Source organism: Asanoa sp. NPDC049475 (assembly GCF_040676915.1).
GTDB lineage: Bacteria > Actinomycetota > Actinomycetes > Mycobacteriales > Micromonosporaceae > Asanoa.
This window is the reverse complement of record NZ_JBFAPY010000005.1, coordinates 170,037-227,165: the sequence shown is the minus strand read 5'-3', so window position 1 is coordinate 227,165 and position 57,129 is coordinate 170,037. Positions and strand designations below refer to the sequence as shown.

Here is a 57,129-nt window from a genome sequence, read left to right as displayed (position 1 = left end):
GGTCGGCACCACGGGACCGGACCACGACGACCGGAACGGTGGCGTGAGCGGCCACCCGGTGGGCGGTCTCCCGCCGTCCGGTCGGCACCGGGCTGGGCTCGCCCACGACGACGAGCTCCGCGGACCGGGCAGCGGCCAGGATGAGGTCGGGCGGCCGGACAGCCGCGACCCGCAACGTCACCCGGTGCCCACCCAGCCTGGCCCGAAGCTCCGCGACCGCGCGCGCGAGCGCGGGATCGTGGAGCTCCATCAGCCGTGTCGGGTCGTCGGCGGAGGCGAACGCGGAGTCGGCCGGGCAGGCGTAGCAGAGAACCAGGTCAGCGGCGGTGGTGGCGGCGTGCTCGCCGGCCCAGGCCAACGCGTACGCGCCGGTCCGCCCGCCCGCGCCGACCACGACGGTGCTGGTCACGACTGTCCCCTTCCACCAGCTATGGCTCCAGCATCGATCGGCTCCGTCGCGTCCGTTCAGGGCCGAACGTCCCGTCTTGGGGAAGGCCCGACGAGATCGGGACGGTTGGCCCTGTTCTCCGTGTCGGGACGCTTCGAGGATGGGACAAGAGAGCCAACCGAGGAGGCCGCGATGACGGTCCTGAGGCATCCCACCGCTGACGGCACTGCCGTTGACAGGTCCGGACCCGAGACCAGCGTGATCGCTTTGGGCGACCGCGCGAATTGCCTCGTACCGGTGCGCCGAGCCGGGCGCGTCGTGGGAGCTTTCGCCTACGCCGACGGAGAGGTGCGCTTCCGTCCGGTGGTCGACGTGCGGCAGCTGGTGGCTGCCGCGGCGGGCGTAGCGGTCGTCGCGGTCGGTGGCGCTACGTACGCCGCCGCGCGACGCCGGGCGCCGGCCGTCGGTGCGGTCACCATGGGTCCGGGTGGTTGGGTCAGCGTCAAGGGGACCGGTGTCCCGCGGCTGCGGCCGACCGACGACCGGCCGTGGTGGGCCCGGCTGCTGCGGGCCCGCCGACTGGTCGTGCGCTGACCCACCGGTTGCTCGCCGGGTCAGGCGGCGAGCAACGCGACGATGTCGCTGCCCGTGACGATGCCGATCGGGCGCAGGTTCGCGTCGACGACCGCGACCGCGTCGATGTCCACGCGGCGCATGAGCCGAGCGACGACCGCGACGGTGGCCTGTTCGTCCACGACTGCTGCCGTGGGGTCCAGCGCCGACTCCACCGTCACGGTGTCCAACACTGACGGCCCTTGGGCCCAGGCGGCGACGATCGCGCGGTCGGCCACGACGCCCCGGCAGGTGCCGTCGTCCGCGACGACGACGAGGTGCCGGCGCCGGCCACGTACCATCGCCCGCAACGCGTCCCCGAGCGTGGCCCCGGCCGCGACGCAGACGGGCGGCGTGCTCATGATCTGTCGCACGCGTCGCGACGTCAGCGGTGGGACGTCCTCGCCCCGCGCCAGATAGATCGCTTTCACCGTGGCCTCCCTCGACCTCACGTCGTGGCGGGCACGGTGACCCGCGGGTGCACCACCGCGACGGGGCACCGCGCCTGGTGCACCAGTGCCTGGCTGACCGAACCCAGCAGCAGTCCGGCAACGCCGCCGCGTCCGCGCGAGCCGACGACGACCAGGCTCGCGTGGCCGGACACGTCCACCATGGCCTGTTCCGCGACAGACGCCGGCCGCACCTGGCGGCGCACGTCGACCCGCGGGTACTTCGCCGCCCACGGAGCGACGGCCGTGTCAAGCAACGACTCGGCCAACCAGGCCGGTCGCTCCCGTTCGTCGGTGACGTGCACGGCCAGCAGCGGCAGCGCGCGCTGCGCGGCCTCCTCAAACGCGAACTCCAGCGCCGGTATGCCACCTGCCGAGCCGTCGACGCCGACCACCACGGGGGCGTCGACGCGACCACTGGCGATCGCTCGGACGATCACGACCGGCCCGGTGGCGCGCGCGGCGACCTGACTGCCGACGGACCCGACGACCGCCTCGGCATAGCCGCGCAGGCCCCGGTGCCCGACCACTACCGCCTCGGCGAAACACGACCGCGCTATCAAAGCGGTCGCGCCGCCCGCCGCGACCTGGGCCGTGGCGACCTCCAGGTACGGGTGTTCGCGCGCCGCCGCCGTAGCGAGGCGATCGAGCATGTTAGCGCCGTCGGCGCGGGGATCCGGCACCGCCGGGGTGTAGGGGCTGACACAGGCGGCGCCGTACCCGAGGGGGTGGACGTAGCCGTGCAGAAGCAACAACGGCGCGTTCCGTCGGGTCGCCAACGCCGCCGCGTAGTCGACCGCGGCAATGCTCGTCGGTGATCCGTCGACGCCGACCACAACGGGTCTGTCCATGACGATTCCCTCCGCACCGGTGATCAAGGACGGCGGAGCCGGCGCAGGACCGGATCCGGTTCGGTGCCGACAGGTCGCAGCCGGAGCTTCGCGTCGAGCGCGACCACTCCGTCCGGTCCGGCCAGCACGGGGTTGAGGTCGAGCTCGGCCACCTCGGGCAGTTCCTCGGCGAGGCGGCCGAGGCGCAACAGCAGGTCCTCGACGGCGTCGGTGTCGACCGGCGTGCTCCCACGGAATCCGGTCAGCAGCGGCGCGCAGCGCAACGACCGCCACATCCGGGCCGCGTCGAGGTCGGTCATCGGCACCAACCTCAAGACCCGGTCGTCGAAGAGGTCGGTCCGCACGCCGCCGAGCCCGGTCATGACCAGCGAGCCGAACAGCGGATCGTGGACCACGCCTGCGACGAGCTCCACCCCGCGGACGGCCATCCGTTGCACGAGTGCGCCACGGTCGGGGTCACCCGCCGCGGTCACGGTGCGGTAGGCGGCGCGCACGGCGTGCTCGTCGACCAGGTTCAGCCGCACCGCGCCGACTTCGGTCTTGTGCACCAACGTCGGATCCGCCGACTTGACCGCCACCGGATAACCGGCCGCTCGTGCCGCGTCGACCGCGGCGTCCTCGTCGGTGACGGTGGCGGAGCCCAGCAGCGGTATGCCGTACGCACGCAGGATCTCCTCGGCGACGACGTTCGGCTGCCAGCCTTCGTGCGCGTCCAGCGCGCGGGCGACGGCCGCCCGTGCGCGTTCGGTTTCGACGCCGGGCAGCTCGGGCGCGACACCGAGCGGCTCACGCCGCCAGGCCGCGTACCGGGCCGCGTGGTCGAGCGCGCGGACCGCTTGTTCGGGCAGGTCGTAGACCGGCGTCCGGCGGGTGCCGAGCACCCGGGGCGGGGTCTGGACTCCGACGACCACCGCCGCGGCGGTAAGCGTCGGACTCGCGTCCACGATCGGGGTGAGGGCGGCGAGGATGGCCGCCACATCGTTGGCTCGCGTGGCGGCGACGACGACCAGCAGCGCGTCGACCTCGTCGCTGTCCACGAAGGCCTGGGTCGCGACGGCGAACGCCTCGGGCGTGGCCGCGGCGCCCAGGTCCAGGGGGTTGTCGTGCGCCGCCGCGTGCGGGACCAGCGTCCGAAGGGTGTCCCTCAGCGCGGTGCTGGGTGCGGGAATCGTCAGCAGTCCGCCGCCGGCGGCGTCCGCGGCCATGACATTGAAGCCACCCGCGTTGCCGAGGACCGCCAGCCGGGCACCGCGCGGCAACGGCTGGTCGGTGAGCACGCGTGCCGCGTCGAGCAGCTCGCCGAGGTCGTCGACGCGGATCACTCCCGCCTGGTCGAAGAGTGCGCCGACCGTCGCGTCCGGAGCCGCCGCGGCTGCCGTGTGCGAGGCACCGGCCCGCTGCCCGGCCGCGGAGCGACCGCTCTTGACGGCGAGCACGGGCTTGCGGCGGGCGAGCGCCCGGGCGAAGCGCGCGAACTTGCGGGGGTTGCCGAACGACTCGAGGTACAGCGCCACCGCGCTGGTCCGTGGATCGTCGAACCAGTACGAGATCAGGTCGTTGCCGCTCACGTCGGCCTTGTTGCCCAGCGAGACGAACGTGGAGATGCCGCAGCCGGCCCGCGCCGCATGGTCCAACAGGGCGATGCCGACGGCGCCTGACTGGGATGCGACGGCGAGTCCGCCCGGCAGCGGCTGCCCAGGGACGAAGCTGGCGTTGAGGCGTACGGCCGGGTCGGTGTTGAGGATGCCGATGCAGTTGGGGCCGACGAGGCGGATGCCGTGCCGGCGCGCGAGGTCGACCATTGCCGCCTGGTGCGCCTGACCGTCCGCGCCCGTCTCACCGAAGCCCGCGCTGAGCAGCACCGCCGCGCGCGCCCCGATCGCCGCGGCGTCGGCGATCGTGTCGGCGACCGCGGCCGCCGGGACGGCCACCACGACCAGGTCAACCGGTCCCGGCAGCGCCCGCAGGGACGGGTACGCCCGGACTCCCGCCACCTCAGTGGCATGTGGATTGACGACGTACACCGCGCCGGCAAAGCCGAACTCGGTCAATGCGCGCAGCGTCTCGTGACCGATCCCGCCGGTCCTGCGCCCGGCACCGACCACCGCCACGGACCGCGGACGCAGCAGCGGCCGCAGCGAGGCACGCTCCGCCTGACGCTCCCGCGCGTCCAGGGCGTCCACGTCGTCGGTGGTGGGCACGCCGACGTCCATGACGCCGTCGTCGAACCGCATGAACACCCGTCCGCTTAGGCCACGGGCGACGCGCATCATCGGCCCGTTGGTCGGCAGCACCGCACCCACCAGCTTGTCGATTCCGGCGATCCGAGCGACCGCCGCGAGATGCTCGAGCAGCAGCGTGCCGATGCCACGGCCGTGCTCGAGGTCGTCCACGAAGACCGCGAACTCCGCCCGTCGGTCGGCCTGGCTCGGACGGTCGAAGGACGCCACGCCGACGACCCGGCCGGCGATCTCGGCCAGCACCGCGCCGTGGCACGGATCGGGTGGCCGGCACAGCCGTTCCACCTCTTTGGCGATCGTGGTTTCGGTCGCGAGCGCGAAGAACCGCATGCGGAGGTTGTCGACGTCGGCGCCTTCGTACATGGCCCGCAACCCGGGCCGGTCATCCGGACGAATCTGGCGAATACGCACTATACCGCCGTCGGCCGTCAGTGCATCGACGCTGCCGCCCATGTCGGCGATCGGCTGGATCACGGTGCCGGTCACAGGTCCTCCTCCGCGCGTGGTCGTCTCCTCGCAGACAACGCCGGACCGGCCCGCTTGGGCAGGGCCGACCGGCCCTCTCGTCGGCAGCAGAGGTCCTCCCGGCCCCGGTGGCCGGCGGGAGGAGGACCAACGACCCCCCGGCCCGGGTATTTGGCGCCTGCCCACCAGCCGTCAATGCGCCGAGACTCCGAACTGAGGAGTGCGATGACGGGAGGACGACATGACGAACAACTACCTGATCGTGGTCGGGGTCGACGGCTCCGATGGCGGACGTCGCGCGCTGGACTGGGCCGCGAACGAGGCGGCCAGGCGCGGTGGCACGGTGCAGGCGGTGATCGCGTGGCGCTGGGACGGCGTCGAGCTCGACCCGCACACCGTGCGCCCCGACGAGACACGTCAGCACGCGGCGCGGATCCTCGAACGCGAGATCGCCGCGCTCAGGGCCCGCCACGGCGCCAGCCACCCCGTGGCCGCCGAAGTGGTCGAGGGACGACCGGCGCAGGTCTTGGCCGACGCGGCGCGCGCCGGAGATCTGCTCGTGCTCGGCAGTCACGGACACAGCCGCCTGCGGCACACGGTGCTGGGATCGGTCAGCGAAGAGGTCATCCGGTTGGCCCCGTGCCCCGTCGTCGTGGTGCCGGTTCCGGTCCCGGCCGCCCCCGCGGCCGAACCGGCGATCCGCACCTGACCACGTCCGTTCGGCCGCCCGGACGGCACGTCGCCTGGTCGAGGAAGCGAGCCGATCGTGACCACTTCCCTCTCGGGGATAGAGCGAGCGCCCGCGGTGGGCCTTTCCGCAGCCGCTGCCACACAGCGGCTGCGCAACGACGGGCCGAACGCCGTCGAGTCCGCGCCGGCGCGTCGGGTCGGCGGCCGCATCGTGCGACAGCTCGCCGACCCGCTCGTCGCCCTGCTGCTCGTCGCCGCGGTGGTGACGACCGCGCTCGGTGATTACGCCGACACCGCTGTCATCGCCCTGGTCGTGCTGGTCAACACCACGATCGGGGTGTGGCAGGAGATTCGCGCGGATCGGGCCATCGCGGCGTTGGACCGCCTGGCCGCGCCGACGGCACGCGTCGTGCGAGACGGCGTCGACCGGGTCGTACCGGCCTCCGAGGTGGTGCGCGGCGACCGGCTGCGCCTGACCGCGGGAGACATCGTCCCCGCTGACCTCGCCCTCGACGACGCGTACCGGTTGCGCCTCGACGAATCGGCCATGACCGGTGAGGCGCACCCGGTGCGGCGGTCCACCGGCGAAGAGGCCTTCGCCGGAACCGTCGTGCTCACCGGTCGTGGCGCCGGAACCGTCGTGCGCGTCGGCGCGAGCAGCGCGTTGGGACGCGTCGTTTCCCTGGTGCGGTCCACGCGGCCAGGGCCGACGCCGCTGCAACGCCGCCTGGCCACGCTGGGCCGCATGCTCGGCGCCATCGCGGTCGTGACGTCCGCCGCCGTGTTCGGGCTCGGCGTGGCCACCGGGCGGGGCGTCGTCGAGATGGCGATCACCGCGGTCAGCTGGTGGTCGCGGCCGTGCCGGAGTCGATGCCGGCCGTCGTCACGCTGGCGTTGGCCCTCGGCGCCCGGCGCATGGCGCGGGCCCACGCCATCCCCCGCCGCCTGCAGTCGGTCGAGACGCTGGGCTCGGTCACCGTGATCGCCTCCGACAAGACGGGCACCCTGACCGAGGGGCGGATGGCCGTCCAGGAGGCGGTGACCGCTGCCGGCCACAGGTACGCGGTGCACGGCACGGGCTATACGCCCGAGGGTTCCCTGACGCGCGACGGCGTCTCGGTGTCGCCGGCCGGCGATCTCGTCGAGCTGGCCCGGGCCGGGCTGCTCTGCAACGACGCCGCACTGTCGTCACCGGACCCTGAGCACGAGGGGTGGACCGCCGTGGGCGACCCGCTGGAGGCGGCGCTCGTGGCGTTCGCCGCACGCTGCGGCCTCGACCCGGAGCGGGAACGCGCCGCGTGGCCACGCGTCGCCGAGCACCCGTTCGATCAGGCCCGGCGGCGGATGACGACAGTGCACGCGACCCCTGACGGCCGACACCTGCTCGTCTGCAAGGGAGCGCCGGAGAGCGTGCTGTCGGCCTCCGTCGTCACGGCCGGCGGCGTGGAGCTCCAACCGGTGGCCGACGCGCTCGCGAGCCAGGGGCTGCGGGTGCTCGCTGTCGCGGCCGCCGTCGCCGACCGGCAACCGGACCCGCGCCGGCCGACCGGGCTGCGGCCGCTGGGACTGGTCGCCGTCGGCGATCCGGTGCGGGCGGGCGCACGGGACAGCGCCAACGCGTTCGCCAGAGCAGGCGTGCGACTCGTCCTCGTCACAGGCGACCACCCCGCGACCGCGGGCGCCATAGGAAGGCAGCTCGGCCTGCTCGGGCCGGGTGACCCGGTGGTCTGCGGCGATACGGGCCCGGTCGGTGCACAGACCGCAACAAACCCCAATGTGTACGCGCGCACACAGCCGGAGCAGAAGCTCGACATCATCGCCGCTCTGCAGAAACGGGGCGAGGTCGTCGCGATGACCGGTGACGGCGTCAACGACGCGCCCGCCCTACGGCGCGCCGACATCGGCGTCGCGATGGGCAGTGGCACGGAGGTCGCCCGGCAGGCGGCCGACCTGGTCCTCGTCGACGACAACCTCGCCACCATGACCCAGGCCATCGAGGAGGGACGGCGGATCTACGACAACGTCCGCCGTTTCCTGCGATACGGCCTGGCCGGTGGGTTGGCCGAGATCCTGGTCATGCTGGTGGGGCCGTTCCTCGGACTGGCCGTGCCACTGTTGCCGGCGCAGATCCTCTGGGTCAACCTCCTGACCCACGGGCTGCCGGGCGTCGCCTTGGGTGCCGAGCCGGCGGAACCCGGCGTGCTCGAGCGGCCTCCTCGCTCGCCGCGCGAGTCGGTCCTCGGCCGCGGCCTTGCCCGCGCGGTCGTCACCGGTGCGGTCGCCATCGCGGTCGCCGTCCTCGGGGCCGGACTGGTCGCCTTCCACAGCGGCCGTCCGTGGCAGTCCATGGTCTTCGTGGTCCTCGGACTGGCCCAACTCGGGGTCGCCCTGGCCGTGCGGGCTCGGCGCACGCCTGGCGGGCCGGCCAATCCGGGTCTGGTGGTCGCGGTCGCGGTCTCGGCGCTGCTGCAGATCGCGGGTGTTCTGGTGCCGGGACTACGCGGGCTGCTGGGCACCGAGACGCTCTCCGCGCTCGACCTGCTGCTGTGCGCCGGCTTCGCCATCATGCCCGGCGTGGTGGTCCACCTGGCGGGGAGCGCCGCAGTGCGGTCCCTAACCGTTCACGCCGAAGCTCGTTGATCTCGATATGGAGGTACGCGCCATGACCGACCGCACCGCACCCGTCGTCGTCACGTTCTCCGACGACACCGATACGGCCGCCGTCTCGCTCGCGGCGGCCGAGGCCGGGCTGCACGGTCGACGGCTCACCGTGGTGCATGCCGGCGACGAACGGACGGTGAGACGGGCGGTCACGGCCCTGACGGACCTGGATGCGCGTTATCTGCACGTCGACGAACCGCTCGACGAAGCGCTCATCCGCTTGTCCCGCGACGCCTTCCTTGTGGTGACCACCGCCGCCGGCGACCGGCGACCAGCCGCCCGGCGGGTGGCCGCCCACGCCGCCAACCCGACGCTCGTCGCTTCCGCCCGTCACGTCGAACCGTCCGCCCCGGTGATGCTCGCCGTCGACGCGCGCCACGGGGCCCCCCGCGCCGGCGCGTTCGCCTTCGCCGAGGCGTCCGCGCGGCAGGTCGAGCTTGCCGTCCTCTACGTGGCCGCCGAGGTCCCGGACGGACCGTTCGACACGGTCGACCCGTTCGCCTACGACGCCGCCGCGGCGATGGAGGCGGGCGACCGGCTGCTCGCCGAAGCGCTCGCGGGCTACAGCGACAGGTACCCCGACGTAGCGGTGGTGCGACGCACCTGGCACGACCCCACCGTCGTCCGGGCCATCGCCGACCGGGCGGAGAAAGCAGGACTGCTCGTGGTCGCCACGCGCGACCACCCGCGGATGAGCGAGCGACTCCTCGGATCCGTCACCGGTGAGCTGCTGGGTGCGACGCCGTGCCCGCTAGCCGTGGTTCCGGCGCGCTGACAGATCGATCCGAGATCGGGGATGGGCCGTCCGGCCGCCACCTACCTGCCGAGTGACTCTGACGTCCGCACACACGACGTTCGACGCTGAGAGGAGATGCCTCGGAAAGGTGGAGCGATGTGGGCCAGAGAGGTCGTCGTAGGAGCTGACGGGTCGGCGGCGAGCTTGGCGGCCGTCGGATGGGCCGCCCGAGCCGCCGAGCGGCACCGCGTACCGCTGAGGGTCGTGCTCGCGTATCACTGGGACCGGGCCAGCGCGCGCTCGGCGGGCGAGATGCAACTCCGCAGTGCCCGCGACGGGGTCGCCGAGGCGGACGCGGCCCGTGCCGTCACGCACGCGCAGGCGGCCGCGCCCGGCGTCGAGATCCGCCGGGAGACCGTCATCGGACCCGCTGTGCCGAACCTGCTCACCGCGGCACGGGACGCTCGGTTGCTCGTCGTCGGCCATCCGGGTCATGGCCGGGTCGGCAGTGTGCTGACGGGATCGGTCGCCCAGGCGGTGGCCAGCCACGCGCCCTGCCCCGTCGTCGTCGTCCGTGGACGTGCCGATGCCGTGACCGGGCCGATCGTGGTCGGAGTAGACGGTTCGACCTCGTCGCTGGAGACCCTCGGGCTCGCTTTCGACGAGGCGGCCGGGCAGGCGGCCGCATTGGTGCCCGTCCTGGCCGTGGCGCCCATGTCAGGGCCATGGGGCGACATCGCCGAACAGAGCTGTCTGAGCTCGGGCGCACGTCTCGCCGAGGAGGCGGCGCTGGCCGAATGGCTCGCGCCCTGGCGGGAGAAGCATCCCGAGGTGGTGGTCCGACCGCTGGTGCTCCGCGGAAACGCGGCCCCGACGCTGGTCGACCAGTCACGGACCGCTCGACTGGTCGCCGTCGGAAGCCGGGGTCACGGCGGCCTCGCAGCCACCCTGATCGGGTCGGTCGGCCAGCACCTGCTCCATCACGCCGGTTGTCCCGTGATGATCAACCGGCGTTGGCCGGTCAACTACCGGTGAGGCGGGCGATACACGATGACGGTCATCTGGCTCATCGTCTGGCTCATCGCGGGCACGCCACCGGTCGCGTCCTGGGGTCCCTGGAACAGCTGGGGCGTCGCGTTGTTCGTGTGCCTCGCCGTCGACGTGCTCGGCGCGCTCGGCGGCAACGCACGCCGGCCACGGGCCAACCGCTGACGAACGGATCGCAGGTCACTCGCACCTCACCGGCGGGACCTTCGGCCCTGATGTGACGGCAGCGACCGGAGTGCGATGAGAAGAAAGCGCCCCGTCGACGAGGAGGTCGTCCCCCATGAAAGCACTCGTGTTCGGAGGTCCCGGCCAGCGCGCCTGGACCGACGTGCCGGACCCCAGCGTGGTGGACCCGACCGACGCGGTCATCCGCGTCGACACGGTCACCATCTGCGGAACCGACCTGCACATCCTGGGCGGTGACGTGCCGGCGGTCCAGAAAGGACGGATCCTCGGTCACGAAGCCGTCGGCACGGTCGAGGCGGTCGGTTCGGCCGTGACCACGATCCAGCCCGGCGACCGGGTGCTCGCCTCCTGCATCTCCGCCTGCGGGCGGTGCCGGTTCTGCCGCGAGCAGCGGTACGGGCAGTGCACGGGTGGAGGCGGCTGGATCCTGGGTCACCTCGTCGACGGCGTGCAGGCAGAGTACGCCCGGTTGCCCTTCGCGGACCTGTCCACGTACCCGTTGCCGCAGAGCGTCTCCGACGAGGCGGCCGTCCTGCTGGCCGACATCCTGCCCACCTCCTACGAGGTCGGGGTGCTCAACGGTGCGGTCCGCCCCGGTGACACCGTCGTCGTGGTGGGCACCGGCCCGATCGGCCTGGCGGCGATCCTGACCGCCAAGCTGTTCTCGCCGGCCCACATCGTCGCCATCGACAAGGCCGAAAGCCGGCTGCAGGCGGCCAAGCAGCTCGGCGCCGACATCCTGGTCCGCCCCGACGACAACCCGCTGGACGCGGTCCGCGCCGTCACCGACGGCCTCGGCGCCGACGTGGTGATGGAGGCCGTCGGCATTCCGGCCACGTTCGAGCTGTGCACCGCGCTCGTGCGCCCCGGCGGACGCGTCGCCAACATCGGCGTCCACGGCAAGCCCGCCACGCTCCATCTGGAAGATCTCTGGATCCGCGACGTGACCATCACCACCGGCCTCGTCGACACCTACTCGACCGCCACACTGCTCAAGATGGTCGGCTCGGGTCAGCTCGACACCGGGCAGATCGTCACCCACCGGTTCGCCCTCGACGAGATCATGAGCGCCTACGACGTCTTCGCCCGGCCCGCCGAGACCGGCGCGCTCAAGGTCGTACTCACCAGGGCCTGACAACCATCCTGTTCACCGGCCGCCCGGGCCACCGCACCGAACCCCGGGCGGCCGGTTCCCGCACCTCGGCGACAGAGGTCCATCGCACCGGCGAGCAGGACGTTGGCCCCTATTGATCCGCCCTGCGACCGGACGACCGTCAAGGCATGACAAGAATCCTCGCGTCCGAGACGGCCGTCTTCGAGACGGTCCCCCAGGCCGACGCGCTACGCGATCTCGTCCGCCCATTCGATCCGGTCGCTTCGGTCTACGTTCACGGCGGCTCCGACGACGTCGAGGAGCGGTTCCGCTCGTTGACCGCCGACCTGGTCCGTTCAGGTGCGCCGCGGGAGACCGCAGGTGCGCTCGTCGCGGCCATGGCTGATCGGCTGGACCGGCCGGTGCAACTGGTCGGCTTCGCGGTTGGCGATCGCGTGCTCGCGGCGTTCGAGCTCCCCCGCATCGCGTCTGCGGATGCCGCCGTCTGGGGCGCGCCCGCCCGTGTCCTCCCGCTGCTGCTCTGGATCGGTGCGCATCCTCCGTACGTCGAGGTCGACGTCGACCGCGACGGCGCCACCATCACCGCGGTCGCCGGCGGCGCCGTCCGCGGGCACACGACCGTCGTCAGTGCCGATAGCACGGTCGGCGGCTGGTCACCGCCAAGTCCTCACACCCGAGCCATAGAGCCGGGGCAGCACGACGCGGCGGCCCTCGCCGCGGCCACGACCCGTGCGCTCGGCAGCGTGCGCGCCCGGCTGCTGCTTGTCGCGGGCGACATCAGGGCAATCCATCTCATGCTGGCCCGGTTACCGGAGCGTCCGCTGGTGATCAAATGGGTGACCGGCGGCCGCGCTGCGGACGGTCTCGCGGCGCGGCACGTCGCCGATGTCGAGTGCGCCCGCGCCGCGTACGCGCAGCAGGTCCTCGCAGCCGCCGCGGGCTCCCGCAAGACCGGGGGCCGGTCGACGATCGAAGGTGTCGACCAAACCCTCGCGGCCCTCGCCGAGGGTCGGGTTCGCACACTGTTCGTGGACGAGGGCATCGCAGCCGGCGGCACCGCGTGGTTCGGCCCCGAGCTGTTGTGCTCCGGGCGGCCGGCCGCAGCTCCCGACGGCAGCGCGCCCCACCGCGGGCGGCTGGCCGATGTGGCGGTCAGGGCGGCGCTGCTGACCGCCGTTGCCGTGTGCCCTCTCCAGAGCGGAACGTCGCGAATGGCGGACGGGATCGGCGCGCTGGGTAAGGTCCGCGGCCCGGCCGTCGGACGGATCAGCGGGCGTCACGCGAGCGCGAACTCCGTCCGGCCGGCTTGAGCTGCGAGCCGAGCAGGTCCTCCACGTCCGGCCGCGGGACGACCACGAGTGGGCAGTGGGTGCGCCGCGCGCAGTAGCGCCGCGTCGGGCCGGTCAGTCGCCCTGTGGAGCCGATGACCAGCAGGTCGACGGAGCCCGCCGCCCGCACCAGCGCACGGCCGGGTGTGTCGACCACCACCAGCCGCTCGATCGGCACGTCGGCGGGAACGCCGCCGCAGACCTCCGCGATAAGCGCCGTCACCAGAGCATGCGCGGCGTGGCGATGCTCTTGCTCGGTGACCAGCGCGTACTCCGCCCGGGTCGCGGCCGGAAGCGCCGTCACCACCCGCAGCGGATGTCCGGTGCGGCGGGCGGTGCCGACCGCCCAGGCGAGCGCCCACCGACTGCCCACCGAGTCGGTCACGCCTACGACGATCCGCGGTCCACGTGAGCCGGCCATCGAAGCCTCCAGAGGGATAGGTCCGCGGCAAGGATGGCTGGGGCGAAGCCGCGGCGCACAGGGCCAGGTGTCCCGAACCGGGCCGACCGTCGTCCCCGGATCCGGGCCGGCGCGCCCGGTGACGCTAGACCTTCCGCAGACAGGTCGAACGCCCCTACAGGGTTGCCGATCGCCGAAGGACGATCAGATCAGGACCACAAGAGACCAGGAGCCGACGATGAGCCATCCTGTAGTGCATTGGGAGATCAGCGGGCATGACACCGTGCGTCTCGAACGGTTCTATTCGGACCTGTTCGGCTGGAAGGTCGGCCCGGAGACATCCGCGGGCATCGACCTGGACCCGGGCGAGGCGCCGGCCGGCACGATCGTCCATACCGCAGCCGCGCCACCGCACGTCGTGTTCTACGTACGCGTGGCAAGCATCGTGGCCGCTCTGGACCGGGTCGCCGAACTGGGCGGCACCTGTGTCCAGGAGCCCACCTACCACCGGGGCGTCGGCACCTTCGCACAGATCCTCGACCCCGAGGGCAACCTCGTGGGCCTGCTGCGCCCCGAGGAGCCAACGCTCGAGCCAACCGCGACGAACGGTTGACGGCCATGACAGCCACGACCGCGACCACCGTCCTCCCTCCCTGGCGTGGCTTCGCGGGGGCTCGGTGGCGAACCGACGTCGACGTCGCCGACTTCATCCGGCACAACCGGCGGCCCTACACCGGTGACGAGTCGTTCCTCGAACCAGCCACCGAGCGCACCACCACCCTGTGGGGCCAGGTGCGGGCGCTGTTCACCGAAGAGCGCCGCCGTGGCGTTCTCGACGTCGACGCCGCCACCCCGGCGACGATCACCTCGCACGCGCCCGGCTACGTCGACCGTGAGCGCGAGCTGATCGTCGGTCTGCAGACCGATGCGCCGCTGCGCCGCGCGATCATGCCCAACGGCGGATTGCGGATGGTCGAAGCCGGCCTCGACGCCTACGGCTACAAGCTCGATCCCGCGGTGCGGCACGTGTTCACCACCTTCCGCAAGACCCACAACGACGCCGTGTTCGACGCCTACCCCGCCGGGGTACGCGCCGCCCGGCGGGCACACCTCATCACCGGCCTGCCAGACGCCTACGGGCGCGGGCGGATCATCGGCGACTACCGGCGGGTGGCCCTCTACGGCGTCGACCGCCTCGTCGCGGAGCGGCACGCCCACCTTGCGAGCCTCGACGAGCGCGGTGCCGGCGACGACGTCATCCGCGACCGCGAGGAGCTGTCCGAGCAGATCCGCGCGCTCGGCGAGCTCAGGCGGATGGCGGCCACCTACGGCCATGACATCTCCGGGCCGGCGCGCACGGGCCGCGAGGCCGTCCAGTGGCTCTACTTCGCGTACCTGGCCGCTGCGAAGGAACAGAACGGCGCCGCCATGTCCCTCGGGCGCACCGCGACCTTCCTCGACATCTACCTCGAGCGGGACCTCGACGAAGGCCGCCTGACAGAGGCGGGTGCGCAGGAGCTCGTCGACGACTTCGTCATCAAGCTTCGGATGATCCGCTTCCTGCGCACTCCCGAATACGACCAGCTCTTCTCCGGCGACCCGACCTGGGTGACCGAGGCGCTGGGCGGCCAGGGCGTCGACGGGCGCACGATGGTGAGCCGCACCTCGTACCGCTATCTTCAGACGCTCTACAACCTCGGTCCCGCGCCGGAACCGAACCTCACCGTGCTGTGGTCCGTTGACCTACCGCTCGCGTTCAAACGCTTCTGCGCCCGGGTGTCACTGGACACCAGCGCGATCCAGTACGAGAACGACGAGCTCATCCGGTCGGCGTACGACGACGACACCGCCATCGCGTGCTGTGTGTCCGCGATGCGGGTCGGTCGCGACATGCAGTTCTTCGGAGCGCGGGCCAACCTGGCCAAGGCCCTGTTGTATGCCGTCAACGGAGGCCGCGACGAGCTCACCGGCGAGCAGGTGGCGCCGCCGAGTCCCCCTGTCACCGGCGACATCCTCGACTACGACCAGGTGATGACGGCGTACGACGCCACATTGGACTGGCTGGCCCGGACCTATGTCGAAGCGCTGAACGTCATCCACCATATGCACGACCGGTACGCGTACGAGCGGATCGCTATGGCGTTGCACGACTATCCCGTGCACCGGTTCCTGGCCACCGGCATCGCTGGGCTGTCCGTCGCCACCGACAGTCTGGCGGCGATCCGGTACGGAACCGTCAGGGTCCGACGGGACGCGACCGGGCTCGCGGTCGACTACATCGTGGATGGTGACCCGCCGTGCTTCGGAAACAACGACGACCGCGCCGACACGATCGCCGTGGACCTCGTCGAACGGTTCATGGCGAAGATCCGTCGACAACCGGCATACCGCGGCGCGGAGCCGTCGCTGTCCGTGCTGACCATCACCTCCAACGTCGTCTACGGCCGACACACCGGCAACACACCGGACGGGCGCCGCGCGGGTGAGCCGTTCGCGCCTGGCGCGAACCCGATGAACGGCCGGGACCGCCACGGCCTGGTCAGCGCGGCACTGTCCGTGGCGAAGCTCCCGTACGCGCAGGCCCGTGACGGGATCTCGCTTACCTGCACCGTCACGCCCGACGGGCTCGGTCACACGGCCCAGGACCGGGTGGACAACCTGGTCGGAGTGCTCGACGGGTACACCGACGCGGGCGGATTCCACATGAACGTCAACGTGCTCGACCGGGCGACGCTGGAGGACGCCATGACCCATCCCGAGCGGTACCCGCAACTGACCATCAGGGTGTCCGGCTACGCCGTGAACTTCGTCCGGCTCACGCCCGAGCAACAACGCGACGTGATCTCCCGGACCTTCCACGGGTCGCTGTGAGGGCCGCCGTGCGTGTCGACCCGCGCCCGGTCACCGGCTCCGTCCATTCCTTCGACCTCTCCACCGGAGTGGACGGTCCGGGCAGCCGGTTCGTCGCCTTCCTGGCCGGCTGCCCGCTGCGGTGCCGGTACTGCCACAGCCCCGACACCTGGTACCGGCGCAGCGGCCTGCTCATGTCCGTCGACGAGCTGATGCTCGAGATCGAGCGCTACCGCCGGTTCATCCACGTCGCAGGCGGAGGGGTGACCATCAGTGGTGGCGAGCCGCTCCAGCAGGCCGCTTTCACCCGCGCGGTCCTGACCCGATGCCACGACCTCAAGCTGCACACCGCGCTGGACACCAGCGGCTTCCTCGGTGACCGGGCGGACGACGCGCTCCTGGACGTCACCGATCTGGTCCTGCTGGACCTGAAGAGCTGGGACCCGCACACGTACCGGCGGGTCACGGTGACCGGCGACGTGCGGCCGACGCTGCGGTTCGCCGAACGGCTCGCCGCGCGGGGCACCGCGATGTGGATCCGCTTCGTGCTGGTTCCGGGCCTCACCGACAGCCCTCGCGACATCGAAGCCATGGCCGACTTCATCGCCACCCTTCCCACCGTCGAACGCGTCGAGGTCCTCCCGTTCCACCGGCTCGGCGCGCACAAGTACGCACAGCTCGGGTTGACGTTCCCGCTGGCGGACACGCGCGTACCCACCTCGGCGGAGGTGGGGTACGCGCGACACCTGTTCGAGCTGCGCGGCCTTGCCACCTGCTGACGGCGCCGGTCAGCCGGGACCGTCACGACGCGTCCCGCGCCGACGGCGGTCGACGAGCACGGCGACGCCCCACCCCGACAGGGGCAGCACGGCCGCACCGACGACGATCGCGACAAGGGCGGCCGTACCGGCCAGCCGAGTTCCCCAGCTCTGACGCTCTGATGTGGACAACATCTCGTCACCTCCCGACGTCAGAGTGCGCCGTCCGACGCCGGCGCGGGAGCGGCGAACGACCTGTTGTGGCCAGGTCCTCAGGCCTGTCGCGATCCGCCCGGGCACGCGAGGACGCGGAACACGGGAAAGTCTCCGGCGATCGCCTCGAACTGGGCGAGTGGCGCTTTCCGGTCGATCGGAAAGTGAGGCCGAGCGCCGGGCGCCACCTCCAGGTAACGGCGCAGGATGGGAGCGCGTTGGCCGCGGTCGACCTCGACGAGCCGCGCCGGCTGTGGTCCACGACGGCGCAGCACGACGCGACCGCCGGCCGCACGGACGTTGCGCACCCAGTTCGCGCGGTCACCGAGCATCGAAACCAGGTACGCCGCGCCGTCCAGCTCGGTCATGACGACCGGCACGGGAACCACCCGACCGCTGCGGCGTCCCGGCACCTCGAGCGTCACCCAGGTGCGCGGTGCGAGCACGCCGAGCGCGAACTGCAGCGCCGCCGTCCGGTTCATCGCGCGGGCGAGCCAGTTCGGTCGCCCACCGTCGTACATCCACCGCTTGATCCGGTGCGGCATCGAGGACACTCTCACACAGCCAGGCAACTCGGCCGCGCCGGCCGTCGGTAGGGCCTTTGGTCACCGCCGGCTGGGCCCGCCTCGGGACCTTCCGTCCAGCGGACGTGAGGACCTTGGTCCCGCCCAGATCAGGTGTACCGGCCCGGGCGCCGGCACCGCGACGACGGCGAAGGTATGGATGTCAACAACGAGTCCACCCGGAGGCGACAATGACCACCAACACCGCCAGGACCTCGGCGACCAAGCTCGAGCACGCCGCGTCCCCCGGCCCCATGTTCACCAACACCGCCGCCCGCGCCCTGGCCGTCCTGCGGATCGCCACCGGCTTCGTGTTCCTGTGGGCGTTCCTCGACAAGACCTTCGGCCTCGGCTTCTCGACCCCGTCCGAGCGGTCCTGGATCAACGGCGGGTCCCCGACCAAGGGCTTCCTGTCCCACGTCGAGGTCGGGCCGTTCCAGTCCGTCGCGCACTCGATGGCCGGCACCTGGTGGGCCGACACCCTCTTCATGGCCGGCATGGCAGCGGTGGGCGTCGCCCTGATCGCCGGCATCGGCCTGCGGGTGTCGGCCGCGGCCGGCGGCCTGATCATGGCCATGATGTGGTTGGCCGAGTTCCCTCTCGACCGGTTCACCGCGGCCGGCGAGCCGTCCGGCTCCACCAACCCGATCACCGACTACCACCTGGTCTACGCGGTCGTGCTGGTCGTCCTGGCCGCCGGCTACGCCGGCCACACCTGGGGACTCGGCCGGATCTGGGCACGACTGCCCCTCGTGCAGAAGAACCGCTGGATGATCTGAACCAGCACGCCTCACGTGCCGGACCGCACCCACGCGGTCCGGCACTTCGCGTCTGGCTGACAGACGAAGGTCCCCTGGGGTCGAGCCACCTGACCCATGACGGCGCACATCCGTTGCGGGACCGTTGACATCGGAGGGGACGATGAACGTCACCAACCGCAATCGGACAGGTCCGCCGCGCTGGGTCAACCGCGTGGTGCTCGGCGTGCTCAGGTCGCCGGCACATGCCCTGCTCGACGCCCGGATCTGTGAGCTGACCTACCGTCTTCCCCGTTCGGGCCGGGTGGTGGCTCTTCCGGTGCGGTACGTCGCGGACGGCGACCGCGTGCTGGTCGCCGTCGGCAATGCCGATGCCAAGCGCTGGTGGCGGGCGTTCCGCCGCCCACGGCCGGTGTCGGTCAGGTTGCGCGGCCGAGTCCGCGACGGCACCGGTTGCCTTCTCGTCCCCTCCACCAGCGACCACACCCGCGCGCTCATGCTCTACCGGGTGTCGACTGGCGCCGTGCTGCCGCTGGACACCCCGCTGGTGGTCATCGACGGGCTCCCCCAATGGGCCGACGGTGATCGTCATGGCTGACCGCGCGACTATCTGTCTATGTTGGCTCCGTCCGGCTCTCCCTCCCCTGCGACGGCACCGCCGTGCCGCACGTCGCACGGTGAATCTCGGCGGTCAGTCGGTAGAGGGCATCAACGGTTTCCTGTGAATGCTTGTCGGCTTCGTAGTCGTGCAGCGCGAGCTCCGAAGAGATCTGGTCGGCACGTCGCCCGGCGATCAGGAGGATCGCTCCCTGCAGGGCCGCCAGGCACGACAGAACAAGATTGAGCAGGATGAAGGGGTACGGGTCGAAGCCGTGCCGTCCGTTGCCCACCATCCAGCCGGCAAGGAACAGCAGCGCACCGAAGACGAAGCCCCACGAGCCCATGACGCTACGGAGCCGGTCCGCGGCCCGCTCGCCTCGGGTGAGCTCTCCGCCGGTGCGGACGCCCGGGTGCCGGTGCCACAGTGACCGTCGCGTCATGGGTCTCGTCCTCGTTCCGAACTCGTAGTGGGTCCCGCCGGGACATCGCCGTTCCGGCTCGGGTCGTTCGGCCCTGACGACGTGCTCGGCCGCGGTCCTAGCCTCGGGTTGGGCAACGACCTTCGTCACGCTCGGGAGCCACCATGAATGTTGTCAGGAGACTGCGGTGTCTGGTCGGTCTGCATTCCGGCCCTTTGGGTCTCGCCGGAAGCCGGTGCGAGCGGGTGCGGGTCTGCGTTGCCTGCGGTAAGAGGGACGAGGTCGTTTGCCACCGGTGGGCTTCGTTCGTCTACGTCACCGCCCACGACTGCGCGCAGGTTCGTCGCTGTGAACGATGCGGCACGACGGAGTCCCGCACGGAGCACGACTGGGGACCCTGGCTCTACGCGAGCACGGAGTTCAGCGCGCCGCAGGTTCGCAGATGCCGACGATGCCGTGCGGCGGACAAGACGGCCTATACCTTGCGCTGACGAAACTCGGGACCTTGGTCCCACCTGGCCGGGGCCAGCGGCACTGAAGCGCGACAGGCCCGGCACGACAGGCTGTGCGCCGTGGACGCTCTCGACCTCGCACGGTGGCAGTTCGGCCTGACCACCGTCTATCACTTTCTGTTCGTGCCCATCACCATCGGGCTGTCGGCCCTCGTCGCGGCGCTGCAGACCAGGTGGGTCCGCACGGGCGACGAGGCCTACCGTCGTGCGACGAAGTTCTGGGGCAAGCTCTTTCTCATCAACTTCGCGATGGGGGTCGTGACCGGCATCGTGCAGGAGTTCCAGTTCGGCATGAACTGGAGCGACTACTCGCGGTACGTCGGAGACGTGTTCGGAGCACCGTTGGCGATGGAGGGACTCCTGGCGTTCTTCCTCGAGTCGACCTTCCTCGGGCTGTGGATCTTCGGGTGGGAGCGACTGCCGAAACGCCTCCACCTCGCGTGCATCTGGATGGTGGCGGTCGGCACGCTGCTCTCGGCGTACTTCATCCTCGCCGCCAACTCGTGGATGCAGCATCCGGTCGGCTACCGGATCAACCCGGCGAGCAACCGCGCCGAGCTCACCGACATCGGCGCCGTGCTGACCCAGACCACCACGGTGGTCACCTTCGCGCACACCGTCACCGCGGCGTTCCTCACCGCCGCGGCGTTCATGCTTAGCGTCTCCGCCTGGCACCTGGCCAGAGGGCGACACACCGAGGTGCTCCGGCCCAGCTTCCGCCTCGGCCTGTGGGTCGTCCTCGTCGCGGGGACGCTCGTCGCCGTCACCGGGGACGTGCAGGCACGGGTGATGACCGAGCAGCAACCGATGAAGATGGCCGCCGCGGAAGCGCTGTACGAGACCTCGTCACCGGCCTCGTTCTCGCTGTTCACCATCGGGAGTCTCGACGGTACGAGTGAGGTCTGGAGCCTGCGCCTGCCGGGCGTCCTGTCCTTCATGGCCACCGGATCGACGTCCGGCACGGTCGAAGGCGTCAACGATCTGCAAGCCACATACCAGCAGACGTACGGACCCGGCGACTACCGCCCCTACATCCCGCTCGCGTACTGGTCTTTCCGGCTGATGATCGGGTTGGGTATGGCGCCCGTACTCCTGGCGTTGCTGGGCCTGTGGTTGACCCGGCGCGGCCGGGTGCCAGACGCCCGTCGGGCGCGCTGGTTCTGGCGCGCCGCCCTGCTGGCGGTGGCGTTCCCGTTGCTCGCGAACACGTTCGGTTGGATCTTCACCGAGCTCGGCCGACAACCGTGGGTCGTCTTCGGCCTCCTGCGCACCGCCGACGCGGTGTCGCCGGCCGTCGGCGCCGGCCACGTGGTCACGTCGATGGTCGTGCTCGGCACGCTCTACACGGTGCTCGCGGTCGTCGAGGTCGGACTGCTGCTGCGCTTCGCCAAAGCCGGGCCGCCACCCGTGCCAACCGCCGGTCCCACATCCGACGAGGACGAAGACGTCCTGCACTTCGCCTACTGAGGAGTCGACCGATGGTCCTGCACGACGTCTGGTTTCTGCTCATCGCCGTCCTATGGGCCGGCTACTTCCTGCTCGAGGGCTTCGACTTCGGGGTCGGCATCCTGCTGCCCGTGTTGGGCCGCGGCGAGCTCCGCCGCCGCGTGATGATCAACATCATCGGCCCCGTCTGGGACGGCAACGAGGTGTGGCTCCTCGTAGCCGGCGGCGCCACGTTCGCCGCCTTCCCGGAGTGGTACGCGAGCCTGTTCTCGGGCTTCTACCTGCCGCTGCTGCTCGTGCTGGTCGCGTTGATCGTTCGCGGTGTGGCCTTCGAGTTCCGAGGCAAGCGCGACGACGCACGGTGGCGACGCGGCTGGGACATCGCGATCGTCACCGGGAGCCTCGTCCCAGCCGTCCTGTGGGGTGTCGCCTTCGGCAACATCGTCCGCGGCGTGCCACTCGACGCCGAGCACCACTACACCGGCTCCTTCCTCGACCTGCTCAACCCCTACGCCCTGCTCGGCGGCCTGACCACCCTGACACTCTTCGTCACTCACGGCGCGGTGTTCGTGGCGCTCAAGACCGACGGACCGATCCGCTACGACGCGAGGCGCGCGGCCGGCGCCGCCGGCCTTGTCGCCGGTGCCAGCGCCGTGTCGTTCCTCGTCTGGACCCAGTTCCTCCGCGGCGACGCGGCCAGTGCCACGGTCGCAGGCGTCTCCGCACTCGCGCTCGTCGCCGCCCTGGCAGCGAACCGCCTGGGCCGGGAAGGCTGGGCATTCATCGGGACCGCCGTCGCGGTGGTGGCGGGGACGGCGGCGCTGTTCGTCGCGCTCTACCCGGACGTCCTGCCCTCCACCCCGAATCCCGCCAACAGCCTGACAGTGTCCAACGCGTCGTCCACCCCGTACACGCTGCGGGTGATGACCTGGGTGGCGTTGGCGTTCACCCCGCTGGTCCTGCTGTACCAGGGCTGGACCTACTGGGTCTTCCGGCGGCGGATCGCGGTCACACACATCCCTTCGGACGAGGCCTGAGGTTGGATCGTCGTTCATGGACGGCTGTTCGGCGGCTTGGCGCTGGCATGGTCGAGCAGGGCGAGGTCGTCGGCGGTGAGCCGCAGCGTCAGGAACGGAAGCAGGTCGGCGAGTTGGGTCGGGTTGCGGGCTCCCGCGATCGGGGTCGCGACGGTGGGCTGCGCGGCCAGCCAGGCCAAGGCGACCGCGGCCAGGGTGGTGCGATGGGTGGCGGCTACCTCGTCCAGGGCCGCCAGCACGTTCAGGCCGGTGCTGTTCAGGTGCGCCCGGGCCTGAGCGGCGCGGGGACTGTCCACCTGGTTCCCGTCGGGACGGTATTTCCCGGTGAGGAAACCGCGGGCCAGGGCGACATATGGCAGGCACACCAGTCCGGTGCGGGCCACCGTGGGCGCCAGGCCGCGCTCGTAACCGTCCCGCTGCACCAGGTTGTATTCCGCCTGCAGCGCCACGTACGCGGCTAAACCTTCCCGGGCCGAGGTTTCCAGCGATTCCGCGAGGCGGTCGGCGGGGAAGTTGGACGCCGCGACGTGCCGAACGGTCCCGGCGCGTACGAGAGCGTCGAAGGCGGCAAGGGTCTCCTCGAGCGGGGTGTGCGGGTCGTCGACATGGGCGTAGTACAGATCGATGTGATCAACCTGCAGCCGGCGCAGGGATCCCTCGACCGCCTTGCGGATCGTCTGCGCCTTCAGGTTGTCGAGACCAGGCAGCGCGCCGACCTTGGTCGAGATCACCATCCGGTCTCGGCAACCGCGTGCCTTCATCCAGCGGCCGATGATGGTCTCGGACTCGCCCCCGCTGTTGCCGGCCACGTGGAAGGTGTATCTGTCGGCGGTGTCGATGAAGTTGCCGCCTGCCGCGGCGTACGCGTCCAACACGGCGAAGGACGTGTCCTCGTCGGCTGTCCAGCCGAACGGATTGCCGCCCAAGCACAGGGGCGACACGTTCAGGCCAATACTGCCGAGCGCTGTCGCGGATGTGTCAACGGCTTCGTTTCGCATGACGGCAACGCTAGGCGGGCGCAGGGCACCGACCGGTTCCCTACCCGTCGTCGCCGCCACCGACAGCGAGCTCGGCCGCGTGCTCCTCGGCCCACCGGGCGAGCACGGACACCGGGCCCAGCAGGCTCTCGCCAAGGCCGGTCAGCCGGTATTCCACGCCGGCTGGCGCCGTGGGCAGCGCACGGCGCTCCACCAGGTTGTTGCGCTCCAGCTTGCGCAGCGTCTGTGTCAGCATCTTGTTGCTGATCCCGCCGATCCGGTCACGGAGGACGCTGTAGCGCTGCGGCCCGCGTCCCAATCCGAACACCACGACAACCGACCACATATCGGCGATGAGAGTCAGCGTCGTGCGGGCGGGACAGTCGGCGAGGAACACGTCGTGCCTAGCCATACATCTCCGATCAAAGGTGAGACCGAGCGACCGTCAGTCGGCGCGCCGAGGTGAAAGGCGCAACTCCAGCATCGCGGCGAATCGAGCGTCCGGGTCCCGCAGGTCGATGGGGCCGATCTCCGCCACCCGGCGCAACCGGTATCGGAACGTGTTCGGGTGGACGTACATCGCCGCGGCGGCGGCGACCGCGTCTCCGAACGCGTCCAGCCACGCTCGTAGCGTGTCGACCAGGTTGGTGTTGTGCCGGGCGTCGTAGACGAGCAGGTTCGCGACCGCCCCGCTGGGCTGATCGCCGCGGGCCGACACCACGTCGGCGAGGTCCAGCAACAACGCTTCGACGTGTACGTCGGCCAGCCGGGCGACCCGGCGCCCGGTGCGGTTGCCGGCGCGCAGGACCCGCAACGCCCGGTCCGCCTCGGCCCGTGCGGCGGCCAACCCCGTCACGTCCTGGGCGACCCCACCGATGCCGGCCACGGCCGGGATGCGCTCGCCGACCCGGTCGAGAAAATCGGTGGCGATGCGAACGGCTCCGTCGGCGCTTCCCCGGCTGATCGGGACGAGACCGTAAACGACGTCGCTGACCAGGGCCGCCGCGGACCTCGGGTGCACCGCGCCCAGGTGCATGGCGAGGGCGTCGGCCAGCCGTTGCCGTTCGGTGGCGAGCCCCGCGTCGGTGCCGGCCGAGCCCTCGGTGCCGAGCAGGGCGAGCCCGAGCACGGCCACCGGGCGGTCGGAGAGACCGAGCCGGGTCAGTGCGTCGCGGGCAGCCGGCCCGCCCTCCAGCGCGGTGCTGAGCAGGTCGGTGCGCAGTCGCCGCTCGACGTCGGCGCCGGCCCGGATGCGCAGCATGTGCAATGCGACGACGCGGGCTGCGTCCCGGAAGGCCTGCATGCGGTCCAGGTTGAGCGGCTGCCGGACGGCTGCCCAGATCGAGCCGAGGACCTCGTCGCCGGCGCGAACCGCGACCGCCACCCGCGGCACCAGGAAGTCGTCACCGCTGGGTTCGACGAAGACGGGCTGGTCGCTGCGATACAGGTCGCCGAAGACGCCGCGGTCGGTGAGCTGGCGCGCGTACCGTGCGGGCACCTGCCGGCCGAGGATGGTCTCGATGCGGGACGGGTCGGCCTCGTCCTGCCGGCCCGAGTAGGCGAGGACCCGCGAGCTGCGGTCCTCGATGGTGACCGGCGCGTCGAGCAGCGCCGCGATCGCGTTGGCGAGCGCGAACAGGTCACCCGCCGGGACTCCGCCCAGGGTCTGCGGCTCGGCGTCGCCCACGTCGCCTTCGGCGAGCAGGGACTGCAGGAGCGCGGCGAGCTGCGCCCACGAGGCGCCTCGGGTCAGCCCGAGCAGCGCCACCCCGGACTCCGCCACGGCGGCGGCCACCTCGTCGCTGGTCGGCACCGGCGATCGGACGACGAGCCCGGCAGCCTCCTGCTGGCCCAGCGTCCGGAGCAACCGGGCGGTCGCCTCGGCGTCGCCGATGCCCACGCCGAGGACGAGCGCGTGCGCGGGCAGGACCGGCTCGTCGTGCGGGTCGTGGATGACCACACCGCCGATGGCGGCCGGCTGCTCGGGGTCGCCATGGACCAGCTCGAGCAGGGTGGCGCCCAGGTCGTCGAGGACGCGCCCGAGGCTGGCGTTCGGTCGCACAGCACTGAGCCTAGAAGGCTTGCTGGACCGGTATCCAGGTCGTTTCGGTGGTGATCTCGGCGAACACGTCGGGTAAGGGCTCGACGCCCAGCCCGGGTCCGGTCGGCACGGCGAGGTGGCCGTTCGCCAGGACGAACGGCGCCGTGAGGTCGGTGCGGTAGAAACGGTCCGAGGCGGACGTGTCGCCGGGCAGGGTGAAGCCGGGCAGGGCGGCAAGCGCCACGTTCGCGGCTCGGCCGATGCCGGTCTCCAGCATTCCGCCGCACCAGACCGGCACGCCGTGTGCCGCGCAGACGTCGTGGATCCGGCGTGCCTCGAGGTAGCCGCCGACGCGCCCGGCCTTGATGTTGACGATCTCGCAGGCACCGAGGGCGATCGCCGCGGCGGCGGTGCGGGCCGACGTGATCGACTCGTCGAGGCAGATCGGCGTCCGGATCAGCTTGGCGAGGGCGGCGTGGCCGAGCAGGTCCTCCTCGTCCAGCGGTTGCTCGATCAGCAGCAGGTCGAACGGGTCGAGCCGGCTCAGGTGCCGCGCGTCCGCCAGCTCGTACGCCGTGTTCGCGTCGACCTGCAGGAGCAACCCGTCGCCGAACCGCTCGCGCACGGCCCGGACCGGCTCCACGTCCCAGCCGGGCTCGATCTTCAGCTTGATCCGCACGTACCCGGCGGCCACGTAGCCGGCGACCGCGTCGAGCAGCTCGCCGATCGAGCTCATGATGCCGACGGAGACCCCGCACGGCACGCGGTCGCGGACCGCGCCCAGCTCGCGGGCGAGCGGCCGGCCGGCGGCGCGCAGCTCGGCGTCGAGGATCGCCAGCTCCAGCGCGGCCTTGGCCATCCGGTGTCCTTTGAAGTGAGCCAGGGCCGGCCCGACCGCGTTCGCGTCGAGATGCTCCACCGCGCCGAGCGCCGGCACGAGAAACCGGGTGAGCACGTCGGTGGCCGCGCCGATGTACTCCGAGGAGTACAGCGGATCGGCCATGGCCACGCACTCTCCCCAGCCTTCGCCCTCGGCGGTGACCGCGCGCAGCAGCAGCACGTCGCGGGACGTGCTGGTCCCGAACGAGGTCCGGAACGGCGCCACCAGCGGCATCCGGACGTGCCGCAACTCGACACCGGTGAGTTTCATGAGTCTCCGTTCCTGGTGAGCACGTACCAGCCGGCCCGCTGGAAGCCGACCACCCGCCACCCGCCGGCCATCAGCGTCCCGAGCGTCTCGCGGACCGCGATCCGCCAGGCGTGCGCGACGCCGGGGTCAGTCCCGCGGAGCGCCTCGATGTCGGGGGGCACGGCCACCAGGACCGTGGGCCCCCCGAGATCGCCCGTGGCGGGCCGGCCGTCGGCCGCCCGGTCGAGCACGACGACCGCCGCGTCGCCGGGCTCGTTGGTCGCCGGCCGGCCCGCGCACGCCGCGTCCACGGCGGGCGCGGTCAGGTCCCAGCTGACCAGCACCCGGTCGCTGTCGTCGGCGCCGTTACGCCCGTCGTTCATCCCGCCGTAGAAGTTGGTCAGGTACTCCTCCGGCGTCGCGGCCAGCTTCCCGAGGTTGAAGTACGCGTTGCGGCGCACGAGCGGGTCGTACGTCCACGAGATGGTCTTCAGGCCGTTGCGCATGGCCCAGTCGCGCTGGTGGGTCTTGAGCGCGAACCCCACTCCAGGAAGGACGGTCCCGGTGATGTGGCTGTGCATGGTGGCCCGCGCCGGCGGCCCGAAGAACGCGACGCACGCGCCGACCAGCTCGCTCCCGGCGTAGGCGCCGACGACGTAGTTGTCCGCCTTGCTGAGCGCTCGGATCAGTGCGGCGGTGACCGGCTGGTTGTGCGGGTCGGGACGCCAGATGCGGTCGAACAACGCGTACATCTCGCGGATCTCGCCGGCGTCGGCGATCTCGCGGACCGTCACCCCGGCCGCGGCGGCCGCCGCGAGCGCGGCCGCGTCACTGTCCATCAAGGACCTTCGGCGTGGCGCGCGCCCCGAAATGCAGGTAACGCTCGCCGGTCGGCAGCGCGTAGAACGTCACCGGCGCCCAGTTCTGCGCGGACGGGTCCTTGACCAGGAACAGGTTCTCCTCGTACGCGACCATGGGGTATTCCTGAACCGGCTCGTCGATCAGCTTGGCCAGCGGCCCGGTGATGGTCGTGCGCATGACCGGCCCGCCGTCGCGTTCCAGCACCTCGATGCGTACGCTGGCCCGCTCGTAGGTGCCCAGGTGCTCCTGGAAGTCGACCTGCACCGGCTCGGCGGGCGGCGCGATCGGGTGCGGCATCGCGATGCCGGCCACCTCGGCGAAGATCTCCCGGAACAGCTCGTCGTAGAAGTCGCGGGTGTTGCCGCCGTTGGTGAGCAGGGTGATCGCGAGGCCCTGTTCCGGCAGCAGCTTCAGGAACGCCGACTGGCCGATCGTGTTGCCGTCGTGCCCGACGAGCCGGTGCCCGTCCCAGCCGAACCGGATCCAGCCGAGGCCCCACGAGTCGCCGAGGGAGTGCACGTCGGGCAGGTCGGCGTGCTTGGCGGCCATCGCCGCGACGCTCTCCTCGCTGAGCACCCGGCTGCCGTCCGGGGCGAGGCCGCCGCGCAGGTGCATGCGGGCGAACGCGAGCACCTCGGCCGCCGTGGAGTTGATCAGGCCGGCCGGGCCGGCCGAGCGCTGCAGCCCCCACACGGGCGCCACCTTCAGGTCGTCGAGGTCTTCGCCGACGTGGCCGATCGCGGTCCGGTGGGAGAGCGCCTCCTCCGGCAGGGTGCCGGTGCGGCGCAACCCGAGCGGGCCGAACAGCCGGGTGCGGACGGCGGCGTCCCAGGTGCCGCCGGTCAGCTTCTCGATCACCCGCCCGGCCACGGAGAGGCCGGCGTTGCAGTACGACCAGGTGGCGCCGAGCGGGTGGTTCTGGCTTTGGCCGGCGAGGACCCCCACGTACTTCTCGAGGCAGTCGTCACCGCGGCCGGTGTCGGTGAACACGTCGCCGTCGATGCCGCTGGTGTGGGTGAGCAGGTGCCGCATGGTGACCTGCTTGGTCACGTCCGGGTCGGCGAGCCGGAACTCCGGCAGCACGTCGACGATCGGGGCGTCGAGCTCGAGCAGGCCCTCGTCGACGAGTTGCATGACGACGGTGGCGGTCCACACCTTGGAGATCGAGCCGATCTGGAACACCGTGTCGGTCGTGGTGGCCACGCCGGTGTCCTTGTTGACGACGCCGTGCGCCGCCTCGACGAGCTCGTCGTCGCCACCGGCGCGCAGGCGCAGGATGCCGAGCGTCGCGCCGGGAACCCGGTGCCGCTGCGCGAGGGCGGTCAGCCGGCGCTGCCAGTGCGCGGCGTCGAGGGTCGGGCGGCCGTCGCGGGCGTACTGCTCGACCCAGTCCACGATCCGGCGGTTGTAGTCGATCCGGTGCGACGGCTTGCCGGACAGGATGAACAGGTGCGAGGCGCCCGGGTAGAGCACCAGCCGGGTCGGGACGTCCCGCTCGCGCAGCGCGGTGTGCCACTGCTGCGCCTGACCGACCGGGCACCGCACGTCGTCGGCGCCGTGCAGGATCAGCGTCGGCGTGCGGACGTCGGCGACCCGCGTGATCGGCGACATCGCGGGCAACGAGCCGCCGTCGAGCTCGAACGCGGCGATGAGGTGACCGGCGTCGGAGGTCCCGGAGCTGCTGGCCAGGTCGCTGACCACGCCGCCGGCCACCGCGGCGGCGAACCGGTCGTCGATTCCGGTCAGGTAGCAGGTCATGTAGCCGCCGTAGCTGTATCCGGTGACGGCGAGCCGGGCGGGGTCGGCGAGCCCTTCGGCGACCAGCGCGTCGATCGGTTCGAGGAGGTCCTTGGCGTCGGCGACGCCCCAGCCGCCGAGCGCGGCGGTGTAGAACGCTTCGCCGTAGCCGTCGCTGCCGCGCGGGTTGAGCAGCAGCACGGTCCAGCCGCGGGCGGCGAGCTCCTGGTGGTAGAGGTGGACGTCGTCGGCCGCGGCGCTCCACGCGTTGTGCGGGCCGCCGTGGACGTCCAGCAGCAGCGGGCCGGGGCCGGTGGTCTCCGGGTCGCGGACCAGCCAGCCGTGCACCACGGTGCCGTCCGAGATGGTGAACGCACGGTCCTCGCGGCGGTACAGGTCGACGTCGGCGCCGTGCGCGGTACGCACGGACTCGCTGCCCGCGCCGAGGTCGACGGTGACGAGCTCGCCGAGCGAGGTCGGGGTGAGCAGCAGCGCGACGGCCGTGTCGCCGGCGACCGACAGGCCGGCGACGGTGCGCCCGGCGCCGGCCAGCACCGGCTGCGGCTCGCCGCCCTCGACCGGCACGGTGTAGAGGTGCGTGTCGCCGCCGTCGCGGACGCAGAACAGCACCGACCGTCCATTGTCGACCAACGTCGGCAGCGCGCCCGGGTAGCCCGGTCCGCCCGGCATCACGTTGCGGTCCAGCGGAGCCGACAGGCTGGTGACCGGGCCGCCGTCGAGCGGCACGCGCAACAGGTGCGCGTGCCCGGTCACCCGCCCTGGGTAGCCGGCCACCAGCAGCGCGGCGCCGTCGACGGTCCAGGTGACCGGGCCGGCGTGGCCGTCGGCGAGGCCGACGAGGCGCGGCGCCGCGGCCGCGTCGGTGGCGGAGCGGACGTAGACCGGGCAGTGCATGGTGCGGTCGGCGTCCGGCGCGGTGGCCGCGGCGTACGCGAGCCGCGTCCCGTCCGGTGACCATGCCGGGTCTCCCGCGTGCCAGTCACCGTCGGTCATCTGGCGGACCGCCTTGGTGGCCGGGTCCAGCACGTGGACGTGGTTGCGCACGGTGCGCAGGTAGCCGGCGCCGTCGGCCAGGTAGTCCAGCCGGTCGGTGACGATCGGTGCCGCACCGCGCCTGGCCCGCGCCGCGTCGTCCTCGCCGGCGGAGGCGTGCAGGTCGACCGGCGCGGCGAACGCGATGGCTGTGCCGTCCGGGCTCCACACCGGCCGGCCGGCGCCCAACGGCAGCGTGGTGAGCTGCTCGGGTTCCCCACCGCCGGCCGGCAGCAGCCACACTTGCGCCGCGCCGTCCGTGGCCCGCAGGAACGCGATCCGCGTGCCGTCCGGCGAGAACGCCGGCGCCGAGTCGGCGCCACCGCGGGTGAGCTGCTCCGGCTCGCCGTCGCTGGTGCCGACCCGCCAGAGGTTGCGCAGGGTGCGGTCGGCGTCGGGATCCACCGTGCGCAGCACGTACACGGCGTGGCTTCCGTCCGGTGCGAGCGCCGGCTGTTCCGGCACCGTGAGAGTGAGCAGATCGTCAATGCGCTGGCGTCGGGTCACGGCGTACTCCTCGTGTTGTGCTGTTCGGACGCGTGGGCGGCGTAGTGGCAGGCGGCCTGATGACGGCGACGGCTGCCGTCTGGTTCGGTGTCGCGGCAGTCGTCCCGTCCGGGAAGGACGAGCGGGCCGACCGGGCAGCGGGGGTGGAAGCGGCAGCCGGGCGGCGGGTGGTGCGGGTCCGCCGGCTCGGCGGTGTCCAGGGCGGCCTCCGCGCCGGTCAGCACCGTCGGGATGCCGCCGGGTCGCGGCGCCGACGCCACGAGCTGCCGGGTGTACGGATGCTGCGGGTCGCCGAGTACGTCGTCGACGGGTCCACACTCGACGATCCGGCCGAGGTACATGACGGCGAGCAGGTCACTGACATAGCGGACCACCGCGAGGTTGTGCGAGATGAACAGCATCGACAGGCTCAGCCGGCGCTGGAGCTCCCGCACGAGGTTCAGCACGGTGCCCTGGATGGAGACGTCCAGCGCCGAGGTGATCTCGTCGGCGATGATCACGTCGGGGCGGGCAGCCAGCGCCCGGGCCAACGCGACGCGCTGCCGCTGCCCGCCGGACAGCTGCGCCGGGTACTGGGCGGCCCGCTCGGGTGCCAACTCGACCAGGTCGAGAAGCCGGGCCACCTCGGCCGTCGTGTTCTCGCCGCGTGGGGCCGCCTCGGCGATCGAGGCGCCGACCGTCATCCGCGGGTCGAGTGAGGAGTACGGGTCCTGGAACACCATCTGGACCCCGTGCCGGCCGGGCGTGCGCGGCAGCGGGCGCCCGTCGAGCAGCACCTCGCCGCCCGCGAGGGGAGCCAGCCCGACCGCGGCCCGGGCCAGCGTCGACTTGCCGGAGCCGGACTCGCCGACCAGGCCGACCACGGTGCCCGCGGGGACGGTGAGGTCGACGCGGTCCACGGCGGTGACACCGCGCCTGCGGCCCCCGAACCGCACCGAGACGTCGCGGAAGCTCAGCTCGTTCAACGCACTCACGCCCCCGCCACGGTCAGGTTGGCGGCGTGCCAGCAGGCCACGCCGCCGGCCAGGGGCGGGTCTTCCGTGCGGCAGAGGTCGTCGGCGAAGCCGCAGCGCGGCGCGAACGCGCAGCCTGCCGGCATGTCCCCGGGATCGGCCGGCCGGCCCGGGATGACGGTCAGCGGCAGGTCCCGGTCGGTACGCAGGTGCGGCACCGCGGCCAGCAGCGCACGGGTGTACGGATGCCGCGCCTTCGTGGCCAGCTCGGTGGTGCCGATGTCCTCCACGACGCGTCCGGCGTACATGACCAGCACGCGCTGGCAGACCTGCCCGACGACGGTGATGTCGTGGCTGATCAGCATCAGCGCGGCGCCGGTGGTGGCCCGGACGTCCGCCAGCAGCGCCAGCACCTGCCGCTGCACGGTCACGTCGAGCGCGGTGGTCGGCTCGTCCGCGATGATCAGCGCCGGCGTGCCCATCAGGCCCATGGCGATCATCGCCCGCTGCCGCATGCCGCCGGAGAACTCGTGCGGGAACTGGCGTGCCCGCCGCTGCGGCGCCGGCAGCCGGACGGCCCGCAGCCGGTCCACCGCCCGATCGAGCGCCCGCCGCCGGGACAGGCCCTGGTGCTGCTCGGCCACCTCGGCGAGCTGCCGGCCGATGCGCTGGGTCGGGTTGAACGAGGTCATCGGGTCCTGGAAGACCATCGCCAGGGACGTTCCGAGCACCCGGTTCTGCGCCCGGGTCGGGCCGTGCCGCAGGTCCTCCCCCGCGAACTCCAGCCGGTCGGCGCTCACCTCCCCCGGCGGCTCGATGAGCTGCGCGATCGCGAGGGCGGTGAGGCTCTTGCCGGAACCGGACTCCCCCACCACGCCGACGGCCTCGCCGCGCCGCACGGTCAGACTCACCCCGCGCACGGGAGTCACACCGGGAAAGCCGACGCGAAGCCCCTCCACGGCGAGCACCGCGTCCTCTTCGGACGGGGTTGGCGCGGCTGTCCGCGGTGGGCGGCGGCGGACAGCGACGAACAGCGGCGTGGTCTGGCCGATCCCACGGGCGACGGCCTCGCCGGTGAGGTTGAACGCCAGCCCGGCCAGCACGACCGCGACGCCCGGCAGGAGAGCCGCGAGTGGATGCACGTAGAGGCTGTTGAGCCCTTCCCCGAGCAGCCGGCCCCAGTCGTACGAGGGCGACTGCACGCCGAGTCCGAGGAAGGACAGGCCGGCGAAGGCGAGCAGCGAACCGCCGGCCGCCACGGTCGCGTTGACGACCAGCGGCTCGCCGATGTTCGGCAGGACGTGCCGGACGAGGACCCGGAACCGGCCCACGCCGGCGATCCGCGCGGCCGCGATGTAGTCGCGCTCGGCGACCGACGCGACCAGGTTGCCGGTCAGCCGGGCGAAGGCGGGCGCGATGGCGAAACCGATAGCGAGCACGGCGCCCATCGCGCCGACGCCGAAGACCACCGCGAAGCTGAGCGCGAGCAGCAGCCCGGGGAACGCGACCGCGATGTTGACGCCGGCGGTCACGAGCCTGCCGACGCGTGCGCCGACCAGCAGCGGCGCGGCCCCGAGCAGCAACCCGGTGAGCACGCCCAGCGCGGTGGACAGCAGCGCCAACAGCACGGAGAGCCGGGTGGCCACCAGCACCCGGAAGACGATGTCGCGGCCGAGCGCGTCGGTGCCGGCCCAGTGCGCTGACGACGGGCCCTCCAGGATGTGCGCGGTGTCCACGGCCTCGGCCCGGTCACCCCACAGCACCGGCGCGAGCACCGCCGTCACCACCACGAGGGCGAGGAGGGCCGCCGCGGTCACGCCGAGCGGAGTACGCAGCCTGGGCACGGTTCAGCTCTCCCGGATCGTCGAGCGCGGGTCGAGCAGGGCCAGGCCCACGTCGACCACCAGGTTGACCAGCAGGACGCCCAGGCCGTAGACCAGCACGATGGCCTGCACCACCGGGTAGTCCTTGGCCAGGATCGACGAGACGATCGTGCTGCCCAGGCCCGGCCACGCGAACACGTTCTCGACGAGGGCGGTCGCCGCGACCAGCGCGCCCAGCAGCAGCCCGGCCAGGGTGAGCGTGGCGGTCAGCGCGTTGGGCAGTGCGTGCCGCAGGTAGAGCCGCCGGTCCGGGAGCCGCTTGGCGCGGGCCGTCCGGATGAAGTCGGCCTCCAGCACGGCCAGCGTCTCCACCCGCATGATCCGGGCGAGCACCGCGGCCGGTCCGATGGCCAGAGCGAGGACCGGCAGCACGTACGAGTCCGGGCCGGCCCGGCCGGCGATCGGCGCGAGCCCGAGGCGCACGCCGAACACGTAGACGAGGGCGGCCCCGAGCAGGAACTCCGGCACCACGCCGAAAAAGACGCTGGTCGAGGTGAAGCCCAGCTCCAACCGCCGGCGCCGGCCGGAGCGCGTCAGCACCGCCATGGACAGGCCCAGCGGCACCGAGAGGAGGACGGCGACGAGGAACGCGTACACGGCGAGCTCCAGGGTCGCCGGGTAGCGGTCGGCGATGACCTGCGAGACGGGCAGGCCCGAGATGGTCGAGGTGCCGAACCGGCCGGCGAACAGGTCACCGAGGTAGTGCGCGTACTGCACCCAGAGCGGGTCGTTCAGGCCGAGTTGCTCCCGGCGCGCGTTCACCAGCTCGACCGGTGCGGTGACGCCGAGCGCCGCCCGCACCGGGTCGCCGGGAATCAGGTGGATCATCAGGAACGCCGCCGTGAGCAGCACCCAGATCGAGAGCAGCAGACGGAGCAGGCGGCGCGCGGCGAAGCGTACCCACGCGTTCTCTGTCATCCGGCGAGCATGCGGATCGACTGTGGGACCAGCGCGCCGTCACCGAACTCGAACTGCGCGCCCTGGCCGAACGTCGGCACCGTCGAGTTGACGAACGGCACCAGGTCGACCTTGGCGAAGATGGCCTTTTCCGCCGCCGCCCACTTCTCGCAGCCGTCGGTGCCGGCGATCGCCGACGCCTCCGTGACCGCCACGGTGTAGTCGGCGTTGTCGATGCTGGAGAAGTTGACGCCCTGGGGCGCGGACGGCCCCGACAGATAGGGCACCAGGCCGCTGGGCAGCGGCAGGCCGAGCGGCAGGAAGGCCGCGTCCCAGGCGAGCTGACCGCCGACGATGGCGGTGCCGACCTCGGCGTCGGTCACGGGTTTCACGGTGACCTCCGCACCGACCTCCGTCCAGGCCTTCTGCGCCAGCTCGACGCCGGCCTGCATGCCCGAGCCCAGGCTGGAGGGCAGGGCGATCACGATCGTGAGCTTCTTGCCGCCCTTCGCTCGCACCCCGCCTGCGCCGGCCGTCCAGCCGGCCGCGTCCAGCGCGGCCTTCGCCGCGTCCACGTCGCGCCCGGGCAGGTTGCCCTCGACCGTGTTCTGCTTGCACGGGCCGATCCCCGGCGCGACCAGACCGGTCGCCGGTTTGCCGTTGCCGCTGCTGACGACCTTTCCGAGCTCGTCGAGATCCAGCGCTTGCACGAGCGCCCGGCGTACCTGTTCGTCGGACCCGGGCAGCCCGTTCTTGTGGTTGAACCAGAGCTCGCCCAGCGGCGCCTCCACCTGGCGCTCGAACAGCTTGGCGGCCTGCAGCCGCTGCCGGTCCGGCCCGATGATCTGCGCCGCGTTCGCCTGCTTGGACATCAGCAGGTTGGCCGCGGTCGACTCGTTCGTGACCACCTTGAGCGTCACGGTGTCCGGCAGGCCGGGCTGGTTCGCCTTGAACTCACCCGGACCCCACGCGTACTCCTTGCGCCGGGTGAAGGTGTAGTGGTCGTTCGCGACCACCTCGGTCAGCGTGAACATCCCGGTGCCGTCGCCGCCCTGCTTGAGGAGGCCGCGGTCCTTCATCCCCTTGTCACAGACGATCGGCAACCCGCCGACGGTACGGACGAGGAACGAGGCGGGCGCCGGGGACGTCACCGTGACCGTCCCGGTCGCGTCGTCACCCTTCGCGGTGGCGCCCGGCGGCACCCACACCCCGATGCGGGTCGACGCGTTCTTCGGATTGCCGACAAAGTTGATGTTGTCAGCCACCACGGTCGCGGTGAGCGGGCTGCCGTTGGCGCAGGTGACGCCCTTGCGGAGCACGTAGGTCGCGGACGTCGTGGTGCCCTGCCATGTCTCCGCGAGGCCCGCCACCTCCTTGCCGTCCGGGTCGCTGTTGAGCAGCGAGTCGTACATGAACCGGTCGACCAGCGCCGCAGCCGACAGGGACGTGAAGTGGGGGTCGAGCGAGCCGGGATCGGCGCCGAGCGCCATGGTGAACGTCTTGCCGTCGGCGAACTGCTGCTCGCCGGGCGACCCACCGTCGCCGGCATTGCCCTCGCCGCAGGCGCCGAGGGCCAGGACGAGGCAGCCCAGCGCGGCAGTGGTCCGGACAGATCTCATGGATGCCTCCGCTCGCACAGCCAGTGATGGACGTCACCACGTACCGACATGCGGCCACCCTAGGTCGACCCCTATACGGCCGTGTTCGTACGCGCGGACAACTCCGACCTTGAGAATCCGTACGGCCGGACAACTACCCTTCGCGCAGCGCGGGCGGCAAGGCGGTCCCAGGCGGCCAACCCGTTCATGCGATGCCGGCTTCACCGCCGCGCAATGTCGGGTCAAACGTCCTACTGTCGCGCTGCGATCTCGTTGCCGGAAAGCCCACGAGGGCGCGCAGGCACGTTGTGCCTCGCGCCAGTAAGGACGATGACATGAAGCGAATCCCGCGCATCTCGTTGCGAGTGGCGCTGGCCACCGCAGGGGCGATGGCCCTCATGGCCGCGGTCGCCCCGGCGCCCGCGCAAGCGGCTCCGCCGCCGGGCTACACCGTCTCGACGTGGAGATACGGCGACGACCTGGTCATGTACATCTCCAACGAGGCCGGGATCGAAATCGGTTGGGCGGAATTCCAGGCGGACCCCAATGGATTCGAGATCCCGGGTGACGCCATCAGGGCGAGCGACCGGTACGCCGACGGGCTCGGCGTCGAGGCGTGGCTGGACATCAACCCGGGGAGCACCTTCCAGACCGACCGCATCGCTTCGACGCGGGGAATCAACTCTCCGTACACCACGCCTTACAAGACGGGCAACATCGCCGAGGGCACGCGGATCGGGCTGCGACTCTGCCTGGTGCAAGGCTCTCTCACGTACTGCTCGGGGACCCAGTACAGCGTCGCGTGACCCCACCCGGAACCAGGTCGCGGTAGTCGTAGCCCTCATCGTCGTGGAGCTGTCTGGCCCCTTCGCGCGCCGTCAGCGGGGAGCCCTTCGTCGCGGCCCTTGAGCAGGTGTGCGCCGTCGACAGGATGCCGAAGCGAAGGTCTAGACGGTTCGGGTGCGCGTGCGGTAGGCCGCTACGGTGGTGCGACTGGCGCACGTGTTCCCGCAGAAGCGGCGGGTCCGGTTTCGCGACTGGTCCACGAAGAAGTGCGTGCACCCTTCGGCGGCGCAGCGACCCAGCGTGAGGCCCGGGTCGCCGGAAGCGACGTGGGCCAGAGCGGCCGCGACCGTCTGCCCGATCCAACGCCGTGGCGCGAGCCCGTTCCGCGCGAAGTGGATGTGAGGGTGTCCAGCCCCGTCGTGATCGGAAAGGTGCAGGTCCGGCGGGTAGCGCTCGAGCAGTGCGTTGACCGCCCCGAGCGGTGTGCCATCCACGATGCGCTGCAGGGCCTCGCTCATGTGCGGGAGCAGCGGTTTGAGGTCGGCTGCTGTCGGCCGCCGGACGACGTGTTGCTCCAGCAGTTCCTGGGAGTCGACGCTCAGCTCGTCGGCATGGCCGGCGTTTACCAGCTCTACGGCTAAGCGCGTCACGTTCCCGAGGTAGTCGACATAGTTCACTTGACCACCTACATTCCGGTCCATACTGTAGGTGCCATGCTAGCAGATGACACCTACATCTCGCAGGTCGCGGCCCGCCATCTGCATCGTGCGGGCGAGTGGGACACCGCACTGGCGCTGCTCGAGGAGCGGCCAGGCGAGGAGGTCGCCAAACTGCGCGCGCAAATCTTGGTCGACCGGCACTTCTGGCGCCTCGATGACCCTGCCCCCGCCCAGGCCGCCGTCGACAAGGTCGACCCGGCGTCGGCGCACGCGATGTTCCTCAAGGCTCAGCTGGCGTACGTGCGAGTCATCTTCGCCCTGGCACCCAGGCCCGACGATGAGCAGGGGGCAGAGGCCGGTTTCCGCGCCGCCGCGCACGAGGAGTCGCTGCGCGGCTGGGCGATGTTCTGGCTCGGTGTGGTGGCTGATCACCTTCACGCCGATCCTGGCGCCGCCAAGGCACACTACGACGAATCGCTGGATCTGTGCCGTCAACAGGGTGACCTACTGTTGGAGTCCTATGTGGTGCGTCACCTCGGCGCCCATGCCATCGAGCATGACCGCTCGCCTGGTGAGGGCGAGATGCTGCTGCGCCGTTCGCTGTACCTGCGCTCGGTGTTGGGCGCCCGTCCGCAGGTGGCCGCCGCCCAGGCCGCGCTGGCGGGCGAGCTGCCGGAGGGGACAGAACGGGAGATGCTCGGCGGGATCGCTACGACGACCGCAGAGGAGCTGGGTCTGACCTGGCTGAAGGGCGCACTCGCCGACCTGTGACGGCGGCCGCCAGTCAAATGGGCGGTCAGGAGTCCCCGTCGAGGGACAGCACCGCGTCATCGTCCCAACCCAGTTGGCGCGTCAGCTCGTGGGTCTGGGGAGCGTTCAATCTGCGGTAGATCTCGTAGGCTTCCGTCCTGAGCACCACCGCCGACGCGTCGTCGGCGATCTGCGCGAGGGCGACGAGGGTACGCGCACGCAGGGCTGCGGTCCGCTCGGCCGCGCTGGCCCGGCCCACGGCCAGCAGCGCGCTGGCCAAGCCCCGCGAGGCGTACGCCAACGCGAACGCGTCCTTGGCGCGACGTGCGGTGGATGATGCGGCCGGGCCGTGTCGAGCGCCTCGTCGGCGGCACCGCCCTGCCGCAGCACCCAGGCCAGCTGGGTCATCTCGATGACCTTGGCAGGGACGAGATCGGCCCGCGCCAGCCCGTCGACCGCCGTCCGCAGCTCTTTCTCCGCCTCGTCGAGCCGTCCGGCCAGGCCGAGCACATAGCCGAGGTCCTTACCGGCCATCGCCAGGCCCACGGAGTCGCCGACCAGTTCGGCGAGATCTCGCGCGGCGCGCAGGTTCGCCTCCGCCTGGTCGTGTTGGTCGCACTCGACCATGCGGCTAGCCGGTCCGCGCAGCATCGCCGCCTCGCCCCGACGGCCGCCGGCGGCCTGGCAGGCCTCCAGCGCCACGCGCATGGTCCGCAGCCAGTCGTCGTGGTAGCCCCGCAGCTCGAAGAACTCCGCCATGCAGGTTTTCCTCGGGGGTTTCCGGTGCGTCTTCCAGGTGGAAGCGTTCGCACTGCAACCGTTCCCGTGCGAGCCGGACCAACCCGAGCCATCCGGCGGCGGCCCGCCCGAACGCGGCCGCCCAGTCGGCGTCGCTGATCTCCGCCTCGCGCCGCTCGAGCGCGTAGAGGCGGGTCAGTTCGTGGAACGCGTACCGTTGCACGCCGACCTGGTCGACGCCGACCGGCTCGAGCAGCCGGGCGTCCAACAGTTCCTCGACCGCGGCGGACGCCTCCGTGGCGCCGCTGCCCAGGAGGGCGGAGACCGTCCACTCCGGAGCGGTCCGGACCCCGACGGCGCACAAGGACCCGAGCAACGCGAACGCCCGCGCTGCGACCGGGCTGAGCGCGCGGTAGGTCACCTGCAACGTCGGCCGCACCGACAGGTCACCGTGGCGCAGTTCGTCGAAGCCGACGGCGCTCGTCGGCCAGCCGCTCGGCGAGATGACGCAGCGTCCAGTGCGGTCGTGCGGCAAGACGCGCGGCGACAACCCGGACGGCGAGGGGAAGGTCACCGCAGGCCGCCACGAGCGCGTCGGCGGACTGCTCCTCGGCCCAGACGCGCGTCGGGCCGGCGACCTGGCGCAGTAACTCGATCGATTCACCTCGGGCCAACGGTGGCAGGTCGACGGTCACCGCCCCGGACAGTCCGGTAAGCCGCGACCGGCTGGTGATCACGGTCGCCACGCCCTCGGGCGGCAACAGTGGCGCGACCTGTCAGGACATCCGGCCGCGCCGGGTACGCGGCGGTGGCGTGGTTGGGTACCTTCTTCGTCTCGCACGTAGCGGTGATCCTGTATCCCGGTGAGGACCCGACGGGCGGTGGACCGTGGAGCTACTCGGCGTATGTGGCCTACAACGTCGTGCTCATCGCTGTCGCGGTGGCCGGTGCTCTCGTTCTGCTCGCGAGCGTCCGGCCGTGGGGAACGGCCGTCCCCCGGTGGGTCATCTCGACGTCGCTCTGGATCGGCACTGTCCTGCTGGTGTTGCGCGGCGTGCCGGGCCTGGTCGAGAACGCGGTGATGGTCGCCGGCGTACGACGCGGCGGGTTCATGGGCAGCCAGGACGTCTCCGACGGCGAGCTCTGGACCGGCATCGCGATCAACACGTACTTCTTCGTGGGCGCCGTCGTCCTCACGGCGGCCACCCGCGCCTACATCCGGTCCACCCGCAAAGGCGATGATTTCGGCTATGACGGTTAGGACGCCGGTGGTCGTGCTGCACTCGAAGTACAGCGGACCCGAGGAGTACGAGAAGATCTTCGGTCCGCTCGTGACCGACCTGCCGGTGCGGCTGGTGCTTCCACGGGCACCGTTCGGCGCCCGTGACGGCTACTCCTGGTTTCCTAAAGATTCTGGTGTGCGGCACGCCGACCTCGTGTCAGCTCGATGCGACCGCTTGGCCGACGAGCTCGCCGGCGAGGGACCGCTGGTGGTGACGGGCGCGTCGCAAGGCGGCGACCTGGCGTTCGCGCTCGCGCTGCGTCATCCACAGCTCGTCACGGCGGCGCTGCCGCTGCTGGGCCTGTGCCCGCCACAACTGTGGGAGACCGCCGCGGCGGGGTGTGCACCCATCCACGCCTTCCACGGTGAGTCGGATCCCATCGTCCCGATCGACGACGCCCGGCAGGTATGCGACGAGCTCGGCAGGCGGGGAGTGCGGACGTCGTTGCACGCCTACGCCGGCCTGGGCCACGACTTCTCCGCCGCGATGCTGGCCGACTGGCGGACGACGCTGACCGGGCTTCTCCACACCTGACCCGGCGCCGCCGGCACGTCAGGGTCCGGTGCGGTCCGGCCGGCCGGCGACACGCGGTCGCCGAGGCGCGGCGTTCTCCTGCGCGTAGGGCTTCGGGAAAGGGTCCGCGCAGGACATGCCGAGCGCCAGACCGGCCTGGAACCGGGTCTCGACACCGAAGAAGTCGAGCAGTTCGGCCGGCTGTCGCGCCCCGGTTTCGCCGGGGCGCGACAGCACGGTGGATCAGGGCATGGCGCTCAACGGGACGCTGAACAGCACGCGACCACCGGGCGCGGACGGGTTGCCCCTGGGCCACTCGGTCGTAGACCAGACCTCGCCCGTCGACCACCAGTACGTCACGGCCTCGGGATGCAGCGACCAGCAGAGCCGGCTGGACGCGCCGTTGACCTGGCAGGTGCTCGACTGGCCGATGCCACCGCCGGGTGTGAAGCCCCAGAGCTGACCTTTCAGAGTCGCCGAGCTGTGCACCACGTACCAGCGGTTGTTGAACGAGAGCACGCCCTGCTGGTTGCCGACGCCGCTCGCGTACGCCTCGATCGGTGTGGCGTTGGTGGGCAGCAGGAAGTCGGCGCCGAAGGAGTAGCGGATCAGCCGGCCACGCTTGGTCTGGTCGCTGAAGTACTCCGCGGTGACCAGGCTGTCCGGACTGGTGCTGCGGTCCAGCGACAACGACGAGAAGCACGGGATGCCGGTGTCACTGTCCATACTGCACGCGCCGCTGCTGTAGGTGTAGTACCCGATCTGCGGCATCACGTACTTGTAGCCGTAGGCCGCCCACCCGCCGCTGACCTTGCCGATGTCGGAGACGCCCGAGGTGGTCTGCAGGATGTGGCTCATGCTGAACACCCGCAGCGCCACGGTGCCGTTGCCGACCGCGTTGACGATCAGCTTGTCACCGAACCAGATCATGCCGCCGATGTGCGTCTTGGCGGCGGTGAAGTCGCTGCCGGTGGAGTTGGGGTCGACCAGGTAGACCCAGCGGTACTTGGGCGCGCCCGGGTTGGTGGTGTCGATGAAGGCGACCCGGGCGTCGTTGCGCCGGTCGCCGCTCCCCCACGACCAGCCGGACAGGATCGCCCGCTTGGCGCCCCAGGCGCCGTCGTCGTCGGCGTCGCCGGAGCTCGTGATGCCTTGCGGCGACCAGTTGGAGTCGGTCGCGTCGGCGCTGTTGAAGCACCACTTGGTGGTGGCGACCGGAGACAGCGGCAGCGCGGCCAGCTCCTCGCTGTTGCAGGTGGTCATGGCCCGGTTGCCGTCGTCGAGCACGGTCGCGACACCGACGTTGGGCAGGGCCGCGTCGAGTGCGGAGATGGCCGCGGCCGGCTCGGCGTGCCAGGTCAGACCCATAGGGGTCCGGCTGGTGGCGACCAGCGGGTCGGCGTAGGCAGCGGCCGCTGGCGAGCCCGGCAGCACCACCAACGTTGCCGTCACGAGCACCGACAGCACGCCGGCGGTAAAGCTACGTGTGACCATGGTTCCCTTTCGTGTCATGAGATCAGCCCGATGTCCTGCAGATCCCTGATCATGGAGGCGTCACCGGTGTCGATCTGCAGGAGAATCGCTGGCATGGGGAAGAGAACGGTGTGGTCGCGCCATCCGGATGCCGGGTTCTCCCGCTCCAACTTCCCGTTGGAGACGTTGCCCTGGTTGTCGATCCGCACCGTATTGCCCGGATATTTCATGGCGGTGTAGGTCCGGTCTTTCAGGTGGGGCGCCACGATCCGGCCAAGTGGCTCGGCTGCTTCGCTGCCCTTCAGCGGTATGCCGCCGGCAGCGGTCACGAGATTATCGGTTCCCGATTTGTAGTTGCCGTTTCCGTAATTGCCCAAAGCCTCAAGGAGGTTGATACCCACCGCGAGGAACGGCGCTTCCTTCATCATCGCGAGAGTCGTCTCGGTTTGACTGCTGTCGCCATAGCATTCATTGGCATCACCGCCCATGGCGGCGCAGACGTGCGCCAGGAAGAACACGAAGCCGAAGCGGCCCGGCTTGCAACCGCCGCTGGACAGACACCGATAGTGGTTTATCGCGTCGCCGAGGGTGAAATCGGCGCTGCCGTGGTAGCCGTATTGACTGCGCAGCAGATTGTATTCGTCCTGGGACAGTGTCTTGCCAGTCACCTTCAGGCCGCTCAGCCGCTTCGCCCGCTCGCTCGGTGCCCGCTGCACCCGCTTGGTCTTGGTGCTCTTCAGGCCCATCTTCTTGCCCCACGACTTGTTCTTCTTGGTGCCGCATCCCCCCGGACAGCCGCCCGCACCGCGACCGTCGCCCTTCTTCAGAGGGCGTGGGTCGTAGCCGTAGCAGTCGAACTCGCGGCAGTCGGCGGGGATCAATCCGGTCGGGTCGCTCATGGTGACCGGGCTGTTGTTGGCGTAGGAGTAGCCGTTCCACTGCTGCGGATCTGTCAGATCCTGGACGGGGTCGACGGAGACGAAGCGTCCGAGGGCCGCGTCGTACTCGCGGGCGCCGAGGTGGGTCAGGCCGACCGGGTCGGTGTCGCCGCCGACGAAACCCTTGCCGTTCGGCCAGCCGGGGTTGGTGCCCCGAGGCTGGCCGTAGGGCGTCTGCCGCCTCGCGGTGACGGCCTGGGTGGCGGCGTTGATGCTGGTGTGCTGGGTCCCCTGGTGGTCGGTGTAGAGCCAGGTAAGCCCGGCCGGGTTGCGGGAGGCGACGAGCCGGCCGGCGAACGTGTAGTACCGGGTGCCGGTGACGTTGCCGCTGGTGTCGCGGCGCAGCTCCTGGCCGGGAAGGTAGAGCGTCGTTCCGGTGGCGTCGCGGCGGATGAGCCGGGTGCCGTCCACCCCGTAGATGTTCGTCTCGGCCGCCTGCCCGCCGACGGTGACCTTGGCGAGCCGCCCCTCGGCGTCCCAGGCGAGATCCTGTGAGCCGCCGCCGGGCGGGCACGTGTTGGCGGCGCTTCCACCGGGCCGGCAGGTCGTGTTGCCGCTGTTGTCGTAGGCGTAGTTGGTGACCACGGCGGCCTGACCCGGCGCCGTGGTCGTCACCCGGGTGACGGCGTGGGGCCGAACGACCCCGGGCCCGCCGGTAGGCACCGTGTAGCTACGGATGGTGTCGCCGGCCGCTGTGTGCGACACCTCGGAGCGTCGGTTGCCGGCCGCGTCGAAGGTCCAGTCCAGCCAGTACGGCGCCGGGCCACCGAGGTTGGCCACGGTCGGATCGGTGCCACAGGAGACGCCGGGTTTCGTGGTCCAGGCGCTGGTCAGCCGGCGCAGGAAGTCGTGCCGGAAGCACTGGGTGTCGGCGGACCCGATCGCAGGAGTGTCGGCGATGGACCTGATGGTGCCGAAGTCCTCGTAGTCGTAGCTACGGTTGGAGACGCTGCCGGTGGCGCCCTCCGGCTTGATGACGGTGCTTCGGACCCGCCGCGTCACCTCGTCATAGGAGGTGGTGTCCTCGACATAGCGCCCACCGGAGGTCATGCGGGTCGTCTTGGTCGGTTCGCCGAAACGCGTGTAGTCCTGCGCTGTCACGTAGCTCGCCACGCCGACGGCGTTGGTCTTCAGCGTGGCGGGCAGGCCGGTGGCGGTCTGGTAGGCGGTCGTGACGGTTTCGTTGGTGAGCCCACCACCGCCTGGATAGAGGATGCTCGTCTGGCTGCCGTCATATTGCGAGTAGCCGAAGCCGATGCTCCAGGTGGTGGCCAGACCACTCCCCTCGACCGGTGGAATGACGTAGTTGACGTTGGACGGCTGCGAGCGAACGGTGAAGCCGCCGACCTGCCACTTGTAGACGCTGGCGGCGCCGGACTGGTCGTACTCGTAGCGGAGCGCCTCTGTCAGTTGGCCCTTCGCGCCCAGCACCGAGCCCGTGTAGAGCTTGTCGTAGACCTGCTTGGTCCGCAGCCGCCCGGTCGCCGAGTCGTCGCGCAGCTCGATCTTGCGACCCAGCGTGTCGTAGACGTGCCAGAGCGACTCTCCGCGGGCGTCGGTGGTCCGCTCCACCTCGTCGTACTCGTTGTACTCGGTCTTGGCACTGCCCTTGTCCGGGTCGACCGACTCGACCTGACGCCCCTTGACGTCGAAGGTGTACGTCCACCGGTTGTCGTCGTGGTCGCGAACCATCGTCTGCTGCCCCTTGCCGTTGAACGTGTAACGGGTCGACTGGTAGTCGCCGGCCACGCCCTGGGCGGTGGTGTGCTGACGCAGCTCCACGGTCCGACCCTGGTAGTCGGTGATGGTCGTGGTCGGGGTGCCGCCCGCCGGTGGCGTCACCGCAGTGCGGTCGCCCTCGTACGACGTGGTGGTGCCCCACTTCTTGTCGAGACTGTCGACCCCGTCACCGGCCAGCAGGGTGGTCGCGACGGGCCGGTTGGCGTTGTCGAAATCGGTTCTCGTCACCGCGGGAACCGACCACTCCGGTTCCCACCACAGCGTCCCGGACGGGTTGCCGGGCTCGGCGTGCGGGCTGTAGCTGAGCGCGGCACGGCCGAGCTTGTCGTACAGGGTGTCGGTGACGACCCGGTCACCGCCGATCCCGGCCGTCTGCTGCTGCCGCGGTCGCAACAGCGTGTCCATGATCTCGTAGGTGACCCGGTAGCCACCGCCAGCATGCAGGACCTTCGACGTTGTGTACGGATAGGCGTTCCGGCTCGCCGCGAGAGTGTAGGTGTACTCGGTGGACGGCATGTCCCCATGGTCAGCCTTGCTCCAGCCGGCGTTCCACACCCGCCAGACCCGGCCTAGCGCGTCGTGTGAGATGTCGGTGATCTGGCCGTTCTGGTCGGTGGCGCGCTTGGTCGAGCCCCAGTACGGGTTCGTATCCGCGACCGTGACCCAGTTGTACGGCGCCGGGCCGGTGGTCGTGATTCGGGTGACCGGGCCGCCAACGGACGGGGTGTACGCGTTGCGGGTGGTGTTGCCGCGGACGTCGGTGCTGGTCTCGGCCCGGCCGTGTTTGTCGTAGGTGCTCTGGCTGGCGGTCTGCCACACGGTCCCGCCGCCGGCGGTCCAGTCCTTGAGCCGTTCCGTCTTGGTGACCGACCCGAGAGTCGGCGCGGCGTCCACACTGGATGCACCGTCGTAGTAGTTCCGGACGTCGGAGATGATGTGGTCCTGGCTCGTGGGGGCGGTGCCGCACGGCAATGCCGTCGTGGTCGTCTGCTTCACCGTGTTCAGCAGGTTCGCGGCCACGCCACGGTTGTAGACGTAGGACGTGCAGGTCTCGTCACCGGTGCGGCCGAGGTCTCCGTCGTCCTGCGACCGCTCGACCGTGCCATAGGTGTCGGAGAGCCAGTTCTGGGTCCGTCCGGTGCGCCAACCACGGGCGCCGTCGACACCCAGCGCGACCGCCGCATAGGTGGTCTTCGTGTCGGTGAAACGGGCCGTGACCGTGTCGCCGTTGATGGTCCGGGACGCCGTCGGCGGGGACATCCACGGCACGCTGACCGTTTTGGACAGCGGTTTGGTGGCGACACCGTTGTAGGTGACCTCCTCGCGGACCATGCCGGCGAACTGGTCCTCGTCGTAGACCGTCTCCGAGCCGAGCGACGCCGGCACCGTGACGCTGCGGGTGCCGCCCGTCGGCGCGAGCCGGTCGCCGTGCATGCCCTGCAGGTATCGCAACTCGGTGAGCGTCTGCGCTCCGGCGACGTCACCGACCCGGACCCGAACCGTGCCGTAGCCGCGGAACTGGTCCCAGGTCTTGCGGTCGGGCTTGGTCAGCCCGTCGTCGTCGGCGTAATGCCAGGCCGGAGTGCCGTACTCGTAGTAGGTGAAGGTCGGCGGCGCCGGATGTCCGGCCGTGTCGGCGGGCAGGTCCGACTCCGACACCGACTTGACGCGATGCTTGTGCCACCACTCGGTGACCAGCCTCTTGCCCTGCGGATCGTCGGGATCCACGACCAGCACCGGATAGCAGCGCATGGTGTTGGTGTGCGCCGCCGACGGCTTGTTGGTGGCGGTGCACTGGGGCTGGTCCCACTCCAGGTCGACCTTCGCGCCGGTCTCGGTGAGGATGTAGTCGATCCGCTGCCAGTTGTTGGTCGTGGTGCTGCTGGTCAGCACGCGGTTGGGCAGGGAGACCGGGGTGAAGGTGATCGGTGGCATGGTCACCGTCGAGCCGACCAGTCCCGCCTGCTGGATCTTGTCGAGCCACAGGCCGGCGTGGTCGGAGCCGTCCCCGGGCGGCGGGAACGAATGCGTGAGCGTCCAGGACGACACGTTCTGCCAGGCGGGCGTCGTGAGGGTGGTATCCCAGACCCGCGTGGTGACGGAGGCCAGCCGCTTGGTGGACCAGAACGTCGGCGAGTACTTCTTGGCGCAGGTGCTGCCCGTGCACTCCTGGTCCCAGGGTGTGTCCGGCCAGTTCGTCGCATCATGGGTGCCGCACGACGTGGTCACACACCGGTCGGCCGAGCCCAGCAGCACCTGTGCGGACGGGGTGACTCGACGGTCCGAGCTGCCTCGATCCCAGGTGCCGTAGTCGATCCGGGTCAGCGTGCCACCGCGGACGTAGGAGACCGCGTCGCTGTCGCTGACGTTGCGGGCGTACTTGTTGGTCTCCTTGGCGTACCAGTAGGACATCGTGTTGCCCCGGACGTCGACGACGTAGTCCAGGTTCCATCGCCAGGCCTGGGTGCAGAACGAGGCGGTGAAGGAGCTCTGCCGGCACGGTTCGCCGGTGTGGTTGCCGGCGACCGGCACGGTCCACGTCGAGTCCGTCACCGACGACTGCCCGGGCAGGTTGTGCCGGCCGAAGAAGTACTGGGTGCCTTCGGCTGTGGTGACCTTCCAGTACTCGCCGTCGTTGTCACCGTTGCCGCCGCCGGTGAGCTTCTCGATCCGGGAGCCGTCCTCGGATCGGCCGTGCCAGCCCTTCCCGGTCTCGTACACGAGCTCCGTGCCGCCGCCGCCGAGGTTGAGCACCGCATTGTCGGAGCGCCAGCACTGGTCGCCGGTCTTGGTGGTGTTGTTCGCGCCGGAGGCCATGTCGTCGGAGCAGGGGACGTACCGTCGCTCGATGTAGCCGGGCCAGTAGTCGAACCCTTCGCCGATCCACGACGGCTGGTTGTTGGTCACGGCGGACCTGCCGTCCACGCTGGACGACGAATAGGCGATCGAGAGGTCGGGCGCCGGACCACCGGGCGCGGGCGGCACCTCCATCGGGTACGACCAGGAGAAGTCGCCGCTGTTCCCGCCGGCTGACCAGGTCGCCGACGGGGCGAGCGAGGTGGCCGTGAAGTCACCGCCCGAGCCGGCGGGGCCGGCTGCGAGTGCGATGAGGTTCGAGCCCTCGAGCGACACGGGCGCGGTGACCACGCCCTTCGCCTCGTCGTTGGTGGACGGCAACGGGGTCGCCGCGCAGCCCGACCCTGGACTGCTCGCCACCGCGCACTCGGGCAGCCGCCACAGCCGCAGTCGCGAAGCCCAGTCCGCGCCGTACGCGTACCGGAAGGCGGCGTAACTGACCGACAGCCGCACCGAGCGGCCGGTTGTCTTCGCGGCCGGCCGCTCGACCCGCAGCAGCAGTCCGTCCCGCCAGGCCGCCGGCGCTGTCGCCCGGTCGAGGACGCGCACCGTCACGTCGGAGACCCGCTCGCCGCCCGGGCCGGCGACCCGGGCGACGCCCGACGTCGGCCACACCGGTGCGGGTGCCGCCACCTTCTTCTGCGGGGTGTACGGCCAGGCCCGGGTGCGCACTTCGGCGCCCACCGAGTCCAGCTTCTCCGCCTGCGGCGACAACCGCGCCGGCCCTGGTGTCGCCTGAGCCGATGTCGCGACCAGCAGGCCGCCGAGCAGAACACCGGCCAGGGCGCCCGCGACCCACGTCCGCGCCGCCGTTCTCGCTTCGTAGAACACCTTTGCCTCCGGGCTATGCGGTGTAGAGGGCGCGGACCTGGGCGTCGGTCATCGCGCCTTGGAAGGTGGCGACGCCGTCGATGGCACCGATCCATTGGTCGGTGAGCTGGTCGCGCCACAGGGTGCGGCCGACCAGCAGCGGACCGGCGGCCGCCATCGGGGTGAAGCCCACGCCCTGGGTGCCTTCGAGCGCACCGTTGACGTAGATCCGGATCTGCTTGCGGCTGCCGTCGTACACACCCACGACGTGGGTCCAGACGCCCGCGTCGGCCGCCGTCGTCGACGAGACGCTGACCCCGGGCGATCCGGTGACGTCCTCGTCGGTGACGCAGAACTGCCATTTGCCGGTCGTGGGCAGGTACTTGAGCCAGGCGCCGCTCTCGTGCGCGCCGCGCTGCGCGACGGCCGTGCGGCTTCCGCCGAGATCGTCGACGTTGACCCAGGCTGACATGGTGAACGACTCGTCGGTGCGCAGCACCGGCCTGTCCTGCCAGGTCGTGTACTGGTTGCCCGCGCCGTCCGGCGGTGTCAGCCCGGTCTTGGCCGCCGACCGACCGTATTCCTGGGTCGCCTGCCACGGCGCCGGGTTCTCGTCGGGGAAGTACCAACCGTCGAGGCGCAGCGCGTTGCCGGTGTTTCCGGCGCCGATCGCAGCACCGCGGGTCAACGCGAGCCACCGGCCGAACTGTGTGCCGTCGCCGGCGTCGCACGTGTCGGCCAGGTCCTGGACGTAGCAGGGCCGCGCGAGCTCGAAGTCCCACCGGCCGACCTGGATCGGGGCCAGGATGCCTTGCGCGTCGACGCCCCCGGAGGTCGGGTCGCTCGCGAGCTGCCCGGTGAAGTCCTGGGCGACCAGCACCCGGTCGAAGACCTGCAGATCGGCGATCTCGCCCTTGAAGAAGGACTCCTCGGCACCGAAGTTGCGACCCCGGCCAACCGCGAAGACGCCGTTGGCGATGTAGCCGTCACCGCGGGCGGCCAGCCAGGTGGCGGGCGGCGTGACCGAGGAGACGAGTACTCCGTCCACGTAGAGGCTGATCTTCTTGTCGACCTCGTCCCAGGAGCCGGCGACGTGCGTCCAGCGGCGAATGGCCGTCGGCGCGGTCGAATGGGCCTCGACGAAGGTCCCGCCGTCACGGTCCGGCACCCGCATCCGCCAGCGGTCCGCCCAGCAGTCGTACTCGAGGGCGAGCGCGCTGCCGATGGTGCCGTCGGCCGAGGCCACCGTCAGGTTTCCGCATCCCGAGTACGAGTCCACCCGGACCCAGGCGGCCACACTGAACGATCCGGCCGTGTTGACCGCCGGTCCGGACGTGACGGCCTTCGCGCTGGTGCCGTTGAACCGCGTGGTCTGCCCGCCCATGAGGCGGATGCCGTCGGCCCAGGTCACTCCGGTCGCGGTCAACGGCGTGTCGTAGCTGAGGGACGGCTGCTTGTCCTCGAGCGCCTGGGCCTGCGTCTGACCCGGGTAGGTCTCCAGACCCCACCGGGCGACCGGCGGAGTCGGCCGGTTGACGACGATCTCCCGGGTCGCGATGTTGCCCAGGTTGCCGACGGCGTCGACGCCCCGCACCCAGAGGATGTTCTGCCCGTACCGTGGCACGGTCAGCGTGACCGTGGCCGTCCTCGTGGTGGTGCCGGTCGCGGCGACCTCGGTGGTCGGCGGACTCGACCAGCCGTAGCGGAACTTCACCACGTCGGTGGTCGTCGTGCTCAACGTGAAGGTGACGGGCAGGCCGGGCCACGGAACCGCGCCGGGGGTGATCGTCGGGGCCGGAGGCACCGCGGTGTCCACGGTGAACTGGCACCACGGCGACCAGCCGCTCCACTGTTCGTACGGCGTCGGATCGACCGCGCTGACCCGGTAGGCGTAGGTCTTGTTCCTGGCGACGGTCACCGCCGCCGTGGTGGCTCGCGCGTTCGCCGTCGCGGGTGCCTTGGCAGGTGGTGACAGGCGTCCCGGATAGGTGTCGGTGACCGAGCCGATGCCGCCGGCCGGCACTTCGATCCACTCGTAGGTGCCGGTGAGCGTCTGGCCCGTGTCGGCGTCGGGATAGACCGCCGAGAACGTCGGTGTCAGCGTTCCGGTGGTCAGCACGCCGGAGGCCGGACAGGCGACGCCGGCGACCCGCAGGCCGTTGGGCTGGCCGGGCTTGGAGTCGTAGTCGACGACCAGCTTTGCCTGGGCGGGGTAGAACTTCTTCCAGCGGTCCTGCGCTGACTCCCACTCCCCCAGTTCGTTGCAGGCGCAGAAGCCTACGGTGAGGGTGCTCCAGCTCTTCGTCGCCGCGGTCTGCACCTGGGCGGTCACGGTGTCCCGTTCGAAGTTCATGATCATGTCGGGCTGTGGCGAGTCCGAGCAACCGCCCGCCTTGTTGGCGTGCCCCTCGGCCGAGTCCAGCCAGGTCGCCAGTTTCATCGCCGACCAGGACGCCTTCATCGTGGCGGTGATCGCGGAGGAGAAGTACATGTGCGCCCAGGTGTTGCCGCAGGACCAGGAGTGCTGGAGCTTCATCTGGACGTACGCGGACTCGATGTGCTTGCCCTGCAACGCCGTCGTCGGGAACTCGAAGAACGACCGGAACCGCACCCCGTCGCACGGACCGTCAGGGCTCAACCCCACCCGGGCCACCGAGTAGTCGGTGTTGGTGCAGCCGTTGCTCGTCGCGTACGCCCACTTCGACCGGGCCACCGACCAGGACGGGTCGATGAACAGGGGGTACGCGGCGTCGGGGCGGTCGAGCATCATCGCGTCCGGCACGAGCTCCAGGTCGCCGTCGCCGGTCACCCGAGTCGCCACCGCCGCCGTGCGCGCGCCGTCGCCCGCCGCGGCGGCCGTGGACCGCGCGAGTCCCTGCTCCGCCATCGCCGTGACGGGCACCGACGAGTCCCACATGATCGCCGGCTCCGCCTGCGCCACCACCGCCTTGCCTGCGACGGCGCGCAGCGAGCCGTCGGCGTGCCGCTCGAGCCGCGCGTCCCCACCGACGTCGAACGCCAGCTTGCGCAGTCGACGGTCCGCCGCGGCCGCGGCCGTCTTGACCACCAGCACGTGCGTGAAGCCCGTGTGCGTGGCCCGCACGACCAGATCGACATCCGGGAGCACATCGGGGTAGGTGGCGGAGTCGCCGGCGACCCGTGGCGCGGGCAACCGACCGGGCCAGGACAGCGCCAGTGAACGGCCGCCGCGGGTCAACGACACCAACGGGCCCTGTCCACCGGCCGAGAACGCCACATCCGCGACCGACGCGACCGGCCGCAGCCGCCCGTCGGCGCCGGCCCGCAGGCGCAGGTCGACGTCGGCCCACGAGCCGTCGGCGCGGCGGGAACGCTGCGGGACCACCGCCGACTCGAACGTCAGCCGGCCGTCGGGCTGGGCCAGCACCTGGGTGTACTCGGTCCGCGACCCGTCCACGGCCACGGGCTGACGGCAGGCGGCCGCGGCGGCGAGCGCCGCGCGTTCCGTGGCCGCCCGAGTGACGCACACCGCACCCGCCGGCTCAGCCGCCGCGGCCTCACGCGTGACCACCGCCGTCGCCGTGACGACGACCAGAAGCGCCGCTGCCGTGGGCAGCCACCGCTTTCCCCACACCGCACCCACCACGCAGCCCTCCCCGACCCGACCCGCTGTGCGGGCCGTTCCCACACTGCGATGCGGTCAGGTTGGTCGCGGTCGTGCGTACCGGCAAGATTCCCGGCGATATATGACGACAACTCGCCACGTCATCTCACCTTCCCCTTGACTTCAACCGGAGTTGAAGTCCTAGCGTCAGCGGCGGTTCGGCACTGTGGCCAGGCAATTCGGGGGAAGACACATGCGGGCGATTCAGGTTTCTGAGTACGGTGGGCCAGAGGTGCTGGTGCCGGTGGAGCTGCCCGATCCACACCCGGAATCCGGCGAGGTCGTCGTGCGGGCGGAGGCGATCGACACCATTTATGTCGAAACCCAGATCCGGGGTGGTTGGGGCGAGATGTTCGGCGTCACTCCGCCGTACGTACCCGGCGGCGCGGCGGCGGGGACGGTGGTCTCCACCGGCCCGGGCGTCTCCCCTTCCTGGCTCGGTCGACGGGTCGTTGCCGGTCCTGGTACGCGCGGGTCGTACGCCGAGCTGGTCCGTACCGGCGTCGACCGGTTGGTTCCGATCCCCGATGGCTTGGACCCGCAGGCCGCTGCGGCTCTCGCGCACGACGGGGTCACCGCTACTGGCATCATCGACGGCGTCGGCGTCAAGCCGGGCGACCGGGTGCTGATCCTTGGAGCGGCAGGTGGCATGGGAACGCTGCTGGTCCAGCTCGCGCACCGCCTCGGCGCGCAGGTGGTGGGCGCGGCCCGTGGTAGTGACAAGCTCTCGCTGGTGCGGCGGGTCGGGGCCGACGCTGTCGTCGACTACACCGAGGACGGCTGGACCGACGCGGCACGCGACGCGCTCGGCGGCCTCCCGGTCGACGTGCTGCTGGACGGCGTCGGGGGTGCTCACGGCACGGACGCCTTCCACCTGGTGGGTAACGGTGGACGAGTGTCGTCCCACGGCGCGGCGAGTGGCGGCTTCGCCACGATCGATCAGCAGAGCGCCCGCGCCCGCGGCGTTGCCGTTCGCGGTATCGCGGACGTTCAGTTCGAGCCGCCGGATTTGGTGCGGCTCGCAGAGCGGGCCTTTAGCGAGGCGGCGGCGGGACGGTTAAGTCCGGTAATCGCAGAGCGGTATCCACTTTCCTCGGCAGCCGAAGCTCACCGCGCCATGGAGGCGCGGTCGGTCCTCGGAAAGGCATTGCTCATTCCCTGACGCATGCCGCAACGGACGGCCAAAGGAACTGAGCAACCCATTGCGTCCGGCCTCAGTGGCCGCTCGGTGCGTTGCCCAGTTCCTTTCCCGAGCTGTCAGGCGGTGGCGGGGATGTCGCCGCACCCGCCCCAGCGGTGGTTGGCGATCAGGTGTCGGTTGCCGGCGATGCTGTACGCGTTCCAGGTGGAGCCGTTGACACAGTCCTGCCGGTACAGGGCCAGGTCGTTGACGCCGTCGGCGTCGTAGTCGCCCGGTGCGGGGATGTCGTCGCAGCCGCCGTATCGGAAGCCTGACCTGACGGCACTGCCGGTCACGATGTCGAAGATCGACCAGGACGAGCCGGCGAAGGTGCGACGTAGCGCTTCAATAAATCTGCAGGACCCCTCGAAACAGCGATTGCCAGCGGATTTCCCTCTGCTCGGGCCGGTCGAGGGACTACAACACGCTCCGCGACTCTCACGAGCACTACAACCGGGCGGAGATCATCGATCGCTGGGCGATGCCCACTTCAGCAAGCACCGCGCGTTGAACGTCCACAAAGACGCCACAAAGGGTCCGCAAGAGGCCACTGACATCGTCAGGCCTGGCCGAATCAGTGAGTTCCGATAAGCACCGGCGACACGATTACGGTGACGTCAATCGCCCATGGCCGCGTCACGCCGGGAGTCGCCCGCACGGTCACGTGACCGCACGGCGCGGCGGACGGTTCCGTGCCAGGCAGGTGTCTCGGCCTGTGTGTCGAAGGTCCGGGCTACGACGACGTCGGTCGAGGAGTGCAAGACGATCGACATGACGATCGTCAACGCGACCAGGTGAAAGATCTCGTCCGCGGCCGTGATACCGGACTCGAGCACCAGCAACCCGTAGACCACCGACGCGAAGCCTTTGGGTCCGAACCACATAGCGGCGGCCTGCTCGCGCATGCCGAGGCCGGAGCGCAGGAACGACAGCCACAACGCCAGCGGCCGCGCGACGAATATCGCGAACACGGCGAACAGCCATCCCGTCCACGAGATGTCCGCCAGGAACTCGACGGAGATCAGCGCGCCGAACACCAGCAGTGCGGCCAGCTTGAACAACTCCGCGAGGTTCTCGCCGAAGTGCTCGAAGGCCGCCCGTTGTCGCGGCCCGAACGTGGCGACGGTGATCCCGGCCGCGAACGCGGCCAGGAACAGGTTGGCGTGGGTGACCTGTCCCAGCGCCAGCACCAGCAGACCGATGGCCAGGCCGTTGAGCGGCTCGTACGCGGGCGACGCCGCGAAGAACCGCGAACGCTCCAGCAGGATCGCCGCCACCGGCACCAGCACGCCGATGGCCAGCCCCAGCGACACCTCGACCGCCAGCTCGCCGAGGTGCAGGTCGCCGGATCCACTGGCCACCGCCAGAAACACGATCACGAACGGCAGCGCCAAGCCGTCGTTGACACCCGACTCGACGTTGAGCAGGTGCCGCAGGCGTGCGGGGACCTTGTCGTTGCCGACCAGGGCTGACGCGAACACCGGGTCCGTCGGGGCCAGGATCGCCCCGAGCAGCAGCGCTTCCGGCCAGCCCAGACCGAGCAGGTAATGGCCGGCCACCGCGGTCACACCCAACGTCAGCGGCAGTCCCCACCCCAACGCTCGGCCCGGCAGCCGCCACGCCGAGCGCAGGTCGGCCCAGCCGACCCGCATTCCGTCGGTGAACAGCACTGTGAACAGCGCCAACTCGGCCAGGGTCGCGACCAATGGAGAGTCGGGACGGACGTCGACCACGCCGGTGGTGCCGGGACCAAGGATGAACCCCGCGGCGAGAAACAGCACCGCGGTCGACAGGATCGTCCGCTTGGCCAGCGCGGACACCAGTACGGCGAGCAGGAGCACCGCCGCGAAAGCCAGCAGCACCATCGCCTACCGGGCCTCTTCGTAGACGTCCGGCACGCCGTCGGCGTCCTCGTCGGCTTCTTCCTCAGCGCAGATCCGGCGATAGTGCCGGTTGCGCAGCCGGAGTACGACAGCGGCCAGAGCCGCCGCCAGAACGGACCCGACCAGGATGGCGATACGAGCCTGACCGTCGCGCTCGGACCCGGCGCCGAAGGCCAGCTCACCGATGAGCAGCGAGACGGTGAACCCGACCCCGGCCAACAGCGCCAGCCCGAGCACGTCCCACCAGCTAAGGCCCTCAGCGAGCCGCGCACGGGTGAAGCGCTGCACCAGCCAGGTCGCTCCCATGACGCCGACGGTCTTGCCGACCACCAGGCCCGCCATGATGCCGATCGCCACGCTGCTCGTGAGCGCGGTGCCCAGGCCGCCGGCGGAGGCGACGGACACCCCTGCCGCGAAGAAAGCGAACACCGGCACAGCGAATGCCGCCGAGACGGGCCGCCACCGGTGCTCGAAATGCTCCGCTAGACCCGGCCCGGGTCCCGTCGATCGGCGTTTGACGGGCACGGCGAATGCCAGCAGCACCCCGGCCACCGTGGCGTGCACGCCGGACTCGTGGACCAGGATCCAGGTAAGGGCGGCCAGGGGCAGCAGCAGCCACCACGACCGCACCCGGCGCTGCACCAGGACGGCGAAGACGGCCAACGGCAGCAACGCCGACAGCAAGGCCAGGATGTTGAGGGCGCTGGTGTAGAAGACCGCGATGATCGTGATCGCGAGCAGGTCGTCGACCACGGCCAGGGTGAGCAGGAAGGTCCGCAGCGCGGCCGGCAGGTGCGTGCTGATCACGCCGAGCACGGCCAAGGCGAACGCGATGTCGGTGGCGGTCGGCACCGCCCACCCCGCCAACCCATCACCGCCGGCGGTCGCGTTCACCGCGACGTACACCAAGGCCGGAATCGCCATCCCGCCCACGGCGGCGGCGACCGGTAGCGCCGCCCGCACGGGATCGCGCAGGTCACCGGCGACGAACTCCCGCTTGAGCTCCAGGCCCGCCACGAAGAAGAACACAGCCAGCAGTCCGTCGGCGGCCCAGGTGGCCAGGCTGAGGTCCAGGTGGAGTGCCGCCGGCCCGACCGTGAGGTCGGACAGCGACCGATACGCGCCGCCCCATGGTGAGTTCGCCCAGGTCAAGGCCGCCACAGCGGCGGCGAGGAGCAGCACCCCACCAACCGTCTCGGTGCGAAGAATGTCGCCGATTCGACTGGCTTCAGACCAGCTGCCTCGCCCGAAGAGCTGGCGCGGGCCAGCGCGCATGGGGTTGCCCACGGTGTCCTCCGGAGGGGTCGACGACGACGTCGCCGACCAGCCTTCCCGGCACACCTCCGTCAACATTATGCGAATGTCGCCCGCGGAACCAACAGCGATGGGTCCTCGCCCGTAGGCGCGGAACCTGTGGCCCGCGTCAGGCGGGCACCTGGATCAGGTTGCAGACGTCGAAGACACCGGGTACCCGCCAAGCGGAGTCCCCCGCGTGCAGTCGAGTGGCCGTGGTCGGCGCGATGCCGCCGAGCAGCACGACACGGTTCTGGACGGCGACCTCGATCTCGGCCCCAGCGAGCTCGGGATCGGCCGTTAGCCGGTTGACTACGGCATTCGCCAGCTCCAGGTCGTCCAACCTGTGGTCACGTCGCGGTGCCCGACGCCACGAGCCGTCGTCGGGGAATCCCGTGTCGAACATCAGAGCGAGCACCCTTTCGGCTACGGTGCGGCGATCAGTTGGACCGGCTGGCAACGGAGAAGCGGAGACCGCCGGCCTCGTCTGGTGAGGCGTCCAGTGCGGCTCCGCGGAGGGCGGCAACGGCTCCCGCGTCGAGGAAGATGCGCGCTCCTGCCCGCTCGACCACCGCATCGCCGGCCGACGGCCGGTCGGCGATGGTGAGACGCAGGCCGTGCTCAC

Annotated in this window: 52 protein-coding genes (2 of these 52 running past the window's edge); 21 read left to right on the top strand and 31 right to left on the bottom strand. The window is 71.0% G+C overall.

Annotated features, from left to right (window positions below; genetic code table 11):
* Positions 1-409, bottom strand: the 5' end (the start) of a protein-coding gene (locus AB0J88_RS21050) for a universal stress protein (protein WP_364353614.1). The gene continues 440 nt to the left of window position 1, outside the view; only the first 409 of its 849 coding nucleotides appear in the window; it begins with the start codon at positions 407-409; its stop codon lies beyond the left edge, outside the window.
* 276 nt (positions 410-685) lie between these two features.
* Between AB0J88_RS21050 and AB0J88_RS21045 the strand changes: the two genes are divergently transcribed.
* Entirely contained in the window at positions 686-982 is a 297-nt protein-coding gene (locus AB0J88_RS21045) for a hypothetical protein (protein ID WP_364353611.1), read from the top strand.
* A gap of 20 nt (positions 983-1,002) precedes the next feature.
* Here AB0J88_RS21045 and AB0J88_RS21040 read toward each other — a convergent pair whose 3' ends face one another.
* The 3 genes from AB0J88_RS21040 to AB0J88_RS21030 are packed head-to-tail and all read right to left on the bottom strand — an operon-like array spanning position 1,003 to position 5,026.
* A complete protein-coding gene (locus AB0J88_RS21040) occupies positions 1,003-1,431 on the bottom strand; it encodes a CBS domain-containing protein (RefSeq protein ID WP_364353608.1) in 429 nt (142 codons plus the stop codon).
* A gap of 17 nt (positions 1,432-1,448) precedes the next feature.
* Positions 1,449-2,300 (bottom strand): universal stress protein, encoded by an 852-nt coding sequence (locus AB0J88_RS21035; RefSeq protein ID WP_364353605.1) that lies wholly within the window; start codon positions 2,298-2,300, stop codon positions 1,449-1,451.
* A gap of 23 nt (positions 2,301-2,323) precedes the next feature.
* Entirely contained in the window at positions 2,324-5,026 is a 2,703-nt protein-coding gene (locus tag AB0J88_RS21030; RefSeq protein ID WP_364353602.1) for a GNAT family N-acetyltransferase, read from the bottom strand.
* A gap of 220 nt (positions 5,027-5,246) precedes the next feature.
* Between AB0J88_RS21030 and AB0J88_RS21025 the strand changes: the two genes are divergently transcribed.
* From AB0J88_RS21025 to AB0J88_RS20990, 8 genes are all read left to right on the top strand, one after another.
* Complete coding sequence (locus AB0J88_RS21025; protein WP_364353599.1) at positions 5,247-5,714, top strand: universal stress protein; 468 nt, start codon at positions 5,247-5,249, stop codon at positions 5,712-5,714.
* A 57-nt stretch (positions 5,715-5,771) separates the two neighbouring features.
* Positions 5,772-6,677 carry a cation-transporting P-type ATPase gene (locus tag AB0J88_RS21020; protein WP_364353596.1) on the top strand — a complete coding sequence of 302 codons (906 nt, stop codon included), beginning with the start codon at positions 5,772-5,774 and terminating at the stop codon, positions 6,675-6,677.
* A complete protein-coding gene (locus tag AB0J88_RS21015) occupies positions 6,566-8,335 on the top strand; it encodes a cation-transporting P-type ATPase (RefSeq protein ID WP_364353920.1) in 1,770 nt (589 codons plus the stop codon). The genes AB0J88_RS21020 and AB0J88_RS21015 overlap by 112 nt, the downstream gene beginning before the upstream one ends.
* 22 nt (positions 8,336-8,357) lie before the next feature.
* A complete protein-coding gene (locus tag AB0J88_RS21010; protein ID WP_364353593.1) occupies positions 8,358-9,131 on the top strand; it encodes a universal stress protein in 774 nt (257 codons plus the stop codon).
* A 117-nt stretch (positions 9,132-9,248) separates the two neighbouring features.
* On the top strand, positions 9,249-10,127 hold the full coding sequence (locus AB0J88_RS21005; protein ID WP_364353590.1) for a universal stress protein: 879 nt from the start codon (positions 9,249-9,251) through the stop codon (positions 10,125-10,127).
* Between the two features lie 15 nt (positions 10,128-10,142).
* Positions 10,143-10,304 carry a hypothetical protein gene (locus AB0J88_RS21000; RefSeq protein ID WP_364353587.1) on the top strand — a complete coding sequence of 54 codons (162 nt, stop codon included), beginning with the start codon at positions 10,143-10,145 and terminating at the stop codon, positions 10,302-10,304.
* 115 nt (positions 10,305-10,419) lie between these two features.
* Complete coding sequence (locus tag AB0J88_RS20995; RefSeq protein WP_364353584.1) at positions 10,420-11,460, top strand: zinc-dependent alcohol dehydrogenase family protein; 1,041 nt, start codon at positions 10,420-10,422, stop codon at positions 11,458-11,460.
* 146 nt (positions 11,461-11,606) lie between these two features.
* Positions 11,607-12,749 carry a hypothetical protein gene (locus AB0J88_RS20990; protein WP_364353581.1) on the top strand — a complete coding sequence of 381 codons (1,143 nt, stop codon included), beginning with the start codon at positions 11,607-11,609 and terminating at the stop codon, positions 12,747-12,749.
* Here AB0J88_RS20990 and AB0J88_RS20985 read toward each other — a convergent pair.
* Positions 12,706-13,188 carry a universal stress protein gene (locus AB0J88_RS20985; RefSeq protein ID WP_364353578.1) on the bottom strand — a complete coding sequence of 161 codons (483 nt, stop codon included), beginning with the start codon at positions 13,186-13,188 and terminating at the stop codon, positions 12,706-12,708. The two genes, AB0J88_RS20990 and AB0J88_RS20985, sit on opposite strands and share 44 nt — an antisense overlap.
* A gap of 217 nt (positions 13,189-13,405) precedes the next feature.
* Between AB0J88_RS20985 and AB0J88_RS20980 the strand changes: the two genes are divergently transcribed.
* From AB0J88_RS20980 to pflA, 3 genes are read left to right on the top strand one after another with little or no spacing between them, the layout of a single operon-like run.
* A complete protein-coding gene (locus AB0J88_RS20980) occupies positions 13,406-13,780 on the top strand; it encodes a VOC family protein (protein WP_364353575.1) in 375 nt (124 codons plus the stop codon).
* Between the two features lie 5 nt (positions 13,781-13,785).
* On the top strand, positions 13,786-16,038 hold the full coding sequence (pflB, locus tag AB0J88_RS20975) for a formate C-acetyltransferase (protein ID WP_364353572.1): 2,253 nt from the start codon (positions 13,786-13,788) through the stop codon (positions 16,036-16,038).
* Between the two features lie 8 nt (positions 16,039-16,046).
* On the top strand, positions 16,047-16,796 hold the full coding sequence (pflA, locus tag AB0J88_RS20970) for a pyruvate formate-lyase-activating protein (RefSeq protein ID WP_364353569.1): 750 nt from the start codon (positions 16,047-16,049) through the stop codon (positions 16,794-16,796).
* Positions 16,797-16,805: 9 nt separating this feature from the next.
* Here pflA and AB0J88_RS20965 read toward each other — a convergent pair whose 3' ends face one another.
* Together AB0J88_RS20965 and AB0J88_RS20960 are read right to left on the bottom strand one after the other, a co-directional pair.
* Positions 16,806-16,970 carry a hypothetical protein gene (locus AB0J88_RS20965; protein ID WP_364353566.1) on the bottom strand — a complete coding sequence of 55 codons (165 nt, stop codon included), beginning with the start codon at positions 16,968-16,970 and terminating at the stop codon, positions 16,806-16,808.
* 77 nt (positions 16,971-17,047) lie between these two features.
* Positions 17,048-17,533: a nitroreductase family deazaflavin-dependent oxidoreductase gene (locus AB0J88_RS20960; RefSeq protein WP_364353563.1), complete on the bottom strand. Its 486-nt coding sequence runs from the start codon at positions 17,531-17,533 to the stop codon at positions 17,048-17,050.
* Between the two features lie 209 nt (positions 17,534-17,742).
* Here AB0J88_RS20960 and AB0J88_RS20955 point away from each other — a divergent pair, with 209 nt between their 5' ends.
* Together AB0J88_RS20955 and AB0J88_RS20950 are read left to right on the top strand one after the other, a co-directional pair.
* Positions 17,743-18,330 carry a hypothetical protein gene (locus AB0J88_RS20955; protein ID WP_364353560.1) on the top strand — a complete coding sequence of 196 codons (588 nt, stop codon included), beginning with the start codon at positions 17,743-17,745 and terminating at the stop codon, positions 18,328-18,330.
* 142 nt (positions 18,331-18,472) lie between these two features.
* Complete coding sequence (locus AB0J88_RS20950) at positions 18,473-18,907, top strand: hypothetical protein (protein WP_364353557.1); 435 nt, start codon at positions 18,473-18,475, stop codon at positions 18,905-18,907.
* 16 nt (positions 18,908-18,923) lie between these two features.
* On the opposite strand, the gene AB0J88_RS20945 is transcribed toward AB0J88_RS20950, so the two are convergent.
* On the bottom strand, positions 18,924-19,349 hold the full coding sequence (locus AB0J88_RS20945; protein WP_364353554.1) for a DUF1003 domain-containing protein: 426 nt from the start codon (positions 19,347-19,349) through the stop codon (positions 18,924-18,926).
* A gap of 551 nt (positions 19,350-19,900) precedes the next feature.
* Here AB0J88_RS20945 and AB0J88_RS20940 point away from each other — a divergent pair.
* Positions 19,901-21,307 (top strand): cytochrome ubiquinol oxidase subunit I, encoded by a 1,407-nt coding sequence (locus AB0J88_RS20940; protein WP_364353551.1) that lies wholly within the window; start codon positions 19,901-19,903, stop codon positions 21,305-21,307.
* An 11-nt stretch (positions 21,308-21,318) separates the two neighbouring features.
* Positions 21,319-22,323, top strand: a complete 1,005-nt coding sequence (cydB, locus tag AB0J88_RS20935) for a cytochrome d ubiquinol oxidase subunit II (protein WP_364353548.1) — start codon at positions 21,319-21,321, stop codon at positions 22,321-22,323.
* A 14-nt stretch (positions 22,324-22,337) separates the two neighbouring features.
* Here the strand turns inward: cydB and AB0J88_RS20930 are convergent, their stop codons facing one another.
* Genes AB0J88_RS20930 through AB0J88_RS20885 form a run of 10 tightly spaced genes read right to left on the bottom strand, consistent with a single transcriptional unit; the run spans position 22,338 to position 35,980 of the window.
* Positions 22,338-23,321 carry an aldo/keto reductase gene (locus AB0J88_RS20930; RefSeq protein WP_364353545.1) on the bottom strand — a complete coding sequence of 328 codons (984 nt, stop codon included), beginning with the start codon at positions 23,319-23,321 and terminating at the stop codon, positions 22,338-22,340.
* Positions 23,322-23,361: 40 nt separating this feature from the next.
* Positions 23,362-23,712, bottom strand: a complete 351-nt coding sequence (locus AB0J88_RS20925) for a helix-turn-helix domain-containing protein (RefSeq protein ID WP_364353542.1) — start codon at positions 23,710-23,712, stop codon at positions 23,362-23,364.
* 33 nt (positions 23,713-23,745) lie between these two features.
* Positions 23,746-25,362: a helix-turn-helix domain-containing protein gene (locus AB0J88_RS20920; protein WP_364353540.1), complete on the bottom strand. Its 1,617-nt coding sequence runs from the start codon at positions 25,360-25,362 to the stop codon at positions 23,746-23,748.
* 10 nt (positions 25,363-25,372) lie between these two features.
* Positions 25,373-26,491: an o-succinylbenzoate synthase gene (gene menC / locus AB0J88_RS20915; RefSeq protein WP_364353537.1), complete on the bottom strand. Its 1,119-nt coding sequence runs from the start codon at positions 26,489-26,491 to the stop codon at positions 25,373-25,375.
* Positions 26,488-27,309: a GNAT family N-acetyltransferase gene (locus tag AB0J88_RS20910; protein WP_364353534.1), complete on the bottom strand. Its 822-nt coding sequence runs from the start codon at positions 27,307-27,309 to the stop codon at positions 26,488-26,490. The genes menC and AB0J88_RS20910 overlap by 4 nt, the downstream gene beginning before the upstream one ends.
* Positions 27,299-30,628 carry a serine hydrolase gene (locus AB0J88_RS20905; protein WP_364353531.1) on the bottom strand — a complete coding sequence of 1,110 codons (3,330 nt, stop codon included), beginning with the start codon at positions 30,626-30,628 and terminating at the stop codon, positions 27,299-27,301. Before AB0J88_RS20905 ends, AB0J88_RS20910 begins: the two co-directional genes overlap by 11 nt.
* On the bottom strand, positions 30,625-31,602 hold the full coding sequence (locus AB0J88_RS20900) for an ABC transporter ATP-binding protein (protein ID WP_364353528.1): 978 nt from the start codon (positions 31,600-31,602) through the stop codon (positions 30,625-30,627). Before AB0J88_RS20900 ends, AB0J88_RS20905 begins: the two co-directional genes overlap by 4 nt.
* Positions 31,599-33,425, bottom strand: coding sequence for a dipeptide/oligopeptide/nickel ABC transporter permease/ATP-binding protein (locus AB0J88_RS20895; protein WP_364353525.1), 1,827 nt, complete (start codon positions 33,423-33,425; stop codon positions 31,599-31,601). The genes AB0J88_RS20900 and AB0J88_RS20895 overlap by 4 nt, the downstream gene beginning before the upstream one ends.
* 3 nt (positions 33,426-33,428) lie before the next feature.
* Entirely contained in the window at positions 33,429-34,382 is a 954-nt protein-coding gene (locus tag AB0J88_RS20890) for an ABC transporter permease (RefSeq protein ID WP_364353522.1), read from the bottom strand.
* Complete coding sequence (locus AB0J88_RS20885; RefSeq protein ID WP_364353519.1) at positions 34,379-35,980, bottom strand: ABC transporter substrate-binding protein; 1,602 nt, start codon at positions 35,978-35,980, stop codon at positions 34,379-34,381. Before AB0J88_RS20885 ends, AB0J88_RS20890 begins: the two co-directional genes overlap by 4 nt.
* Before the next feature lie 314 nt (positions 35,981-36,294).
* On the opposite strand from AB0J88_RS20885, the gene AB0J88_RS20880 reads away from it, so the two are divergent.
* Positions 36,295-36,765 carry a hypothetical protein gene (locus tag AB0J88_RS20880; protein WP_364353516.1) on the top strand — a complete coding sequence of 157 codons (471 nt, stop codon included), beginning with the start codon at positions 36,295-36,297 and terminating at the stop codon, positions 36,763-36,765.
* 141 nt (positions 36,766-36,906) lie between these two features.
* Here AB0J88_RS20880 and AB0J88_RS20875 read toward each other — a convergent pair whose 3' ends face one another.
* Positions 36,907-37,422, bottom strand: coding sequence for a CGNR zinc finger domain-containing protein (locus AB0J88_RS20875; RefSeq protein WP_364353513.1), 516 nt, complete (start codon positions 37,420-37,422; stop codon positions 36,907-36,909).
* Positions 37,423-37,458: 36 nt separating this feature from the next.
* Between AB0J88_RS20875 and AB0J88_RS20870 the strand changes: the two genes are divergently transcribed.
* The gene (locus tag AB0J88_RS20870) at positions 37,459-38,175 is read left to right on the top strand and encodes a hypothetical protein (RefSeq protein WP_364353510.1); all 717 of its coding nucleotides are present in this window, start codon (positions 37,459-37,461) and stop codon (positions 38,173-38,175) included.
* 25 nt (positions 38,176-38,200) lie between these two features.
* On the opposite strand, the gene AB0J88_RS20865 is transcribed toward AB0J88_RS20870, so the two are convergent.
* The 3 genes from AB0J88_RS20865 to AB0J88_RS20855 all read right to left on the bottom strand — a co-directional run bounded on the left by AB0J88_RS20865 (position 38,201) and on the right by AB0J88_RS20855 (position 39,587).
* The gene (locus tag AB0J88_RS20865) at positions 38,201-38,455 is read right to left on the bottom strand and encodes a hypothetical protein (RefSeq protein WP_364353507.1); all 255 of its coding nucleotides are present in this window, start codon (positions 38,453-38,455) and stop codon (positions 38,201-38,203) included.
* A gap of 330 nt (positions 38,456-38,785) precedes the next feature.
* Positions 38,786-39,331, bottom strand: a complete 546-nt coding sequence (locus AB0J88_RS20860; protein ID WP_364353504.1) for a hypothetical protein — start codon at positions 39,329-39,331, stop codon at positions 38,786-38,788.
* Between the two features lie 7 nt (positions 39,332-39,338).
* A complete protein-coding gene (locus tag AB0J88_RS20855; RefSeq protein WP_364353501.1) occupies positions 39,339-39,587 on the bottom strand; it encodes a hypothetical protein in 249 nt (82 codons plus the stop codon).
* A 122-nt stretch (positions 39,588-39,709) separates the two neighbouring features.
* Here AB0J88_RS20855 and AB0J88_RS20850 point away from each other — a divergent pair, with 122 nt between their 5' ends.
* Both AB0J88_RS20850 and AB0J88_RS20845 read left to right on the top strand, forming a co-directional pair.
* On the top strand, positions 39,710-40,153 hold the full coding sequence (locus AB0J88_RS20850; RefSeq protein WP_364353498.1) for a DUF3995 domain-containing protein: 444 nt from the start codon (positions 39,710-39,712) through the stop codon (positions 40,151-40,153).
* On the top strand, positions 40,143-40,709 hold the full coding sequence (locus tag AB0J88_RS20845; protein WP_364353495.1) for a dienelactone hydrolase family protein: 567 nt from the start codon (positions 40,143-40,145) through the stop codon (positions 40,707-40,709). The genes AB0J88_RS20850 and AB0J88_RS20845 overlap by 11 nt, the downstream gene beginning before the upstream one ends.
* An 18-nt stretch (positions 40,710-40,727) precedes the next feature.
* Here the strand turns inward: AB0J88_RS20845 and AB0J88_RS20840 are convergent, their stop codons facing one another.
* From AB0J88_RS20840 to AB0J88_RS20825, 4 genes are all read right to left on the bottom strand, one after another.
* Entirely contained in the window at positions 40,728-40,925 is a 198-nt protein-coding gene (locus tag AB0J88_RS20840) for a hypothetical protein (RefSeq protein ID WP_364353492.1), read from the bottom strand.
* A gap of 6 nt (positions 40,926-40,931) precedes the next feature.
* Complete coding sequence (locus AB0J88_RS20835; protein WP_364353489.1) at positions 40,932-42,182, bottom strand: hypothetical protein; 1,251 nt, start codon at positions 42,180-42,182, stop codon at positions 40,932-40,934.
* Between the two features lie 14 nt (positions 42,183-42,196).
* Positions 42,197-48,478, bottom strand: coding sequence for an RHS repeat-associated core domain-containing protein (locus AB0J88_RS20830; RefSeq protein WP_364353917.1), 6,282 nt, complete (start codon positions 48,476-48,478; stop codon positions 42,197-42,199).
* A 61-nt stretch (positions 48,479-48,539) separates the two neighbouring features.
* Complete coding sequence (locus tag AB0J88_RS20825; protein ID WP_364353486.1) at positions 48,540-52,130, bottom strand: LamG domain-containing protein; 3,591 nt, start codon at positions 52,128-52,130, stop codon at positions 48,540-48,542.
* A 211-nt stretch (positions 52,131-52,341) separates the two neighbouring features.
* On the opposite strand from AB0J88_RS20825, the gene AB0J88_RS20820 reads away from it, so the two are divergent.
* A complete protein-coding gene (locus AB0J88_RS20820; protein ID WP_364353483.1) occupies positions 52,342-53,310 on the top strand; it encodes a zinc-binding dehydrogenase in 969 nt (322 codons plus the stop codon).
* 95 nt (positions 53,311-53,405) lie between these two features.
* Here AB0J88_RS20820 and AB0J88_RS20815 read toward each other — a convergent pair whose 3' ends face one another.
* The 5 genes from AB0J88_RS20815 to AB0J88_RS20795 all read right to left on the bottom strand — a co-directional run.
* Positions 53,406-53,624 carry a hypothetical protein gene (locus AB0J88_RS20815; protein ID WP_364353480.1) on the bottom strand — a complete coding sequence of 73 codons (219 nt, stop codon included), beginning with the start codon at positions 53,622-53,624 and terminating at the stop codon, positions 53,406-53,408.
* Positions 53,625-53,945: 321 nt separating this feature from the next.
* Positions 53,946-55,193 (bottom strand): cation:proton antiporter, encoded by a 1,248-nt coding sequence (locus AB0J88_RS20810; RefSeq protein WP_364353477.1) that lies wholly within the window; start codon positions 55,191-55,193, stop codon positions 53,946-53,948.
* Positions 55,194-55,196: 3 nt separating this feature from the next.
* On the bottom strand, positions 55,197-56,486 hold the full coding sequence (nhaA, locus tag AB0J88_RS20805; RefSeq protein WP_364353914.1) for a Na+/H+ antiporter NhaA: 1,290 nt from the start codon (positions 56,484-56,486) through the stop codon (positions 55,197-55,199).
* A 148-nt stretch (positions 56,487-56,634) separates the two neighbouring features.
* Entirely contained in the window at positions 56,635-56,910 is a 276-nt protein-coding gene (locus AB0J88_RS20800; protein ID WP_364353474.1) for a BON domain-containing protein, read from the bottom strand.
* A 34-nt stretch (positions 56,911-56,944) separates the two neighbouring features.
* Positions 56,945-57,129, bottom strand: the 3' portion of a protein-coding gene (locus AB0J88_RS20795; protein ID WP_364353471.1) for a hypothetical protein. Its footprint extends 94 nt past the window's final position; only the last 185 of its 279 coding nucleotides appear in the window; the start codon falls outside the window, past its right edge; it ends in the stop codon at positions 56,945-56,947.

Excerpts from the sequence above, each read along its gene's own strand:
- AB0J88_RS21000 (WP_364353587.1), top strand. The coding sequence starts at position 10,143 with ATGACGGTCATCTGGCTCATCGTCTGGCTCATCGCGGGCACGCCACCG.
- AB0J88_RS20995 (WP_364353584.1), top strand. The coding sequence starts at position 10,420 with ATGAAAGCACTCGTGTTCGGAGGTCCCGGCCAGCGCGCCTGGACCGAC.
- AB0J88_RS20980 (WP_364353575.1), top strand. The coding sequence starts at position 13,406 with ATGAGCCATCCTGTAGTGCATTGGGAGATCAGCGGGCATGACACCGTG.
- AB0J88_RS21005 (WP_364353590.1), top strand. The coding sequence starts at position 9,249 with ATGTGGGCCAGAGAGGTCGTCGTAGGAGCTGACGGGTCGGCGGCGAGC.
- AB0J88_RS20925 (WP_364353542.1), bottom strand. The coding sequence starts at position 23,712 with ATGGCTAGGCACGACGTGTTCCTCGCCGACTGTCCCGCCCGCACGACG.
- AB0J88_RS20800 (WP_364353474.1), bottom strand. The coding sequence starts at position 56,910 with ATGTTCGACACGGGATTCCCCGACGACGGCTCGTGGCGTCGGGCACCG.
- AB0J88_RS21025 (WP_364353599.1), top strand. The coding sequence starts at position 5,247 with ATGACGAACAACTACCTGATCGTGGTCGGGGTCGACGGCTCCGATGGC.
- AB0J88_RS20810 (WP_364353477.1), bottom strand. The coding sequence starts at position 55,193 with ATGGTGCTGCTGGCTTTCGCGGCGGTGCTCCTGCTCGCCGTACTGGTG.
- AB0J88_RS20985 (WP_364353578.1), bottom strand. The coding sequence starts at position 13,188 with ATGGCCGGCTCACGTGGACCGCGGATCGTCGTAGGCGTGACCGACTCG.
- AB0J88_RS20930 (WP_364353545.1), bottom strand. The coding sequence starts at position 23,321 with ATGCGAAACGAAGCCGTTGACACATCCGCGACAGCGCTCGGCAGTATT.
- AB0J88_RS20965 (WP_364353566.1), bottom strand. The coding sequence starts at position 16,970 with ATGTTGTCCACATCAGAGCGTCAGAGCTGGGGAACTCGGCTGGCCGGT.
- AB0J88_RS20990 (WP_364353581.1), top strand. The coding sequence starts at position 11,607 with ATGACAAGAATCCTCGCGTCCGAGACGGCCGTCTTCGAGACGGTCCCC.
- AB0J88_RS20945 (WP_364353554.1), bottom strand. The coding sequence starts at position 19,349 with ATGACGCGACGGTCACTGTGGCACCGGCACCCGGGCGTCCGCACCGGC.
- AB0J88_RS20955 (WP_364353560.1), top strand. The coding sequence starts at position 17,743 with ATGACCACCAACACCGCCAGGACCTCGGCGACCAAGCTCGAGCACGCC.
- AB0J88_RS20845 (WP_364353495.1), top strand. The coding sequence starts at position 40,143 with ATGACGGTTAGGACGCCGGTGGTCGTGCTGCACTCGAAGTACAGCGGA.
- AB0J88_RS20890 (WP_364353522.1), bottom strand. The coding sequence starts at position 34,382 with ATGACAGAGAACGCGTGGGTACGCTTCGCCGCGCGCCGCCTGCTCCGT.
- AB0J88_RS20880 (WP_364353516.1), top strand. The coding sequence starts at position 36,295 with ATGAAGCGAATCCCGCGCATCTCGTTGCGAGTGGCGCTGGCCACCGCA.
- AB0J88_RS20950 (WP_364353557.1), top strand. The coding sequence starts at position 18,473 with ATGAACGTCACCAACCGCAATCGGACAGGTCCGCCGCGCTGGGTCAAC.
- AB0J88_RS20885 (WP_364353519.1), bottom strand. The coding sequence starts at position 35,980 with ATGAGATCTGTCCGGACCACTGCCGCGCTGGGCTGCCTCGTCCTGGCC.
- AB0J88_RS20960 (WP_364353563.1), bottom strand. The coding sequence starts at position 17,533 with ATGCCGCACCGGATCAAGCGGTGGATGTACGACGGTGGGCGACCGAAC.
- AB0J88_RS20870 (WP_364353510.1), top strand. The coding sequence starts at position 37,459 with ATGCTAGCAGATGACACCTACATCTCGCAGGTCGCGGCCCGCCATCTG.
- AB0J88_RS20820 (WP_364353483.1), top strand. The coding sequence starts at position 52,342 with ATGCGGGCGATTCAGGTTTCTGAGTACGGTGGGCCAGAGGTGCTGGTG.
- pflB (WP_364353572.1), top strand. The coding sequence starts at position 13,786 with ATGACAGCCACGACCGCGACCACCGTCCTCCCTCCCTGGCGTGGCTTC.
- AB0J88_RS20910 (WP_364353534.1), bottom strand. The coding sequence starts at position 27,309 with ATGGACAGTGACGCGGCCGCGCTCGCGGCGGCCGCCGCGGCCGGGGTG.
- AB0J88_RS21015 (WP_364353920.1), top strand. The coding sequence starts at position 6,566 with ATGCCGGCCGTCGTCACGCTGGCGTTGGCCCTCGGCGCCCGGCGCATG.
- AB0J88_RS21010 (WP_364353593.1), top strand. The coding sequence starts at position 8,358 with ATGACCGACCGCACCGCACCCGTCGTCGTCACGTTCTCCGACGACACC.
- AB0J88_RS21035 (WP_364353605.1), bottom strand. The coding sequence starts at position 2,300 with ATGGACAGACCCGTTGTGGTCGGCGTCGACGGATCACCGACGAGCATT.
- nhaA (WP_364353914.1), bottom strand. The coding sequence starts at position 56,486 with ATGCGCGCTGGCCCGCGCCAGCTCTTCGGGCGAGGCAGCTGGTCTGAA.
- AB0J88_RS20835 (WP_364353489.1), bottom strand. The coding sequence starts at position 42,182 with ATGGTCACACGTAGCTTTACCGCCGGCGTGCTGTCGGTGCTCGTGACG.
- menC (WP_364353537.1), bottom strand. The coding sequence starts at position 26,491 with ATGAAACTCACCGGTGTCGAGTTGCGGCACGTCCGGATGCCGCTGGTG.
- cydB (WP_364353548.1), top strand. The coding sequence starts at position 21,319 with ATGGTCCTGCACGACGTCTGGTTTCTGCTCATCGCCGTCCTATGGGCC.